The sequence below is a fragment of the Bradyrhizobium sp. Kon10 genome (assembly GCF_055807395.1).
Genome location: NZ_JBVVOZ010000021.1, coordinates 56,637 through 111,208, shown reverse-complemented (window position 1 = coordinate 111,208; position 54,572 = coordinate 56,637). Strand labels below are relative to the sequence as shown.

Below are 54,572 nucleotides of genomic sequence, written 5' to 3'. Positions count from 1 at the left end.
TGCGCCTTGTTCGGATCGTAATAATGCGCGGCGGCGTAGTGCACGTCGGCGGTCAGCCACACCGTGTTGCGGATCGGCGCCATCTTGATGAAGCGCAGGAGGTCGGCGATTTCGAATTCGCGGCCGCGCACCGGACCGTCGCCTTGCGCAAAGGCTTCCGAGCCGCCCTTCGGCGTATCTGGCACGACCAGGCTGAGCGGCATGTCGGAGGCGATCACCTTCCAGGTCGCGCGTGAATTGAGCAGGCCGCGCTTGAGCCATGCGATCTGGTCGGGGCCGAGGAAGTAGCTGGCCGGACCGTATTCGGTCTCGAGGTTGGCGCCGTTCGGGCCGCGATAGCTGCGCTCGTCGAGCACGAACACGTCCAGATGCGGCCCGTAGGAGATCTGGCGATAGACCCGGCCGGGCTCGACGATGCTCTCCCGCATCGGATACATCTCGTGGAAGGCGCGGCCGGCGCGGGCCGCGAGCAGGCTGATGTCGCGCACCTTGTAGCTCGCCGGCAGCTCCTTCGACAGCGACCAGTTGTTGGTCACCTCGTGATCGTCCCACTGCACGAAGATCGGCACTTCGGCGTTGAAGGCGCGAACGTTGTCGTCGGTGAAATTGTACTTGTGCGCGGCGCGATACTCGTCGAGCGTCTCGGCGACCTTGGCTTTCTCGGGGATGGTGATGTTCTTCCAGGTCTTGCCGTCGGCGAGCTTCACCTCGGAGGGGATGACGCCGTCGGCGTAGATGGTGTCGCCGGAATGCAGGAAGAAATCCGGCCGATGCTTGCGCATGGCGGAGAACGACACCATGCCGCCGTCGTCGGGGTTGATGCCCCAGCCCTGGCCGGCGACATCGCCGCCCCAGACGAAGCTGACGTCGCGGCGGTCGGCGGGCGCAGTGCGGAAGCGGCCGGTCACCGGCTCGCCTTCGATTGCGGTGTGGGAGAGATCGCGGAAGCGGACGCGATAGAAGATGTCCTGGCTGCTGGGAAGATTCTCCACCAGCATTTTTGCCGTGAAGTCGCTCTCAGGCAGCGCCGCGATCGGCGGCAGCGCGCGGGCATCCTTGAAGGAGTCCGTCGTCGCCACCTCGACCAGCATCTGCGAGGGGCGGTCCGCACGCGCCCAGATCACGCCGCCGTCGACGGTGACGTCGCCGGACTGCACCCCATGGGTCACGGCCGGCCGGTCGGCCGCGCGCGAAAGATGAGGCATTGCGATCGCGCCGAGCGCACCGGCGCTGGTGGTCAGGAAACGGCGGCGGGAGAATTTGATCTTCATGGATGGCTCTCAATAGCGCGAGGGACGGCTGCCCGGGCGGTCGCCGAGATGACGTCAGACGCTATATTGAGGAAATGTGACGAAGCGATAACGCGTGCCAGCGCTTAAGCGTTGCTGGCCGCCCGGAATTGCGCGCCGGTGCGTTGCAGGTTCTGCGGCAGGCTGAACAGCACGGTCTTGCGATCGGCAACCGCGGCATGGAACTGATCGAGCACGATGTTGAAGGCGGTGAGCGCGCCCTCCTCGATCGCGCCGTGATCGAAGCAGCGCAACGTGTCGCGGAGGATCTCGTCGGCCTCGGCCTGCATCTGGTCGAGCTCCTCGGTCGTCTCGCTCTTGCGTGCGCCGGCGATCATGTCGAGCAGGCGTTCGCGCAGATGGCTGTTGGTGTTGCGTTCGTCCTTTTTCAGATAGCCCGCGAACCATGCGCCGATCGAGCCCATAGCCGAGAGTGCCATCAGGGTCCACCAGATGTAATCGCTGTACTTGTCGAGGAAGGTCTTTTCCTCACCGTCAACGAAGGCGGCCGCACCCGGATGCACGGGGATCACGGCATCCTTGTCGGTGTCGGGCGTTTCGATCTTGGCGGCGAGCGGGAATTCCGTCACCAATTGCTGGCGCACCGCGAACAGCTGGCGCGTGAACGCCGCGATGGTGGTTTCCGACACCCCTTTGCGCGCCACGATGTGATGCGAGAAGCTGATCGTCTTGACCTCGTCGTCCGGACGGTCGGGCGAGCCGCCATAAGTGCCCGCGGGAATCTCGGACGCCTCGTAGACAGGATGGTTCTGCGCGATCGCATCGGCGGAATCGATCGCGAGGAATGTCGGCGTGCCGCCGTCCTTGGCCGAGGCCGCAATCGCGTCCGCCGTGATCTTGCTGTTGACGGGGCCTGCGGCGAGATAGGCGTCGACCTTCTGGGTGCGGATCGCCTCGGCGACCTCGCTCGCCGGGAATTGCACGATCTCGACCTTGGCCGGATCGACGCCATATTGCTGGAGCACCACCTTGAGCAGGCCGACATTGGCCTGCGTGCGGCCGACCACGCCGACGCGATGGCCGGCGAGCTGCGCGATCTTGGTGATCTTGGCGCCCTTCTTCTTGCCCTTGCCGGGCACGGTCCACAGCACCGCGACGTTCTTGCGCAGGGTGGCAACCGCTTGCGCGTTTTTGGGCACGTCGAGATCGCCGCGGACGATGGCGAGATCGACTTTGCTCTCCGCGAGCGCATCGGCGCTGGCGGCGGCACCGTCCGTCTGGACGGGACGCAACCGCACATAGCCTTTGCTCTGCGCGAAAGCCTGCGTCAACGCCTGCACCACCTTGACGTCGTCGCTGTTGGCGGGGCCGACCGCGATCTTCAGCGTCACCGGCCGCATCGCAAAATAGTATCCGCCGACCAGCGCGCCGATGATCGCAAGCACCAGCGCCAGAGACACGAGTGCCGTCCTCCGCGCCGCGGATCGCGGCGAAGGCGGAGGGGGCGCTTCGGCCAGGTCCAATCCCCCGGTCATCGATCTCCCAAACAGGCGCTTCAGACTCAGTTTCATCTTGGCCGGCGATTTACGCCGGGAAGTGTAGCAAATTTCTTGTCCGGCGGGGTTACATCTCCGTCATGGTTAGCGGATCGACCAAATCCGGTATGAACCGGGGCGCCAGCACGGTGTTAGGGTAAAGTTCCCCTGAAGGACGGAGGCGATCATGGCAGAGCGGCTATCGGCAGAGGCACGCAAGCAGGCGCTGGGCGGCATCCCGGGCTGGACCGAGCGTCCGGGACGGGAGGCGATCGGGAAGACCTTCGTCTTCAAGGATTTCAACGAGGCCTTTGGCTTCATGACCCGCGCGGCGCTGGTGGCCGAAAAGATGGATCACCACCCCGAATGGCGCAACGTCTACAAGACGGTGGAGGTGGTTCTCTCGACCCATGATGCGGGCGGGCTCACCTCGCTCGATATCGAGCTCGCCAAGGCGATGAACGCCATGGCCAAGCTGACAGCAGGCTGACGTCTTGCAGGGGCGGACTGCATCCCCATCTTGTGCTCAGCGTGTTGTGCGGCGATCCGCCGCTCCGGCTGAACGGAGTTTTGGAGATGGCCGCCGAGCACAGTGTCGGCTTCGAGCCGGCTGATCGGCTCGCCGAGGATCGTGAGAGCCTGCGCCGCCGCTTCTGGCGCAAGCTGAAGCGTGTCGCCGCGCATCTGCCGTTCGCGGAAGACCTGCTCGCCGCCTATTACTGCGCCTTCGACAGGCAGACGCCGCGCCATGTCCAGGCCTCGCTGCTGGGCGCGATCGCCTATTTCATCCTGCCGTTCGACTTCATCCCGGACATGATGCCGATCCTCGGCTTCACCGATGACGCCGCGGTGCTCGCCACTGCCCTTCGCATGGTCGCCAGCCACATCACGACGGAGCATCGCGACGCCGCGCGTGCAGCGCTGAAGCGCGGGGTGGATGAGGCGGAAGTGGAAGTGCAGTAGCATTCGCTACGCGTTCCGTCGTCATTCCCCGCGAAGGCGGGGAATCCAGTACGCCGCGGCTTCTCGATTCAATCACTGACGTCAGGCGTACTGGATCGCCCGGTCAAGCCGGACGATGACATCGAGCGCGTGACCGGCAGCTATTTCTTCTGCGCCCGAACCTTCTCCGCGTCCCAGGCCTGGAACTGTTTGAACAGCGTTTCCTTGTCCGTGTCGGACACTTTCGCCGCTGCGGGGCTTTGCTTCAGGAACGCCTCGAAGCGCTGCCGCGTCACCGGTTCGACATCGTGCCGCTCGAGCCATTGCTGTGCCACCGGCAATCTGTTCCAACCTGCCAAAGGCGCCGCGAGCGAGACCTCCTTCCACTTGGGATGGAAAGGCGGGTTCTGCAGCGTCGGGAATTTCGTGAAGAACGCGTCCACGAACAATTCAAGCTTGCGGTAGCGCTCGGTTTTAGGCGCCCAGTTGTAGGCAGCGAGCACCGCCGGCACCGCGATAGTGTCCACGCTCTCGCCCTCCTTGATCAGGTTCGGATAATCCTTGGCGGTCAGCGTTGCTGGCAGATAGTCGCTCTGGAGCGGCTTCGCATAATCCACGGTTGCGAGGTGGAAGCGGCCGTCATTGCCGAAGTTCGAAACGGACTTGTACGGTTTGCCGCCGACCACGATGACGGCGTCGATCTCGCCGGCCTTGAGTTTCTCCAGCGCAATGCGTTGCTCGACATAGACGAATTTCGCCTTGATCCCGAGCCGCTCGAACACGGTGAGTGCGGTGACGAAAGTGCCGCCGTTCGGCAGGTCGACGCTTACAGTTTTGCCTTCCAGATCCTTGAGCGTCGCGACCGATTTTGGCGCGATCACCTGCATCTCTTCGTTGTAGAGCTTGGTCACATAGGTGAACTGCTTCTTGATGTCCTTGGCAAAGCCTTTGCGTTCCAGATAGTCGAGCGTATCCGCGCGCACGATTCCGAGATCGACGCCTTGCAGGAACAGGATGTCGGCAACGCTCTGCACCGAGCCTCGACCGACGATTGGCAGCATGCGAAGCCTGTTGCCGTCGTCGAGCACCGAAGCGAGGTCGGCGCCGAATTGCACATAGGTGCCGCCGATCGTGCCGGTGATCAAGGTCACCGTGTTGGCGTTCAGCGACTGCTTGGTCGAGGTCGAGCCGAACTGGAAGATGGCTTTCAGGCTGTCCGAGACCTTGGCCGGATCATATTCGGTCTGCTCGGCGCGTGCCGCGAAGGCACAGATCGTCATGATGGCGGCAAGCGCCATTCTCAAAGCGTTACGCATGATATCCCCTAATGAGTTCTAGTTCTGAATCTGGGCGAGGCGTTGCCGCGCCTCCGCCGATCCGAGACCTGCGGCCTTTTGGTACCAGTCGCGCGCGGCGGTCGCGTCGGCAGCGATGCGCCTGGCGTCGCTGGTGCCCAATACGGCCGGGTCATAGGTCTGCCCCAGCAGAAATGCTGCCGTTGGATCCTGTGCATTGGCGGCGCGTTCGAGCAGCAGGCGGGCGGCGGCAATGTCGCCGACCGCCAACAGACCGTTCGCGCGCGCCATCAGGCCGGCCAGCGTGTCGGCATCGAGCGTCTTGGCAGGCGGAGGCTGTGCAGTGATTGGCGCGGGCGCCCGGGCTTGCAGCGCGGTCTGATAGGCAGACGCAATCGCTTCGCGGCTCGGCGTTGGTGCAGGGAGATCCTGCGCGTCAGCGCTCGCGAGCGTCGTGTTGCTCACGCGCGCCGGGTCCTGGCGCGTCTGCGGCGTGTCCGGCCCGTTGGCGGACGCCATGGCCTGGTCCAGTTCAGTACGCCTCGGACTGGTGGCATCGGCGGCGAACAGGCTCCCGAGACTGGGTTGAAACAGCGCAGCCAGAACTGCGAGCGTGGATGCGACCAGTATGGCCGCGAGAACACGCGGGACAATTCTCGACCCGGGACTCAACGCCCGCGCCGTATATTCGCTTGGGTCCGGCGCACCGAGCGGATCGGACAGGAACAGTGGAATTGGATCGTCCGGTGACAGTTCGACCCGTGCGGCGCGCGCACGGATATAGGACGCGACGGCCGGATGTGATGCAGCTTGATCGGAATCGAACGACCTCGATTCCCTGGACGGGCGGTACGCCGTCTCCATGGTGATGCTCCCCGTTAGTAACGCAACGCTGGGGCATCCCGGCTTCAGTCTTTTTGTTGTTGTCCAGAAATGCCCCGCAAACTGGAACGGGTAAATCGCTGTCTGAATCAGCCCAAAAAGCGTCAGCGGCTTGCGCGAATCGGGAGATATTTGGGTTTGATTGGGGCGACGTGGAGGAATCCACCGCAATCTTGGCGGCAATGGTTGATGGCGATCTACCGGGTGGCAGCGTGGACAATGCTTGTCCCGCGCTTGCTGTCATTCCGCGCGAAAGCGGGGAATCCAGTACGCCGCGGCTTCTCGATTCAATCACTGACGTCACGGAGTACTGGATCGCCCGGTCAAGCCGGGCAATGACAGTTTGAGCTTGTGGCGAGCGGCTGTAGCGACACACGCCACGCCGCGTCAGCTCACGGATGCAGGATCACCTTGCCCATGGCCTGACGTCCTGCGAGCACCTTCAGGGCGTCGGCAGTCTGCGCCAACGGGAAGGTGCGGTCGACATGCGAGGAGATTTTTCCTTCCGCCGTCCACCTCACGAGCTTCTCGAGATTGGCGCGGTTCTTGGCCGGGTTGAGCCTTGTCCAGGCGCCCCAGAACACGCCGCGGATGTCGCAGCCCTTCAGCAAGGCGAGGTTCAGCGGCATCTTCGGAATGTCGCCGGCGGCAAAGCCGATCACGAGGAAGCGGCCTTCCCAGGCGATCGAACGCAACGCCTGCTCGGCATACGTACCACCGACCGGATCGAAGATGATATCGACGCCCTTGCCGCCGGTGAGTTTTCGCAAGCCTTCCTTCAGGTCTTCCTTGGCGTAGTTCAGCGTCAGCTCGGCACCATGCGCTTTGGCGAATTCGAGCTTCTCGTCCGACGAGGCGCAGGCGATCACCTTCAAGCCCATCAGCTTGCCGAGTTCGCAGGCCGCCAGGCCTGTGCCGCCGGCCGCGCCCAGCACCGCGAGCGTCTCGCCCGGCTTCGGGCTCGCGCGGTCTTCCAGCGCATGCAGCGCGGTGCCGTAGATGATGATGATGCCCGCCGCGCGGTCGTAATCGAGATTGTCGGGAATCTTGACGATCGATGCCGTCGGCAAGGCGATCCTTTCGCGCGCGCCGTTATGGCCGCAGGAGGCGACCACGCGATCGCCGACCTTCACATCAGTGACGCCCGCGCCGACGCTCTCGATCACGCCGGCAACTTCGGCCGCCGGCGAGAACGGGAACGGCGGCTTGACCTGGTACTTGCCCTGAATCATCAGGATGTCGAAGAAGTTCAGCGCCGCGGCCTTGATCGCGATCACGGCTTCGCCGGGACCCGCCACCGGATCCGGTACCTCCGTGAGCACGAGATCGTCAGGCTGGCAATATTGCGAGCAGAGGATGGCTTTCATGACGGCACCTGAGCGTTTCGAGGCAGAATTATAGTTTGGCTGTTTCTGCCGGATTTAGGCTCGGGCGACAATCCGGATTCTTTGTCAGAGACCATCCACCGGCCTATCCTCGTCATTGCGAGCGAAGCGAAGCAATCCAGATCCGTGCCGCGGAAATAGTCTGGATTGCTTCGCTGCGCTTGCAGTGACGAAAGAAGAAAAGGGAGGATTCAAACGATGTTTGAAACAGGTCTGCTCAAGAGCAAGCGCATTCTCGTCACCGGCGGCGGCTCCGGTCTCGGCGCCGCGATGGGACGCCGCTTTCTGTCGCTGGGCGCTGAGCTCATCATCTGCGGCCGCAAGCTCGACCGACTGGAGACGACGGCCACGGAGATGCGCGCGCAGACCGGAGGCACGGTCACGACCATCGCCTGCGATGTCCGCGACGGTGCCGCAGTCGACAGCATGATGGATGCGATCTGGCTCGAGGCGCCGCTCGATATCCTCGTCAACAACGCTGCCGCCACCTTCCTCGCGCAGAGCGAGCACCTGTCGTTTCGCGCCGCCGATGCGATCCTGGCGCCGACGCTGCATGGCGCGATGTATTGCACGCTCGCCGCCGGCCGGCGCTGGATCGAAGGCAAGCATGGCGGCCTCGTGCTCTCGATTCTCTCGACCTCGACCATCACCGGGCGCGCCTTCACCGTTCCCTCCGCCATGGCGAAGTCGGCGGTGCTGGCGATGACCAAAAGCCTCGCGGTGGAATGGGGGCCGAAGGGCATCCGCACCGTGGCGATCGCGCCGGGTCCGTTCCCGACCGCCGGCGCATCCGGGCAGTTGCGTCCCGAGGGCCGCGATGAAAGTTGGACCGCGCGCAATCCACTTGGCCGCACCGGCGAGCACGGCGAGCTTGCCGATCTCGCCAGTTTCCTGGTTTCGGACCGCGCCGGCTACATCAATGGCGAGATGGTGGTGATCGACGGCGGCGCGCATTTGCGCAGTTCCGGCGCCGAGGACCTGTTGCACTGGACCGAGGCGCAATGGGCCGAGCAGCGCGCCGCGCGGTCCCGAGGCTAGCCGCTGCGCTCCTGCTAACTGCCTTCCCAAATTGGACTTTCCCGGCTATCCCTGACCCCCCGGACAAAGCGCGGCCGGGCCATCTTCCAGTCACAATATTGAGGGAACCACTCCAGCATGTGGCGGGTGCTATCTTTAACTTTGATGATCGGCATGATGACGTGCGGGATCGCCAATCCCGCGCGGGCGCAGACGCCGCAACCGGCGCCGAAGGCGACACCGAAGCCGGCCGCTCCAGCCGCCAAGACTGCCGCCAAGACCGCCGCCAAGCCTGAGAGCAAACCGGCCGCTGTGCCCGCGACAGTTGCCGGCGGCGCAGAGCCGACGCTGATCGGCCAGTTCGGCACCTGGGGCGCCTATGCGGCGACGCCCAACGGCAAGAAGGTCTGCTTCGCGCTGGCCAAGCCCTCGTCGTCCAAGACCAATCCGCCGAACAGGCCGCGTGACCCGGCCTATGCCTTCGTCTCGACCCGGCCGGCCGAGAAGGTCACCAACGAGGTCTCGGTGATGATCGGCTACGCGCTGAAGCCGGGCTCGGAATCCTCGGTCGAGGTCGGCGGCGCCTCGTTCGCGATGTACACGCAGGGCGACGGTCTCTGGATCAAGAACGCGGCCGAGGAGGAGCGGATGGTCGAAGCCATGCGCAAATCCCCCGATCTCGTGGTCAAAGGGGTCTCGGCCAAGGGAACGGAGACGACCGACACCTTCTCGCTGAAGGGGCTCGCCCAGGCGCTGGACCGGATCGCGCAGGATTGTCGCCGTTAAGACTGCGGTCGATAAGGTCGCAATCGACAGGTCTGGTTGCTATATAGGGCGCGTACTAGACTTTCTCCCGTCATTCCGGGGCGCGCGAAGCGCGAACTATGGTGCGCAATTGCGCACCTGAGAATCTCGAGGTTCCGGGTCTGGTCCTTCGGACCATCCCGGAACGACCACCTAATCAGGTCCTTTCAATGCAACCGACGACCGAGCCGCGCAATGCAATACTGGTGGAGAAGACTCCACTCGAAGTCTATGTGCCGCCGGCAAAGCCGTCGCTCATCGGACTGTCGCGCAACGAGCTCGCCGATCGTCTCGGCGAGATCGGCGTGGCTCCGGCCCAGCGCAAGATGCGCGTGCAGCAGTTGTGGCACTGGATGTATTTCCGGGGGGCCCAGAATTTTGACGAGATGACCTCGGTCTCGAAGGGCATTCGCACCGATCTCGCCTTGCATTTCACCGTCGACCGGCCCGATGTCGTGGCCGAACAGATATCCAATGACGGCACGCGCAAATGGCTGCTGCGGCTGCCGAGCGGCGACAATGTCGAAAAGGCGCACGAAGTCGAGTGCGTCTACATTCCCGAGAACGATCGCGGCACATTGTGTGTTTCCTCTCAGGTCGGCTGCACCTTGAACTGCTCGTTCTGCCACACCGGGACCCAGCGCCTGGTGCGCAATCTCACCGCCGGCGAGATCGTCGGACAGGTGATGGTGGCGCGCGATCGCCTGAACGACTGGGCCGATCGCGAGGACGGCACGCGTCGGGTCACCAATATCGTGATGATGGGCATGGGCGAGCCGCTCTACAATTTCGAGGCGGTGCGCGATGCGCTGCTGATCGTCGGCGACAATGAAGGCATCGGCATTTCCCGCCGCCGCATTACGCTGTCGACCTCCGGCGTCGTGCCGAACATCGGGCGCGCCGGCGACGAGATCGGCGTGATGCTCGCGATCTCGCTGCATGCAGTGCGTGACGAGCTGCGCAACGAGCTGGTGCCGCTCAACCGCAAATATCCGATCGCCGAATTGTTGCAGGCTTGCCGCGACTATCCCGGCGCGTCGAACGCGCGCCGCATCACCTTCGAATATGTGATGCTCAAGGGCGTCAACGATTCGCTCGAGGATGCGAAGCTGCTGGTCAAGCTGCTCAAGGGCATCCACGCCAAGATCAACCTGATCCCGTTCAATCCCTGGCCTGGCACGGCCTATGAATGTTCGGACTGGGACCAGATCGAAAAATTCTCCGAATACATCTTCAACGCCGGCTATTCCTCGCCGGTACGCACCCCGCGCGGCCGCGACATCCTCGCCGCCTGCGGTCAGCTCAAGTCGGAGACCGAGAAGCTCTCCGCAAGAGAACGCCAGGCGCTCCGCGCCATGGCGATGACGGATTAGCGATCATGTCAACGCTCTCGCCTCCCCGTCATTGCGAGCGAAGCGAAGCAATCCAGAGTCTTTCCGCAGAGGCAGACTGGATTGCTTCGCGGAGCCTGTCATCGGGCCGCGCTTCGCGCGGACCCGGTGGTTCGCAATGACGGCGAGGGTGCCGTCATGTCCCTGATCGGCCGCCTCATCGTCATCTTCATCGGCTTTCTCGCCGCCTGTTTCGTCGGCGGCATGATCGTCGTGCTTGCGCTGCTGTTTCCGGAATTCGCCGATCTTGGCGCGGGTCCCGTCGATCAGGGCACGATCGACATCCTGCTCGGGTTCGGCTTCATCTTCGTCTCCGGTTTTGCGCTGGTGCCGGCGGCGGTGATCGTTGCGGTCACCGAGGCGCTCTATATTCGCAGCGCGCTCGCCTACGCCGTCGGCGGTGGCCTGGTCGGGCTTGCCTGTTATCTCGGCCTCGTTCCCTTTCACTCCGAGACACTGCAATTCGAGGGCGTCGTGCGGCGTCACCTGGAGATCATGACCGGCGCGGGCATCGTCGCCGGCGTGGTTTACTGGCTGATCGCCGGCCGCAACGCCGGTGCCTGGCGCCAGCCGTTGCCCCCGCGCCAGCCGCCTCCGCCGCTGCCGTCGCAGTCCCGGCCGGATGTGCGGTAGTCAGCACCGTCATTCCGGGGCGATGCGAAGCATCGAACCCGGAATCTCGAGATTCCGGGTCTGGTCCTTCGGACCATCCCGGAATGACCGCTGCGAGGGTTTTCATCCCCTCGTCACTCCGCTAAACCGCGCGCTATGAACCGGACCGGACTCTTCATTGCCCTGGCGCTGTGGCTCGTGATCGGCATCGTCTTCGGGCTCTATCCCGAGCTCGACCTCAAGCTCGCCGCGCTGTTCTTCGATCCCCAGACCAAGACATTTCCGCTCAAGCTGAGCGATTGGGCCGGGTTCGCGCGAAATGTCGCGATGTGGGTTGCGTGGGTGTTCGTGCTGCCGCCTCTGATCGCGCTCGTGGCCAAGATGGCCCGGCCCGATCGCCCGCTGATGGTGTCGGGGCGCGCGATCATCTTCCTGCTGGTCACCATCATTCTGTCGGCTGGCATCCTCACCAATCTCACGTTCAAGACCTATTGGGGCCGTCCGCGTCCGGTGGTGGTGACGGAGTTCGCCGGCGATCTGCAGTTCGTGCCGTGGTGGGATCCGCGCGGCGGCTGCGCGCGCAACTGCTCGTTCTTCTCGGGCGAGGGCGCGACCGCGTTCTGGACGGTGGCCCCGGCTGCGCTGGCGCCACCTGCATGGCGGCCCTTGGCTTATGCCGGCGCCGTGGTGTTCGGCCTCGTCACCAGCGCCCTGCGAATGGCGTTCGGCGGTCACTTCTTCACCGATGTTTCGATCGCCGGCCTCGTCACCTTTGTCGTGATCTGGTTTGCCTATGCGCTAATCTATCGCTGGCCGCGAACGCGGTTTTCGGACGAGGCGGTCGATGCCGCCCTGACCCGGCTGAACATGCCCGCCTACCGCTTCCGCCAGCGCCTGTTCAGCCGCAAGCCAGGTCCCACAGCGTCGATTTGAGCCATTAAATGCGTGCTCAGCCCCGCGAAATTTGATAATCGCGCGGTCAAACCACACCCGCCATCCGCCCCTTCGAGACCCGATTGGAAGCCTCATGACCACGATCCTGAAAAGCCTGCCCAAGGGCGAGAAAGTCGGCATCGCGTTTTCGGGCGGTCTCGACACCAGCGCCGCACTGCTCTGGATGAAGCAGAAGGGCGCGCGCTGCTACGCCTATACCGCCAATCTCGGCCAGCCCGATGAGGCCGACTACAACGAGATCCCGCGCAAGGCGATGGAGTTCGGTGCGGAGAAAGCCCTGCTGGTCGATTGCCGCACGCAGCTCGTCCATGAAGGCATCGCCGCGATCCAGTCCGGCGCCTTCCACATCTCGACCGGCGGCCTCACCTATTTCAACACCACGCCATTGGGGCGCGCCGTCACCGGCACGATGCTGGTCGCCGCGATGAAGGAAGACGGCGTCAACATCTGGGGCGACGGCTCGACCTTCAAGGGCAACGACATCGAGCGTTTCTATCGCTACGGGCTTTTGACTAATCCGGGCCTGCGCATCTACAAGCCCTGGCTCGACCAGCAGTTCATCGACGAACTCGGCGGCCGCGCCGAGATGTCGGCGTTCATGACCGCGCAGGGTTTCGCCTACAAGATGAGCGCCGAGAAGGCGTATTCGACCGACAGCAATCTGCTCGGCGCCACGCATGAAGCCAAGGACCTCGAAAGCCTCGACAGCGGCATCAAGATCGTCAACCCGATCATGGGCGTGCCGTTCTGGCGCGACGACTGCAGCGTCAAGGCCGAAAAGGTCGTGGTGCGTTTCGAGGAGGGCCAGCCCACGGCGCTGAACGGCCAGACCTTCAGCGATCCCGTCGCGCTGTTGCTCGAAGCCAATGCCATCGGTGGCCGTCACGGCCTCGGCATGAGCGACCAGATCGAGAACCGCATCATCGAGGCCAAGAGCCGCGGCATCTACGAGGCGCCCGGCATGGCGCTGCTGCACATCGCCTATGAGCGCCTCGTCACCGGCATCCACAACGAGGACACCATCGAGCAATACCGCATCAGCGGCATGCGCCTCGGCCGCCTGCTGTACCAGGGCCGCTGGTTCGATCCGCAAGCCTTGATGCTGCGCGAGACCGCGCAGCGCTGGGTCGCACGCGCCGTCACCGGCGAGGTCACGCTCGAACTGCGCCGCGGCAACGACTATTCGCTGCTGAACACGGAAAGCCCCAACCTGACCTACGCCCCGGAGCGGCTCAGCATGGAGAAGGTCGAGGACGCACCGTTCACGCCGGAGCATCGCATCGGCCAGCTCACCATGCGCAATCTCGACATCGCCGACACGCGCACCAAGCTGAAGCTCTACACGGATACGGGTCTGCTCTCGGGCAGCGAAGGCTCGCAGATCTTCAAGCTCGAGAGCGACAAGGATTGATTCCTTCGTAGCCCGGATGGAGCGCAGCGCAATCCGGGGCCTTGCAACGCGGAGAGACCCTCCCGGATTTCGCTGCGCTCCATCCGGGCTACGAAAGCAAGCATGACACGAACAAAAATGGCCGGGATCACTCCCGGCCATTTTGCCTTTGTGGCTGTCGCCTCAGCGCGGCGGCACGGTGCCGGGCGGGGGCGGGGGCAGCGAGGCCTGCCCGCCGTTGAGCAGCGGGGTGATGCGGCGCACGGTGACGCGCCGGTTGATCCGGCTTGGCCCGTCCGTCTGCTCCTTCAGATACTGCCTGCCGTAGCCCTGCGAGGTCAGGTTCTCCGCCGGCACACCGAATTGCTGCGTCAGCAATTCGGCCGCGGCCTGCGCACGGCGATCCGACAATGACAGATTGTCGACGTCGTTGCCGGTCGCATCGGTGTGTCCCTCGATCAGGAACACTTCGCGCGGGTTGCGCTGGATCGCCCGGTTGAGGCCGTCGGCGATCGCTTGCAGCCGCGCCGCCTGGTCCTGCGGGATGGTCCACGATCCCGATTCGAAATTGATCGTGTTGACGTCGATGCTCGGCATCTGCATGCGAACATTGGGACTGTAGCGGATCTCGTCGAGCGAGTAGCGCCGATCGATCCGCTGCACCGGCGGTGCCTCCATGGTCTCGTAGATCACGTCCGGCGACGCCTCCTGCGCGTCGACGATGTAGCGATCGTAGGGAATGCTGACGACCGGCGGCGGCACGTCAACATAGAAGCCGCCGACCGACTGCGGATCGCGGTAGCTGTTGTCGATGATGACGATCTCGCGCCCGCCGCGGTCTCTGCGGATTCGGCGCAGCAGCGAGCCGTCCGCACCGACGACGGTGATCACCTCGCTGCCGTCGGGACGGATCACGACGGTGCGGGTTTCGCCGCCGACAGTCTCGGTGCGGATGTCGCGGGCACCGTAGCGGAAGCGATAGAGATCGTTGCCGCGGACGTATTCCTGCCCGCCCGGGTCGCGGATGATGATGCGGTCCGGCTCGGTGTAGACGGTGCGGCCGCCTTCGACGACCTCGTGCCGCTGGTTGCGATAGTCGGCGATGGTCGCACCGATCACCGCGCCGGCCACTACGCCCGCGCCGAACGCGAGCGGCGTCAGGTCGCGCTGCGGCGGACGCGGCGGCGGCGGCAGGGGCGTGGTGGTCGTGGGCGCGGCGCGGAAAGCGGGCGTGACCGTCGGCGGAGTGTATTGCGCCCTACCGGGCGGTGGCGCTGCGGCCGCCGTGCCAGACACGGCAGATGGCGCTGCGGCGCCGGCGGGGGGAGTCGGCGGCCGCGGCGGCAGGCCCGCCTGCGGCGGCGCAGTCGGAGTTCCGGCAGCCGGCGCGCCGGCAGGAGGCGTTCCGCCCTGACGTCCGGGTAGGCCGCCGGGGGCCGGCGTCGCGCTCGGTGCAGGGGTTGCGCCGGGCGCAGGCGTCGCTGCCGGACCCGGACGTCCCGACGGCGCGGTCGGAGTGCCGGGGGCCGGGGTCGGTGCTGGGGTTGCGCTGGGCGCAGGCGTCGGTGCCGCACCCGGACGCCCTGACGGGGCGGTCGGAGTGCCGGCACCGGGCGTCGGCGTGGTCGCTGGCGCGGGCGTAGCGCCTGGAGCGGGCGATGATCCTGCTGCCGGAGGCTGGCCTGAACGACCGGGCGGGGATGAACCGGGGCGTCCCGCCGGGGGTGCGCCGGGCGTGCTGCCCGGAGCCGGCGTCGCGGTCGGCGCAGGCGTAGGTGCAGGTGTTGCGCTCGGGGCAGGCGTGGGCCGTCCCGCCGTCGGTGCTGCCGAGGGCGTTGCCGTCGGCGCAGGCGTGGGCCGTCCCGTTGGAGCCGGTGCTATCGGCGCGTGCTGCTGCGGAGCCGCTGCGGGAGGGGCCGGCGGCGGGGTCGGAGCCGGACGTGCCGCGGGTGGTGGCGGCGGCGGAGGGGGCGGAGCATGCTGCTGCGGCGCCGGGGCCGGAGGCGGCGACGGCGGCTTCGGAGCGGCAGGGGGTGGTGGTGGCGGAGGAGGAGCTGGACGTGCCGCCGGCGGTGGCGGCGGCGGAGTTGGGCGCGCCGGCGCGGCAGCCGGCGGGGGCGGAGCTGGCGGGTGGGGCGGTGCTGCCGTCGGCGGGGGTGTGGCCGGGCGCGCGGGCGCCGCTGGCGCTCCCTTCGGAGGCTGCTTCGGTTTTCCGTCAGGGCCCGTCTCTGGGCTCTGGGCCTGCGCAACCACGATCGGCGCTGCGCTTTGCGCATGCGATGCGGAGCTGGCGAATTGCATCGCGGTCAGAGCGGTCGTGGCGAGCAGCACGAAACGAAGATTGGTCATGATGGTGAACTTCCCCGGAAGGTTCTTTGACGAAGTGCTGGGATGAACAGCTACGCGTAGGGCCGCATTGTGGCGGGCGAAGAGGTCGCGGCCCGATTTATTTCTGCACGCAAATCACGTCACGCTGGCGACGTTCATTGCGCATTCAGAGGCAGGTTGCAATCGCCGGCCATGTGATCGTTCCCCTCACGCGCGATCCTGCGACGATTTCGCATCGGTCGCGGGATTGGGCATGAGCGGCCCGCTCGGTCCACGCGATGGAATCTCCTCGGGCATGCGGCCCGGCAATTCATCGGGCGAGGGTGATTCGCCGGGCTCGCGCACTGGCGGCGTGATTTCAGGCTGCGGACCGCCGGGTGGGACTCCGGGTGGTGGCTCGGTGGGCGTGCCCGGTGTCGACGGCGGTATCTCAGGCGGTTCGATCGGCATCGGCATCATCGCGACCAGTTGTCCGGAGGACGACAACGACGACGCGGCGCTGATGTTCCGCCTCGAATCGTCGTCTTATTCGGGCGCGTGGCAGACGGCCTCGATGTTGTGGCCGTCGGGATCGAGCACGAACGCGCCATAATAGCTCGGATGATAATGCGCACGGATGCCGGGCGACCCGTTGTCGCGGCCGCCGGCCGCCATCGCTGCCTTGTAAAAGGCATCGACCGTGGCACGGTCTTTCGCGAGAATGGCGACATGCACCGGCTTGTTCAGCCCACCCTCGCCGCCGATCCAGAAATCCGGCTTGCCGTCGGCGCCGAAGCCCGCGGCCGGATCGTGGCCGGTCTGCTCCTGCGTGACCTCCATGATCAGGCTGTAGCCGAGCGGCGCCAGCGCTTTGCTGTAGAACGTTTTGGCGCGCTCATAGTCGGAGACGGAGAAACCCATATGGTCGATCATCGCAACCTCCGTTGGTCGTCATCGTCAACGTGACAGGAATGTATTGCTCCGCGTCTTGCGCGCAATCGCAAAGCCGCGCGCGACCATGTCGGCAATACAATCGTCCCGCCATTCGTTTTGTGACAGATGCTCGATCACCACCGCGCGAGGCCATAGCGATTGTGGCGCATCGCGGAAGAAGCCGATCAGCACGCGGTCCTCAAAACCTTCGACGTCGATTTTCAGCGAATCGACTTTCGTGACGCCGGCCTCGTCGAGAATGCGTGTCAGCCGCAACGACGGGACCCTGATTGCCTTGCCGCTGACCGGGCCAGTGACGACATGCGTAGCACCGAGATTGCCGCCGCCGCTCTCGATCATCAGCTCGCCGTCGCTGTCGCCCGCGGCGGCCTGCACCAGCCGCACCTGGGTCGCTTTCGATGCGGCCTGATTGAAGCAAAGCCGTCCAAACGTCGTCGGATGCGGCTCGATCGCCACCACCTTGCCGTCGGATCCGACCTGCTGCGCCATCACCAGCGCAAAGGTGCCGACATTGGCGCCGACGTCGACGAACACGCCGCCGGCTTGGGTGTGCTGCCGCAGGAAATCGAGCTCATCGAGATTGTAGTCGGGATTGAACAGCGCGCCGCGCTCGGTCGCGCTGCCCTGATGATGGAAACGGAACGAGGCGCCCTGATACCGCATGTCGACCGGACCGCCGCGCAGCAGATTGACCAGCCGCGACAGCCAGGGACGGAATGCGCCGCGCTTCAGCCCCGATTGTTGCGCGAGGCGAATGATCGCAGCCTGCGCCGCGTTCGGGGCAAAGGCGCCGAACGGCGCGGACGACGGGTTGGTCTCGGACGTCAAGCCAAAAGTCCTTGTTGCAAGCGGCGCATGCATAGCGGGTTTTGATAAGGACTCCAATGTGGAGAAAAGAATGTAGCCTGGATGGAGCGCAGCGTAATCCAGGGTTCTCGCGTCTGGCTCGACTGTCCCGGATTGCGCTGCGCTCCATCCGGGCTACGGCTTCACGCGGCCCCGTTCGGCGCTGCCGTGCGCCCGCCGCGTCATTCGGCGGCGCCGTCGCGCACCCGCCTTGGGCGCGCCGCCTGATGCAGCACGCGCGACAGCTCGTCGATCGAATAGGGCTTTTGCACGAGCTCGAAGCCGAGGCTGCCCTGCTGCGACAACGCCTCGCTATATCCCGTGGTCAGCACGACCGGCACGCCGATGCTGCGATCACGGATCGCCTGCGCGAGATCCAGCCCGGTCATTCCAGGCATCACCACGTCCGAGAACACGACGTCGAACCGATCGGCATCGACCACCAGCTCGGCGAGCGCGTCGGTGGCATTGTCGACCAGCGTAATGCTGTAGCCGAGCTCGGTCAGTCCGTCGGCGGCGAAGTTGCCGAGCTCGATATTGTCCTCGACCACCAGCACCGACATGCCGCTGCCGGCGATCGCCGGCGCCGTGGTCGGCGCCTGACTGCGGGGCAAGAGATCCGCCGGGACGCGCGGCAGGTAGAGCGAGAAGGTGCTGCCCTGGCCGAGCTCGCTCGTCACCGTTACCTCGCCGCCGGATTGCCCGGCGAAGCCGAACACCTGCGACAGGCCGAGCCCGGTGCCCTGACCGACCTCTTTGGTGGTGAAGAACGGCTCGAAGATGCGCCCCAGCCGAGTTGCGGGAATGCCGATTCCGGTGTCGCCGACTGCGACGCGGACAAAGCCATGGCGACCCCCGAACCGGCTGCCCGACGATTGCGCCAGCGTGTCCGGAACATTCGTCGCCGCCTGCACCGTGAAGACGATCCGGCCCTTGCCTTGCATGGCATCGCGCGCATTGGTCGCCATGTTGATCAGCGCCGTCTCGAACTGGCCGGCATCGGCATTGACCAGGCAAGGCTCCCCCGGCAGCCGCATGATGATCTCGATCGCCGGTCCGAGCAGCGTGACCAGCATGTCGCGCAGCGATTCCATCCGCGCGCCGACATCGAACACTTCGGGCTTCAGGGTCTGGCGCCGTGCAAAGGCCAGCAGCTGCGAGGTCAGCTTGGCCGCGCGCGAGACCGCCTCCGCGATCGCCGTGATGTAGCGCTGCCGGCGCTCCTCGCTCAGTTGCGGCCGGTTCAACAGATCGACCGACGCGCGGATTACGGTGAGGAGGTTGTTGAAGTCGTGGGCGACGCCGCCGGTGAGCTGGCCCAGCGCTTCCAGCCGCTGGCTGTGCTTGAGCGCGTCCTCGGCCTCGCGCCGCTTTGCGGCCTCGGTCTGCAGATGCTGCGTGCGCCGGAATGCCAAGGCCAGCAGAATGAACAGCAGCGCGGTCGCGGGAACCCCGAATACCAGATGCTGGCTCATGGTGGCGAGCCAGCGCGCGCGGATCGCCGAGGTCTCCAGCCCCGCGCTGACATAGATCGGATATTCGGCGATGCGCCGGTAGCCGATGCGCCGTTCGATCCCGTCCGAGGGCCAAGCGACAGTCATGAGCCCGTGCTCCGGGTGAGCCGCGATCTTCTGGCCGACCGTCCCGCTCGGGTCGAGCCGGAGGTCGCGATCGGGCCGCGGATACTGCGCCAGCAGCACCCCGTCGGTGCGACCCATCGCGAAGAAGCTGCCGGGATCGGAGCCGATCCTGGCGTAAAAGCTCTCGAAATATTCCGGCAGGACGGAAGCCTGGATCACGCCGATGAAGCTGCCATCGTCGGAATCGCGGCGGCGGCTGACGCCGAAGAAGCGCGCACCTTGGTAGGGCTGCCGCGGTGTCAGGGGCATCCCAATGAACGTGCCGATGGTCTGGTCGACATGGGCATAGAAATAGTCGCGGTCGGCAAAACTCTGCTCCGGCGGCGGCGAGGCAAGGCTGTTGACCAGCGACCTTCCATCCGCGTCGAAGATCCAGGCCGATTTGAGCTGCGGCAGCGAATCGGTGAGCTGCTTCAGGCGCCGATGCAGCGCGGGTTCGCGCGCCCGGATGATGTCGTCCGGAACGCCACGCACGACCTCGTTGATCTCGGCGAGGCTGCGGTCGATCGTCTCGAACACCTTGAGCGCGTGCTCATGCGCGACATCGAGGGTGCGCTCGATCTCGCGGTCAGCGATCTCCGCGGTCGAGGTGTAGGAGATCATGGAGGCGATCGCGAACAGCGCAATCGGCAGCGCCAGGGATGCCGCCATCATCCACTGCAAAAGTCTCAGCGAATTGCGTTGCGCGCCCTGCACAGTCGCTCCGGTCCCTGACGGGAGCTTAACTGAAGATGCCGCTGAGAAGGAAGCTGCTTATGCTGTGACCTCTGGTTGCAATTCAGCAGACCCACTCTCGCCACGGAGGTGAGGGGAAAATTCTACTTAAATTGATGGCCGCCGTGGAATGCCCCGGCCGCTCAGGCCGGGGTTGCAGCACAAACGTCGCCTAGATCTGGCGTTCGACCATCTTGAGCTTGAGCTCGGCAATGGCTTCGGCCGGGTTGAGGCCCTTCGGGCACGCCTTCGCGCAGTTCATGATGGTGTGGCAGCGATACAGTCGGAACGGATCCTCGAGATTGTCGAGCCGCTCGCCGGTGGCTTCATCCCGCGAATCGGACACCCAGCGGTTGGCCTGGAGCAGCGCGGCAGGGCCGAGATAACGTTCGCTGTTCCACCAATAGCTCGGGCACGAGGTCGAGCAGCAGGCGCACAGGATGCATTCATACAAGCCGTCGAGCTTCTCGCGGTCCTCGTGGCTCTGGCGCCATTCCTTCTGCGGCGTCGGCGAGGTCGTCTTCAGCCACGGCTCGATCGAGGCGTACTGCGCGTAGAAATTGGTGAGGTCGGGGACGAGATCCTTCACCACCGGCTGGTGCGGCAGCGGATTGATCTTGACCGCGCCGTCCTTCACGTCGTGCATCGAACGGGTGCAGGCCAGCGTGTTCTGCCCGTCGATGTTCATGGCGCAGGAGCCGCAGACGCCTTCGCGGCAGGAGCGGCGGAAGGTCAGCGACGGGTCGATGTGGTTCTTGATCCAGATCAGGCCGTCCAGCACCATCGGACCGCAATCGTGGGTGTCGACGTAATAGGTGTCGACGCTCGGATTTTTGCCGTCGTCCGGATTCCAGCGATAGACGCGGAATTCGCGAACCTCAGTCGCGCCCGCGGGCTTCGGCCAGGTCTTGCCGCCTGATATCTTCGAGTTCTTCGGAAGTGCGAATTCAACCATTGCTCTAACCTTTCGTCATTCCGGGGCGATGCGCAGCATCGAACCCGGAACCTCGAGATTCCGGGTCTGGTCGTTCGGACCATCCCGGAATAACGAGCACTCGTTGCCCCTCAGTACACGCGCGCTTTGGGCGGGATGTACTGCACGTCGTTGGTCATGGTGTAGTTGTGAACCGGGCGGTACTCGATCTTGACCTTGCCGGCATCGTCGAGCCAGGCCAGCGTGTGCTTCATCCAGTCCTTGTCGTCGCGCTCGGAAAAATCCTCGCGCGCATGGGCGCCGCGGCTCTCGGTGCGGTTGGCGGCCGAGTTCATCGTCACCACCGCCTGCGAGATCAGATTGTCGAACTCGAGCGTCTCGACGAGGTCCGAGTTCCACACCAGCGAACGGTCCGACACGGCGATGTCGCTGATGCCGCTATGGACCTTCTCGATCAGGTTCTGGCCTTCGCTCAGGATGTCGCCGGTGCGGAACACCGCGCAATTGTTCTGCATCACATGCTGCATGCCCTCGCGCAGTTTCGCGGTGGGCGTGCCGCCGGAGGCGTAGCGATAATGGTCGAGGCGGCCGAGCGCCAGCTCCGACGAGTTCGCCGGCAGTTCCGGCTGCTTGGCATTGGGCGTGAGCTTCTCGGCGAGGCGCAGCGCCGCGGCGCGGCCGAACACCACGAGATCGATCAGCGAGTTGGAGCCGAGGCGGTTGGCGCCGTGCACGGAGACGCAGGCGGCTTCGCCCAGCGCCATCAGGCCCGGAATGATCGCGTTGTCGTCGCCATCCCTCTTGGTCAGGACTTCGCCGTGATAATTGGTGGGGATGCCACCCATGTTGTAGTGCACGGTCGGCACGATCGGGATTGGCTCGCGCGTCACGTCGACATTGGCGAAGATCTTTGCGGATTCCGAGATGCCCGGCAGCCGCTCGGCCAGCACCGCGGGATCGAGATGGTCGAGATGAAGGAAGATGTGGTCCTTCTTCTTGCCGACGCCGCGGCCTTCGCGGATTTCGATGGTCATCGCGCGCGAGACGACGTCGCGCGAGGCGAGGTCCTTGGCGGAGGGCGCGTAGCGCTCCATGAAGCGCTCGCCCTCGGAGTTGACGAGGTAGCCGCCTTCGCCGCGCGCGCCTTCGGTGACGAGACAGCCCGAGCCGTAAATGCCGGTCGGATGGAACTGCACGAACTCCATGTCCTGCATCGGCAGGCCGGCGCGCAGCACCATGCCGCCGCCGTCGCCGGTGCAGGTATGCGCCGAGGTGCAGGAGGCATAGGCGCGGCCGTAGCCGCCAGTCGCCAGAATCACGGTCTGGGCCCGGAAGCGGTGCAGCGTGCCGTCGTCGAGCTTGAGCGCGATGACGCCGCGGCAGGTGCCCTGGTCGTCCATGATCAGGTCGATCGCGAAGAACTCGATGAAGAACTCGGCCGCGTGGCGCAGCGACTGGCCGTACATCGTGTGCAGCATGGCGTGACCGGTGCGGTCGGCGGCGGCGCAGGTGCGCTGCGCCTGGCCCTTGCCGTAGTCCAGGGTCATGCCGCCGAACGGGCGCTGGTAGATCTTGCCGTCCTCGGTGCGCGAGAACGGCACGCCCCAATGTTCGAGCTCGTAGACCGCCTCGGGCGCGTTGCGCACCATGTATTCGATCGCGTCCTGGTCGCCGAGCCAGTCCGACCCCTTCACGGTGTCGTACATGTGCCAGCGCCAGTCGTCCTTGTGCATGTTGCCGAGCGCGGCGGAGATGCCGCCTTGCGCCGCGACCGTATGCGAGCGGGTCGGAAACACCTTGGTGATGCAGGCCGTGCGCAGGCCGGCCTCGCTGCAGCCGACCACGGCGCGCAGGCCCGCGCCGCCGGCGCCGACCACGACCACGTCATAGGTGTGGTCTTCGATCGGGTAGGCTTTTCCGTTGGTGGCGGGAGCGCCGTCGCCCTTGCCATTGGTTGTGGCGGCCATGGTTACACTCCGGACGAAAGTTTCAGGATCGCGTAGGTGGAGGCTAGCGCCACGGCGACCGAGAAGAAGTTGTTGAGCATGATCGAGACGAGCTTCAGCTTCTCGTTATGGATGTAGTCCTCGATCACGACCTGCATGCCGATCTTCATGTGCCATGCGCTGGCGAGGATGAAGAGCAGCAGGATCACCGCGACGGGAATGGAGCTCAGAGTCTGCGCAGCGTAGACCTGGTTGCGGCCAAACAGCATCATGACGATCACCAGCGCCGGGATCATCAGCAGCGTCATGGCGACGCCGGTAATGCGCTGGCGCCAGAAATCACCGGTGCCGGAATGCGCCGCGCCGAGATTGCGGACGCGGCCGAGAGGGGTGCGCATCGAGGAGCCCTTGGGAGAGCCGTGAGATTCGTCAAAGCTCATCGTCCGCCTCCGATCGCATAGGCGATGATCCAGACCAGCACCGTCAGCACGATGCCGCCGATCAGCGCGCCCCAGGTCAGCGCTTCGCGCTCATTGGCCTTGAAGCCGTAGCCGAGGTCCCAGACGAAGTGCCGGATGCCGCTCAGCATATGGTGCATCAGCGCCCAGGTGTAGCCGAACACGATGAGCCGGCCGATGAGGCTGCCGGTGAAGGCCTGGACGTGGCCATAGGCGGCAGGGCCGGACGCCGCCGCGATCAGCCACCAGACCAGCAGCAGGGTTCCGACATAAAGGGCGATACCGGTGGCGCGATGGACGATGGAGAGCGCCATCGTCAGCGTCCAGCGGTAGACTTGGACGTGTGGGGAAAGCGGTCGTTCGATCCGTGCGGTCATGGGCTTTGATGTTCTAGGGCGGCCCAACCGGGCGCGCGGGGGGATCGCGAGAGGTTGGCTCTATTTACGGAGTCGATTCCGCCTGCGCAATCACCAATTCGCCATAAATCGAACGGGAGTTCAGCGCTAGAGCGTTGATGAAGCTAGACCAATCAGCGGCTTGGTATACCAGAGCCGCCGAGACGGATCATAGAGCGAATATATATTCATTCTTACTAAAGCCCTGTCAGGTGCGTTGAAATCGCTGTTGGAACGCCTCTAAACGGACCATCTCGTCCAAACCGGCCAAAGCGGCCGCGACCGCTCCGGCGCGCCCCGTCACTCCGGCCCGAGCCGGCTCGTGGTCCATCCTTTTGTCGCCGTTCCGGATATGCGCCGCCAGCATTCCACCCCAGCCGGACAGCGCGACACGTCGACTGCACAAATCAGATCGCCTACAGCTTCGAGCGCAGCTTCCCGCCGAGCGGTCGGTAACGGCGAAGTTGCGATCAGTCGCCGGGCAGGTCAGGGGTGATCGCAGGTCTTGATATCAAGGACATCGCAGAGCTCGCGCTGCTGCTGATCGCAACCGGCGCGCTCTCCGGCTTTTTAGCCGGCGTGTTCGGCATCGGCGGCGGCGCAATCCTCGTGCCGGTATTCTACGAATGCTTCCGCATCGCCGGCGTGCCGCTGGAGGTGCGCATGCCGCTGTGTGTCGGCACCTCGCTCGCGGTGATCATCCCGACGTCGATCCGCTCGTTCCAGGCGCACTACAAGCGCGGCGCCGTCGACATGGCGATCCTGCGCGTCTGGTGGCTGCCGATCCTGATCGGCGTGATCGCCGGCAGCGTGGCCGCGCGCTACGCGCCCGAGCGGCTGTTCAAGATCGTCTTCGTCTGCGTCGCCTGGTCCGCCGCGATACGGCTGATTTTCGCACGCGAGAGCTGGAAGCTCGGAGATGACTTGCCGAACGGCGCGTTGATGCACGTCTACGGCTTCTGCGTCGGCATCCTCTCGACCTTGATGGGCATCGGCGGCGGGCTGTTCTCGAACCTGCTGATGACGTTCTACAGCCGCCCGATCCATCAGGCGGTGGCGACCTCATCCGCGCTCGCGGTGCTGATCTCGATCCCCGGCGCGCTCGGCTACGTCTATGCCGGCTGGCCGGCGGCTTCGAGCCATCCGGGCGTTGTCGCCCTCCAGGCGCCGTTTGCGCTCGGCTACGTCTCGCTGATCGGCGCCGTGCTGGTGATGCCGATGAGCCTCGTGACAGCACCGCTCGGCGTCAGCGCCGCGCATGCGATGTCGAAGCGCACCCTGGAGACGGCGTTCGGATGCTATCTGCTTATCGTCGGCAGCCGCTTTGTGCTGAGCCTGTTGGGCGGACAGTAGGCACCACAGACTCCGTCATTGCGAGCGAAGCGACTTGTCCGCCGAAGCCTCTGGCGAAGGCGGAAGCAATCCAGAATCTCTCCGCGGAGGAAGTCTGGATTGCTTCGTCGCAAGGTCTCCTCGCAAGGACGGGGTCGAGAGCGTGCGCTACAGGAAGTGAACGGCGCGCGCCGATCTGTTCTGAGCGGCGGACTAGTCCTTCAATCGTACTTCGCTGTGGCGCCACATTCGGAGATCGCCGATACCTTCGATACGATCGCAGTCGGAAAGCACCTTCAATCGGGCTGCTATCACTTCATCCTCGATCGACAATGCAAGTTCTTTGCAACGATCCATCACAAGCCGAACCATCATGGCGGTCTTCCGCCAGGTCGGTTTCATGACCGAGAAAATGATTTCGTCCAATTGATGCTCGGTGACGGGCGAGGGGAGGCGTACCTCATCCCAGGTGAGTTCGCTTGTAACCGAGGGCGGCTCCCAATCGGCCTCCGGTGGCTCAAGATCCGGGTGCTGTTCGTAAATCGGCGCGAATAGCTTATTTTGCAAAGCGCCGACGATTGCATCAAGCCAATCTCCAAGCTCGATCCGCTCAGCTTTGCCAAGACCTGCGATCGCCATTCGGGCCTGGTCGAGGGCCTCGCAAGCATCAAGAAGATGATCGTTGATCCGAACGGCCTGCTTTCGGTTCATGCGTCCCCACCCCGGCGCGATTGCGCCGCTCACTTCTTCGCGTAAATATCCTTGTAGGTATCGCGCAGCACGTTCTTCTGCACCTTGCCCATGGTGTTGCGCGGCAGTTCGTCGACGACGAAGACGCGCTTGGGCATCTTGAATTTTGCCACGCGGCCGTCGAGCGCCTTCAGCACCGAGGCTTCGCTGATCTCGGCGCCCTTGTTGCAGACCAGGACCGCGGTGACGCCTTCGCCGAAATCGGCATGGGGCACGCCGATCACGGCGGATTCGATCACGCCCGGCATGGCGTCGATCTCGCTCTCGATTTCCTTCGGGTAGACGTTGAAGCCGCCGGAAATCACGAGATCCTTGCCACGTCCCAAAATATGGACGTAGCCCTTGGCGTCGATCTTGCCGAGATCCCCGGTGATGAAGAAGCCGTCGTCACGAAATTCGGCCTTGGTCTTCTCCGGCATGCGCCAATAACCCTTGAACACGTTCGGGCCCTTGACCTCGATCATGCCGATCTCGTTGCGCGGCAATTCCTTGCCCGTCTCGGGATCGGTGACGCGCACGGAGACACCGGGCAGCGGAAACCCGACCGCGCCGGGCACGCGCTCGCCCTCATAGGGATTCGACGTGTTCATGTTGGTCTCGGTCATGCCGTAGCGCTCGAGCACCGCGTGTCCGGTGCGCGCCGCCCATTCGCGGTGGGTCTCGGCCAGCAGCGGCGCCGAGCCCGAGATGAACAGCCGCATGTGCTTCGTGGTCTCGCGCGACAGCGCGGGGTTCTGCAGCAGCCGCGTGTAGAAGGTCGGCACGCCCATCAGCACCGTGGCGCGCGCCATCAGCTTGATGATCAGATCCGGATCGAGCTTCGGCAGGAAGATCATCGATGCCCGCGCAAACAGCGTCACGTTGGTCGCCACGAACAGGCCGTGGGTATGGTAGATCGGCAGCGCGTGGATCAGCACGTCCTTGTCGGTGAAGCGCCAGTAGCCGACCAGGCTCAGCGAGTTCGACGCGAGATTGTCGTGGGTCAGCATCGCGCCTTTGGAACGCCCGGTGGTGCCGGACGTGTAGAGGATCGCGGCGAGATCGTCGCTCGCCCGCGGCACGGTGGTGAATTCGCTGCTCGCCTTGGCGGCGGCGTCGGTCAGCGAGCCCTTGCCGTCGGGCCCGAGCGTCTCGACTTTGGCCTTCACCTTGGCGGCGATCGGGGCGAGCCCTTCGGCCTTGGCGGGATCGCAGACCACCAGCGACGGCTCAGCGTCGCCGATGAAGTAATCGAGCTCGTTGAGCGTGTAGGCGGTGTTGAGTGGCAGGTAGACCGCGCCGGCCCGCACCGTCGCCAGATACAGCACGATGTTGGCAACGGATTTCTCCACCTGCACCGCGACGCGGTCGCCGGGCTTGACGCCGCGCGCGACCAGCACATTCGCCATCTGGCCCGCGCGCGCGATCAGGTCGCCATAGCTGATGCGGGCCCCGTCATGCGTCTCGATCGCGAGGCGCTTTGGATCGTCGAGACCATCGAACAGGCGGGAAAACAAATTGGCGTCGGCAGCTTGGTTCATGCAAGATTTCCTCGACCGCAAGGCTTGACCACAAGGCTTGTTGGCAAGGCCGGTCAAAACCAAGGGCTGGATTAGCAAAAACCGCCCCAATGAAGCAACGGAGACAGTTGGCATGACAAAAAACGGGAAACGCGTGGCCTGGGTGACGGGCGGGGGGAGCGGGATCGGGGAAGCCGGCGCCGAGGCGCTCGCGGCCGACGGCTGGACGGTGGTGGTCTCGGGCCGCCGCAAGGACGCCCTGGATGCTGTCGTTGCGAAGATCGCCAAGGCGGGCGGAGCGGCCGAGGCCATCGCGCTGGACGTGTCTGTCGCCACTGAGGCCCAGAAGGCGGCCGACCAGATTGTCGCCCAGCATGGCCGGATCGACCTGTTGGTGAACAACGCCGGCATCAATGTTCCGAAGCGGAGCTGGAAGGACATGGAACTGGAGGGCTGGGACAGGCTGGTCCAGGTCAATCTCAACGGCGTGCTCTATTGCATGCGCGCGGTGCTGCCGACCATGCGCAAGCAGCAGGACGGCTCGATCATCAACGTCTCGTCGTGGGCTGGCCGCCATGTCTCGAAGATGCCGGGCCCGGCCTACACCACCACCAAGCACGCGGTGCTGGCATTGACCCATTCCTTCAACATGGACGAATGCGTCAACGGCCTGCGCGCCTGCTGCCTGATGCCGGGCGAGGTGGCCACGCCCATCCTGAAGCAGCGCCCGGTGGTGCCGAGCGAGCAGGAGCAGGCGAGAATGCTGCAATCGGAAGATCTCGGCCGCACCATCGCCTTCATCGCAAGCATGCCGCCGCGCGTCTGCATCAACGAGCTCCTGATCAGCCCGACGCATAATCGCGGATTCATCCAGACGCCGCACAACAGGGATTGAGACGCGGTCGAAGCCACGAATTCGTCATAGCGAGCGAAGCGAAGCAATCCAGAAATGTATCCGCGGCGGCAGTCTGGATTGCTTCGTCGCAAGCGCTCCTCGCAATGACGGCGCAGCCACCACACGAACACGCCTCTACTTAGTTTCACGCATCACAAAGAAGTTTTGTTCGAAACCGCTTCGCCGAACCTCCCGTAGTTCGGACCAACGACGCGTGACTGCTTCACGTCAAACTGCCGCAGGCGCCGTTGTTGACCAACGCAAATTCCGGCAATCGCCGGTCACAATCATCGGGAGTTTCTCCATGTCGAAGCGCATTGCCTATCTCACTGCCGCAGCCTTCAGCGCCCTGGCCATCACCGCGACCGTCGTCGCGCCGGTTCGCGCCGAGGAAAAGACCGTCATGGTCGGCGGCGCCGCGATGTTCCCCTCGAAGAACATCGTCCAGAACGCCGTCAATTCGAAAGACCACACCACGCTGGTGGCGGCGGTGAAGGCGGCTGGCCTCGTCCCGACGCTCGAAGGCAAGGGCCCGTTCACCGTGTTCGCGCCGACCAACGCCGCCTTCGGCAAGCTGCCGGCCGGCACCGTCGACACCCTGGTCAAGCCGGAGAACAAGGCGACCCTGACCAAGATCCTCACCTACCATGTCGTGCCCGGCAGGCTCGAAGCCTCCGACCTCACCGACGGCAAGAAGCTGAAGACCGCTGAGGGCGAGGAACTGACGGTCAAGAAGATGGACGGCAAGGTCTGGATCGTCGATGCCAAGGGCGGCACCTCGATGGTGACGATCTCCAACGTCAACCAGTCGAACGGCGTGATCCATGTGGTCGACACCGTGCTGATGCCGGCGACGTAACCCCGCGCGATCCCGTTTCATCCCCGAGACAGGATGCGGCGACACGGCGAGCCGGGGGGTGCCCGGCTCGCTTTTTTGTGACCATGATAGCCTGCCGGCATCGATTCGATCGCGGGTAGGGCGTAACGAAAGCGGATCGAACGGCGTATATTCGGCGACACACGATCCCAGGACGGAACCATCATGTCGAGCCTCACAGTCACCGACGAGCAGGTCAGCGCCAAGCCCACCAAGGTGATCCAGCCGGCCTGGGTCCGCGTGATGCACTGGACCAATGCGGTGGCCATGATCCTGATGATCATGTCGGGCTGGCAAATCTACAACGCCTCACCGTTGTTCGACTTCCGTTTCTCGCATGATATCACGCTGGGCGGCTGGCTCGGTGGCGCCCTGCTCTGGCACTTTGCGGCAATGTGGCTGCTGATGGTCAACGGCCTCGCCTATCTCGTCACCGGTATTGCCACCGGCCGATTCCGGAAAAAACTGCTGCCGATCACGCCGTCCGGCGTGCTCCACGATGTCAGGGCGGCACTGACCTTCAAGCTCGGCCATGACGACCTCAGCGTTTACAATTACGTGCAGCGCACGCTTTATGCCGGCATCATCGTGGTCGGCGTGCTGATCGTGCTGTCGGGGCTGTCGATCTGGAAGCCGGTGCAATTGCATTGGCTGGTGATGCTGTTCGGCGATTACCCGACCGCGCGCTACGTCCATTTCTTCTGCATGGCCGCGATCTGCGCCTTCCTGGTGGTTCACGTCGCGCTCGCGCTCTTGGTGCCGAAGAGCCTGCGCGCAATGATCGTCGGTCGCTAAAGAGGAAGCCGAGAAATGGCCAAACGTTCATTCCTGATCCCCGGCGTCGACAAGCGGCTGCTGATCAAGGATTCCATCAAGACCATGCCGGACCTCACCCGCCGCCGCTTCATCGCGGGCGGCGCCAGCCTCGGCGCGTTGACCTTGCTCACCGGCTGCGATGTGGTCGATTCGTCGTCGGCCGATGCGCTGCTGGCGAAGGTCTCGAAATTCAACGACGCCGTGCAGGATTTCATTTTCAATCCCGACGCGCTGGCGCCGACCTTCGCGGAAAGCGCGATCACAAAGCCGTTCCCGTTCAACGGCTATTACGATCTCGATGACGCGCCGGAGGTCGATGGCGACGCCTGGAAGCTCGAGGTGCGCGGCCTCGTCGACAACAAGAAATCGTGGACGCTTCCGGAGTTGTACAAGCTGCCGCAATTCACGCAGATCACGCGACACATTTGCGTCGAGGGCTGGAGCGCGATCGGCAGCTGGACCGGCACACCCTTGCGCGATTTCCTCAAGCTGATCGGCGCCGACAGCCGCGCCAAATATGTCTGGTTCCAGTGCGCCGACAAGGACGGCTACAACTCGCCGCTCGACATGCGCACCGCGCTGCATCCGCAGACCCAGATGACGTTCAAATACGCCGGCGAGACCCTGCCGCGCGCCTACGGCTTCCCGATGAAGATCCGGGTGCCGACCAAGCTCGGCTTCAAGAACCCGAAATACGTGGTGTCGATGGAAGTCACCAACGACTACAAGGGCGGCTATTGGGAAGATCAGGGCTATAATTCGTTCAGCGGGAGCTGATTGTTGTCGTCCCGGCGAAGGCCGGGACCCATACCGCGAGGTCCATCGATTTCGCGAGATGCCAATCCCGAACGACCAGTCTTCGTCAAATTGCTCCCTGTGGTTATGGGTCCCGGCCTTCGCCGGGACGACAATGCTAGGCGGCCGATCCCACCTTGCGCTGGCACAGCGCCGCCACCGCCCCGAGCGCCAGCAGCGCGGCCGACACATTCAGCGCATAGCTCAAGCTCCCCAGCGCATCCGTGATCGCGCCGACCACGATGGGGCCGAGCGTCTGTCCGACGCCGAACGAGATCGTCATCGCCGCGATCGCGGTCGGCCACACCTCGGGTGGGTAGTTGAAGCGCACGAAGGCGGTGGTCGAACCGACCACGGCGAAGAAGGCGACGCCGAACACAATCGCCGAGACCGCGAGCCATGCCGGCGAATGCCCGAGCATCGGCAGGGCAGCGCCGAGCGCGTTGGTGCCGAGAATGATCGCGGTGGCCAGTCCGCCGCGATCGAGCGCGAGCACGCCGCGCCAGGCCCACGGCGTGACGAACGCGCTCAAGCCAATCAGGCTCCAGAACCCGGCCTGCGCCGCGGCCCCGCCGCCGCCGTCGCGCACATAGGCGATCATGAAGGTCATGTAGGCGATGTAGCCCGCGCCAAAGAGGAAGTAGCCGGCGAGATAGATCAGCACGGGAAGAATCGCGAAGGCGCCGTGGCCGCCTTGCGAGAAACGCACGCCGCTCTCGATGCGGACCAGGAACAGCGGCACGGTCATGACGGCGGACAGCAGGGTCATCGCCCACCACACTATCCACCACGAGCCCGGCCCGAAATATTGCAGCGTGAACGGGGCGATCAGCCCGGAGGCGAGAATGCCGATGCCGGGCCCGGCATAGAACAGGCTGAGCAGGAAATTGGCCCGCTCCGGGCGCGACTGCGCGATGGAAGCGGCCAGCGCGCCGCCGGCGACGAAACCGGCCGCGGCGCCAACGCCCAGCACGAGACGCGCCAGGCTCAGTGCGACAAAATTCCCGGTCAGCGCGCAAGTCGCGAGCGCGGCGACGCAGGCCAGGGTTCCGCCGCGGATCGCGGCCGACCAGCCGACGCGCTGGATCAGGCGGGATGCCACCAGCGCGCCTGCGAGGTAGCCGACGGCGTTGATGGTGTTCATGAAACCGGCCGCCGAATAGGACCAGCCGAGGTCTTCCCGCATGTCCGGCAGCACCAGGGCATAGGCAAAGCGGCCGATGCCGAGCCCGACCGTCGCAGCCAGCGATAGGGTCAGGATCAGCCGCGCGGGGTGTGCGGGCGGGGGGCAGTCAGGTGCGTGCAAAGGGGTACTCCGGCATGCGCAGTGTGGCAGGCCCTGCCCGCCTTGCACAGAACCGAAGCGGCAATGGTGTCTTGCCAAGTACGCAACGCCGCTCTAGCACTCCGGCCGAAATTCAAGAGCGCCGTCATGCCCGGCCGTGTGTCGGGGCATGACGAAACGGAGGAAGAACGTCATGGCGACCCACAAGCTGCTGCTGCTTCCCGGCGACGGTATCGGCCCGGAAGTGATGGGCGAGGTGAAGCGGCTGATCGACTGGCTCAATTCAGCCGGCATCGCCAAATTCGAGACCGATATGGGTCTGGTCGGCGGCTCCGCCTATGACGCCCACAAGGTGTCGATCTCCGAGGGCGATATGGCCAAGGCCAAGGATGCCGATGCCGTGATCTTCGGCGCAGTCGGCGGTCCGAAGTGGGATGCGGTCCCCTACGAGGTGCGGCCTGAAGCGGGCCTGCTCCGGCTGCGCAAGGATCTCGCTTTGTTCGCCAATTTGCGCCCGGCCGTCTGCTACCCGGCGCTGGCGGACGCTTCCAGCCTGAAGCGCGAGGCGGTCGAGGGCCTCGACATCATGATCGTGCGCGAGCTCACCGGCGGCGTCTATTTCGGCGAGCCCAAGACCATCACCGATCTCGGCAATGGCCAGAAGCGCGCCGTCGACACCCAGGTCTACGACACCTATGAGATCGAGCGCATCGCCCGCGTCGCCTTCGAGCTTGCCAAGAAGCGCAAGAACAAGGTGACGTCGATGGAGAAGCGCAACGTCATGAAGTCCGGCGTGCTCTGGAACGAGGTCGTGACCCAGGTCCACAAGCGCGAATATCCTGACGTCACGCTCGAGCACCAGCTCGCCGATTCCGGCGGCATGATGCTGGTGAAATGGCCGAAGCAGTTCGACGTCATCGTCACCGACAATCTGTTCGGCGACATGCTGTCCGACATCGCGGCGATGCTGACCGGCTCGCTCGGCATGCTGCCCTCAGCCTCGCTCGGCGAGGTCGACGTCAAGAGCAAGAAGCGCAAGGCGCTGTACGAGCCCGTGCACGGTTCGGCGCCCGATATCGCAGGCCAAGGTCTCGCCAATCCGATCGCGATGATCTCGTCCTTCGGCATGGCGCTGCGCTATTCCTTCGACATGGGCGCGCTCGCCGACAAGGTCGACGCCGCGATATCAGCGGTGCTCGCCAGCGGCCTGCGCACCGCCGACATCAAGTCGGAAGGCTCCATCGCCGCCTCGACCACGCAGATGGGCGAAGCGATTCTGAGGGAATTGCAGAAGTTGCACGCGTAACGGCAAACACCGCAGCCGTAGGGTGGGCAAAGCGAAAGCGTGCCCACCACGTCTCTCGCGATTGCCGAAGGATGGTGGGCACGGCGCGCGAAGAGCGCGCCTTTGCCCACCCTACAGCACCTTCAAAACAAAATGGCCGGGCGTGAGCCCGGCCATTTCGATTCAGCTCCTGCGTCCGCTTCAGTACAGCGGGAAATTCTGCGGATAGCCGCCGAGATCGGCCGGCGTCGGCAGCGGCTGGCGATCGATCGGGCGGTTGAGGTTTTCGCGGGCGAAGGACGGATAACCCACGGCCGGCGGAAACGCGTAGTCGGAGAACTTGCGGTCGCCCGGATTGACCTCGGTGCCGCCGTCGAGCCAGGAGCGCTTGCTCACATAGATGCGGGTGCGCGGGCCCTGCTGATACACCGCGTTGGGGCCGCTCGGCCCGTAATAGTGTCGGCCGCGATCGTCGTAACGCTTCGTCTTGACGTCGGCCGAAGCCGGCGTCGCGAAACCCATGGCAGAGGACATGGCAATGACGGCGCCTGCCGCAAGCCAGATCGCCAATTTGTTCGCGGCAGAGAATTTCGAGCTCATCACGTCCCCTTCAGGCGGCAAGCCGCCAATCGATTTCGCCCCATACTAGCCCGGCCGAGGCCGTTGCAACTAGGTCTATTGGGTCACACCAGCGCGGAATAATCGCGCGCCCCGGCAAAAGTTGCATGAGAACCAGTCACTTGAGCCATTCACAGGGGGCGTCATTTGGGCCCGATGCCGGTCAGAGCGCCCCGCGCAGTTGCGCGTTCGCGGCGCCCAGCAGCCAGTCCGACGACGCTGCGGGGTCACAAGCCCGGCGCTTGAGCTCGGCATGAGCGAACAATTCCGCCAGCTTCGGCTCGTTGCCCGAGGCGAGCTGCGTCAGCCGGTTGAGCGTGCAGGCGATCGCTGCGCGCTGCGCCGGCAGGGTGTCACCCTGGCAGGAGAATCCGGAGATCTGGAGCGCCGGGTCTTCGTTGCGCTTGAGATAACCCAGGCACGTTTGCGGCCCCTTCGCCGTGGCGCCGGGCCGGAACAGCACAACGGGTCCGAATTTCGTGTCGATCAAGCCGGCCTGCTCGAGCGGGGCAGCCGCGTCCAGGCCCATCTGGATAGCCAAATCGGCGGTCGCGGGGCGGGCCACGTCGAATTCGTCGCCTTCCCTGTAAATCTCGAGCGCAGCCATGGGCTTGTTCGCCTCGCCGATCCAGCGCATCACGTCCTTGCGGCCGCCTTGGGGATGCCGGAGGACGGTGTAAGCGACTGTTTTGTCGGATGAATCGTTTCGGCTGACGGCGAAGGCCGGATGCGAGCGGTCGGCCACGCTCCACCCCGGCTTCTCCGCTGGCTCGTCGTCACGCAGGTCCGGCAATTGACCGAGCGCCGCGAGCCCGAGGATGGCAAACAGCGCCAAGACCCCCACATAGGCAAACAGGCGCGCCAGCGTGCCGACGACCTCGTCGGCGAAGTTGGCGAGCGCAAGATGGATCTGGGTGGGGGTTGCGGCCGTGCTGGCCTCAGGCGACTGCATCCACGGCCTTCAGGCAGGGTCCAACGTTGTCTTGAGGCCGGTTCTCGCATAGAAGCGCTGCTCTTCCTGTTTAAGCGTCAGCTTCAGGGAAGGGCTTTTTCCTCGGAGAGTGAACGATGGGTTACAAAGTCGCAGTCGTCGGCGCGACCGGCAATGTCGGACGGGAAATGCTCAACATTCTCGATGAGCGCAAATTCCCCGCGGACGAGGTGGTGGCCCTGGCGTCACGCCGCAGCGTCGGCGTCGAGGTCTCCTATGGCGACCGTACCCTGAAGGTCAAAGCGCTCGAGCACTATGATTTCTCCGATGTCGACATCTGCCTGATGTCGGCGGGCGGCGAGGCGTCGAAGGAATGGTCGCCCAAGATCGGCGCTGCCGGCACGGTGGTGATCGACAATTCCTCGGCCTGGCGCATGGATCCGGACGTGCCGTTGATCGTGCCGGAAGTGAACGCAGACGCCACGGTCGGCTTCAAGAAGAAGAACATCATCGCCAACCCGAACTGCTCGACCGCGCAGCTCGTGGTCGCACTGAAGCCGCTGCACGACAAGGCCACCATCAAGCGTGTGGTGGTCTCGACCTATCAATCGGTGTCGGGCGCCGGCAAGGATGCGATGGACGAACTGTTCTCGCAGACCAAGGCCGTCTACACCAACCAGGAGCTGGTCAATAAGAAGTTTCCCGCCCGCATCGCCTTCAACGTCATCCCCCATATCGATGTCTTCATGGAGGACGGCTACACCAAGGAAGAGTGGAAGATGATGATGGAGACCAAGAAGATTCTTGATCCCAGGATCAAGCTGTCCGCGACCTGCGTGCGCGTGCCGGTGTTCGTCGGCCACTCCGAGGCGGTCAACATCGAGTTCGAAAATCCGATCACCGCGGACGAAGCGCGCGACATCCTGCGCAAGGCGCCCGGCTGCCTCGTTATCGACAAGCACGAGCCCGGCGGCTACGCCACGCCCTATGAAGCAGCCGGCGAGGACGCAACTTACATCAGCCGCATCCGCGAGGACGCGACCGTGGAGAACGGCCTCGTGCTGTGGTGCGTGTCCGACAATCTGCGCAAGGGCGCCGCGCTGAACGCGATCCAGATCGCGGAAGTCCTGATCAACCGCAAGCTGATCACCGCGAAGAAGAAAGCGGCGTAAAGCAAGGCTGCTGTAGGGTGGGTTAGCGAAGCGTAACCCACCTCTTTTGCTTCCGCGGACACAGAAGCGGTGGGTTACGCCAGCGGACTGCGCTTCGCGCAGCCGCAAGGCTAACCCACCCTACAAGCCATCCCAACACTCTCGTCATCCCGGACAAGCGCGCCAAAAGCGCGCGTACATCCGGGATTCATAACTACAGGACGTGGTTTGGCGAAGATTCGTGGTTGTCAGCTTGCGCGACAACACAAGCCTGGGGTTATGGGTCCCGGATCTGCGCTTGCGCTTGTCCGGGACGACGATCTCGTTTGGCGCGGCCGTTGACGAGATCGCTTACGCCGCGTCGCGCACGCTCCTGAATTCCTTCGCCGCCTTGTCCAGCACGAACAGCGATCCTTCCGCGACGCCGAAATAGGCGCCGTGCGTCTGCATCTGGCCGGCATCGACCGCCTTGCGCACGAACGGGAAGGTCATGAGGTTTTCCAGGCTGCGGAACACCGCGGCCTTTTCGATGCGCTCGACGAACTGCGCCATGGTCTCGCGCTCGCGCTGCTCGACCACCTCGCCGGGCTTGATGAACATCTGCATCCATTTGCCGATGAAGTCGCCGGGCGTGAGCGGCTCGATCTTGTCGACAAAGGCGCGGATGCCGCCGCATTGCGCGTGCCCGAGCACCACGATGTGCTTCACCTTGAGCACCGTCACGGCATATTCCAGCGCCGCCGAGACGCCGTGCGCGTTGGCGTCGGGCTGATACACCGGCACCAGATTGGCGATGTTGCGGACGACGAACAGCTCGCCCGGGCCGACGTCGAAGATCACCTCGGGCGAGACGCGGCTGTCGCAGCAGCCGATCACCATCACTTCGGGGGACTGCCCCTTTACCGACAGCTCGCGATAGCGGCTCTGCTCGGTCGGCAGCCGCTGGGTGGCGAAGGCCTTGTAGCCTTCCAGCAAATGCTCTGGGAATGTGATCATGGCCTATGCCTAATCATATACCGGTAGCGCGAACAAGCCTTTCGAATAGGCAGGCCAGATGCTATCGGCTTCGGTCAGAAGTGCGACGACGAAACCGGAAGGAGTGCTCGCATGACCCGCCCGCGCCGCAGCCATTTGTTCATGCCCGGCTCCAACCCCCGCGCGCTGGAAAAGGCGCGTAATCTGGCCGCCGACGGCCTGATCCTGGACCTCGAGGATTCCGTCGCGCCCGATGCCAAGGCGGTGGCGCGCGACCAGATCGCCGCCGCGATCGCCGCCAAGGGGTTCGGCAGGCGCGAGGTCCTGATCCGGACCAACGGCCTCGACACGCAATGGTGGGGCGATGACGTCGCGATGGCCGCCAAGGCGTCGCCGGACGGCATCCTGGTTCCAAAAGTTTCCAGCGTCGAGGATCTCGACAGCATCGGCCGGCGTCTCGCCGAGCTCGGCGCGGCGCCGACCGTCAAGGTCTGGGCGATGATCGAGACCGCGCGCGCGGTGCTGCACGCCGAGGAGCTGGCCGCCGCCGGCCGCGATCCGGTGCGGCGGCTGTCAGGGTTCGTGTTCGGCCCGAACGACATCTCGCGCGAGACGCGCATCAAGATGCTGCCCGGCCGCTCGGCCATGATCCCGATGATCACCCACTGTATCCTGGCAACGCGCGCCCATGGCCTCGAAATCCTCGACGGGCCCTACAGCGACATCAACAATGCAGATGGTTTCGCCACCGAATGTGCGCAAGCGCGCGACCTCGGCTTCGACGGCAAGACGCTGATCCACCCCTCGCAGATCGAAGCCTGCAACGCGATCTTCACGCCGCCCGAAGAGGACGTCGCCCGCGCCCGAAAGATCATCGCGGCGTTTGAATTGCCGGAGAACGTCTCGCGCGGCGCGATCCGGCTCGATGGCGCGATGGTCGAGCGCCTGCACGCCGAGATGGCGCGCCGCACGATCGAGATCGCGGACGCGATCGCTGCGATGGCGAAGGGCTGAGGCGTACGACGCGACGACTAACTCGAATGGCTATCGATCGAAACGAGCTTTGCCCCTAGCTCTAAAAGCAGGACCATCGTGAGGGAGTGGAGATCGGATCTTGGATTCAAAGTGGCTGTCTTCGATCCATGCGGGGTTTCGAGACTTAGCCGATCGCCATCCTTGATCTGAATTGCGCCGTAATGCGGAGAGTCGCCAAGCTCATATTTGACGACGTACCTGAGTAGAGCTGCTGACTTTTTCTTGGCCATGCGCAGAGTGCCCTGATTGGGGCCATTCATAGCAGGCAAATCCAGCGCTGTCGCCCACTAGGGAATGCGCAGGTCCGGCGAGGTCCACCATGGCGGCACCAGACACGCAAGCCTGAGTTTCGGGAGCCGTACGCCTCAGCGTGATCGAGCGATTCCAGCGTGGCGGCATTGCCGCAATAGCCGCGATAGTTCTCCGCGGCCGTCGGCGAGATCGCGGTCGCATTGTGCCTTGTGATGGCACAGCGAGCAGACCCGCTCCATGTCGCGTGGCAGCAGCGGCTGCGCGCATCCGAGCCGCTCCGCGCCCGCCGCCAGGAACCGATCGCCGCGATCGGCCGTTGAACGACGGCTCTTGTTCGGCTGGGACGATCGCTGCGCGCCTGATTGCGGAGACTTTAACCCATGCGAATCCGGCAAGGAAGCTCTCCGGCCTTTACGTTCGTGCTCACGATGGGCATCGTCAATCTGTTCGGCGATGTCACGTATGAAGGCGGCGGCAGCATCAATGGTCCGTTCATGGCGACACTTGGTGCAAGCGCGGCGGTGGTCAGCATCACCGCCGGCGGCGGCGAGTTTCTCGGCTACGCGCTGCGGCCATTTTCCGGATATCTCGCCGACAAAAGCGGGCGCTTTTGGTTCATCACCTTCATCGGCTATGCGATCAATCTGATCGCGGTGCCCGCAATGGCGCTGGTGGGAAATTGGCAAATGGCAGCTCTGCTGATTCTTGCGGAGCGAGTCGGTCGTGCGATTCGCAAGCCGACGGTCGAGGCGATGATATCGTACACGACGGGCGAACTCGGCCGGGGATGGGTCTACGGTCTCAATACGGCGCTGGACGAGACCGGGGCGACCATCGGGCCGCTCGTGATCGCCGCGGTGCTCGCGGTGCGCGGCAGCTATCAGTTCGGCTATGCGCTGCTCGCAGTCCCGGCGCTGTTGGCGCTCATCTCCCTCGTCGCTGCCCGCATCGAATTTCCCGTGCCATCGAAGCTCGAACAGGGGGAGACGGCGCTCGCCGGTGACTTCTCGCCGGCGTTCTGGGGTTACATGATTGCGGGCGCTTTGTTTGCTGCGGGGCTGATGAGTTTCGAACTGATTTCATATCATTTCGACAAGGCGCGAACCGTGACCGGGCAATGGATTCCGGTGTTCCTGGCGATCTCGACCGGATGTGGTGTCATCGTCAGCCTCGCGATGGGGAAGTTGTTCGACCGGTTCGGTTTGCCGATCCTGCTCGTTGCTGTCCTGCTGTCCGCTGCGTTCTCGCCATTCGTGTTTTTTGGCGGATTCAGCGCTGCGCTGTTCGGCATCGTATTGTGGGGAATCGGCTATGCCACGCAGGATACGCTGCTCAAGGCGCTGGTCGCGACCGTGATGCCGGAAGGCAAACGCAATCTCGCCTTCGGCCTGTTTTATGGGGGCTACGGCGTCGGCTGGCTGGTCGGCAGCGTCGTAACGGGCCTGCTCTATGAGCACTCGGTGCTGGCGCTCGTCATCTTCGCGATGGCGGCGCAGCTCGTATCATTGCCGGCGTTCGTGCTTGCCAGCCGCCTGCAACACTGAGCGCTCCCTGCCTGGGCAGGCTATCGAATTTTGCTGCGCCTTCAGTGCGTCGCGGTCTGATCGAGCGATTCCAGCGTCGCGGCGTTGCCGCAATAGCCGTGGTAGTTCTCCGCGGCGGTGCCGTCGGCGAGGTCGCGGTCGCATTGTGCCTTGTGCTGGCACAGCGCGCAGACCCGCTCCATGTCGCGCAGCAGCAGCGGCTGGACACGACCGAGATGCTCTTCGCCGATGCCGAGCTGCTTCAGCATCTTCGGCAGTTCGTCGGCGGCGTGGTGGCCGTGGCGGACCAGCTCTTCGAGATCGTCAGGTGAGACCCGCAGGTCGTTGGCGATGCGGTCGAATTCGGTGCGGTCGAGCTGCCGCATCTCGTTCAGCTCGCGGCGATGCTTCAGCCAGCCGGCAAAGGACTCGATGAGACCCTGGACGATAGGATAAGGCCTGCTTGCGGTGCTCATGCGAAGCTCCATTCGGATCGCGGTATTGGAGCAAGATTAGGCACAATGATGCAGGAGCGCGTTGCGCTGGATCAAATAGCGATAATGCCGCCGCGGCCTCCGCCGCACCTCTCCCGCTTGCGGGAGAGGTCGCGCCGTCCGGGCGATGCGAAGCATCGTCCCGCGCGCCGGGTGAGGGTTTTCGCCTCTCGGGATTGTCCCGTTGTGGAGACACCCTCTCCCCAACCCTCTCCCGCAAGCGGGCGAGGGGGCGCACCTTGCGCCGGAGCTACCCAAACCGCTCCGTCGCCCACGCATACAAACTCCCCGGGATCGGCTTCTCGGCGCCGCGGCCCTTGGGCGAGATGTGGAGGCCGATGATTTTGGGGTTGGTGACGAGGCCGAGATAGCTCGAGGGATCGAAGAACAGTTTTGGCTCGGCATGCACGGCGTAGAACGAGTCTTTCGGCAGCGCGTTGTGCAACTCGCCGGTGCGGCGCGCGAGCGCGGTCAGCGCCGCGGGCCCGAAGATCGCAACGCGAATGTCGGCAAGACGGTTGGAGCCGCCGCGCAGGCGGCGCATCGCAAACGTGATGCGATGGCGCACCGACAGCCAGTCCGGCGTCAGCTCCTCCTGCTCCATCAGCTCCTCGAATGCGGTGACGATGCCGTGCTGGGCCGGCAGATAGATCACGGAATTGCCGAGCTGGCGCGGGCGCTCCCAGGCGAAATAGGGTTTTGCTGGATCGATCTCGGCGGGCTTGAGCAGCAGCACGTCGGCATCGAGCCAGAGGCCCGCACCCTTGGCCATCAGCTTCATGCGGAAGAAATCGCTGAACTGCAGCGTGGTCCAGTCGCGCCAGCTGCCGTCCGGCTGCGACGGCCGCAATCGTTCCGAGAACGCATGCGGCAGGATCGCCTCGGCCTCTGCGTTCTCGACGCCCGGGGGCAGGCCGGGAATGGTGTCAAAACTGTAGACCGTGACCTTGTGGCCCGCCGCCAATTGCGAGCGCAGACAAGTCTGGCGCAGGGCGTCCATCGGGCCGTGCCAGAAGGTGACGATGTCGGGCAGCATGAATGGAAGCTTAGAACATGATCCGGATAAGTGTGCAGCGGTTTTCCGACGAGATCATGCCCGCGAGAGTGAGGATATCGAGGGCAAAGAAAAAGCCCCGGCGCTCGCGGCACCGGGGCTCCGAATAGAAACCCGCGATCAGGCCCAGGCGCGTTCGCGCTTGAGCTTCTCTTCGTAGGTGTCGATGGACGCCTTCTTTTCCATCGTCAGGCCGATGTCGTCGAGGCCGTTCATCAGGCAGTGCTTGCGGAACGGATCGATCTCGAACTTGACCGTGCCGCCATCGGGACCGCGGATTTCCTGGTTCGGCAGGTCGATCGTCAGCGTCGCGTTGGCGCCGCGTTCGGCGTCGTCGAACAGCTTGTCGAGGTCTTCCTGCGAGACGCGGATCGGCAGAATGCCGTTCTTGAAGCAGTTGTTGTAGAAGATGTCGCCGAACGAGGTCGAGATCACGCAGCGGATGCCGAAATCGAGCAGCGCCCAGGGCGCGTGCTCACGGCTCGAGCCGCAGCCGAAATTGTCGCCGGCGACCAGCACCTTGGAATTGCGATAGGCGGGCTGGTTGAGGACGAAATCTGGGTTCTCGCTGCCGTCGTCCTTGTAGCGCTGCTCGGAGAACAGCCCCTTGCCAAGGCCGGTGCGCTTGATGGTCTTGAGGTACTGCTTCGGAATGATCATGTCGGTGTCGACATTGATGATCTTCAGCGGCGCCGCGACGCCTTCCAGCGTGGTGAACTTGTCCATGGTTGCGCTTTCCCGGGATGGTCTAGGGACCGCGTATTTATCGCGAACGGGGAGCGAATCCTAGGCCGAATTCGGCAGGGCTCATCTGCTTCTCTACACGTCGCGGACGAGGTGCGCCCCCTCTCCCGCTTGCGGGAGAGGGTCGGGGAGAGGGTTGCCTCCACAGAGAGACTCCCCCAGAGGAGAAAGCCCTCACCCGGCGCGCGGGACGATGCTTCGCATCGCCCGGACGCACCGACCTCTCCCGCAAGCGGGAGAGGTGCAGCGAGCCCGCCGCTCGATCGACAATCCCTCTCCTTCGCTCTACTCCGCTTGCGCCTCGATCGCGGCCATATCGTCATCCGAGAGGCCGAAATGGTGGCCGATCTCGTGGATCAGGACGTGGCGGACGATATGGCCGAGGGTCTCGTCGTGCTCGGCCCAGTAGTCCAGAATCGGCCGGCGATAGAGCCAGACCATGTTGGGCAGCCGCGCCACGTCGCCAAGGCTCTGCTGGGGCAGGCCGACGCCCTGGAACAGGCCGAGCAGGTCGAACTCGCTCTCGCATTCCATCTCATCCAGGACCTCCTCGGTCGGGAAGTCGTCGACGCGGATGATCAGGCCGTCGCAGAGGCCGCGAAATTCCGCCGGCAGGCGCTCGAAGATGTCGTGCGCCGTCGCTTCCATCTCGGCCAGCGAGGGCGCTTTCAGGTCTGTCCACATGCGCTCCTCATAGCCCGGGTTCCGCGGCGATGCATCCGCCATTATAAGCGCGTCGAGGTTGACGGGCGCCGCCAAAACGGGGAGCGTGGGGCCTCGGATGGACGTTTCAGGTGGGCGGTAAAATGCGAGCGAAAACAGCGCTGACGCTACTGTGCATGGGGTTGTTTTCGACTTTTTTTGTCGGCGCCCCAAGCAGCGCCGAGGCCCAGGCGGCCGCGCCTGAAATGCGGTTGGCCCAGGCCGGCTCACCGGACACCCCGCGCACGCGGTCCCGGACCCGCCTGCGCGTCACCCCCTATTATAGCCCGGACGGCGTCTATCCCCGCTACAACCCCGGCCCCGATGCGGTCCGCGAGTGCAACGCGACCTATGTGCAGGAATTCAGGCCGAGCGGCACGGTAATCGTGCCGCGTATGAGCTGCTACTGGCGCCGGGGCTGATCCGGAATCAGTGCGCGGGCGGAGGTCGCGATGACGAGATGGATCGCATTGGCCGTCGTTGCCGGGCTCGCGATTGGCCTGCCCCACGCGTCCGCCGCGCAGAGGCTGACGAAGCTGCCGGACGCCTCCGCCGGGCGCGCGGTTTTCGATGCACGACGACATCCGCGATACGACGACATCGCGCGATACACGCGGCGTCCTGATCCGCACTATTACGCGCGGCCCGTGTATTACCGTCCCTATCCTTACGGCGTGCCCGCACCGTTCGTGTTCGGCTACGGCCCGTTTTGGTGACGTGACGCGCGCTGCGCGGGCGTCGTTCATTCATGACGCATTCACGTCGCTGTCCTTAATTTCATTGTGGGAGCGACCGCGCATGAACAGAGATGACGCGAGATAAAACGCGCCTCGCAACTCCGCTGTTCAGATTCAGGGAGAGTTCCATGCTGAGGACTTTGAGTGTCGTGACAAGCCCGATGCGCTTGCTCGGCCTTGCGGCCATCGCCACGTTGATGCTGTCGGCCGGGACTGCGCGTCGCGCTGAAGCGATGACGCCGATCAATCCGTCGGCGCTGCCGGCCGCGAAGGTCGCGCCCGACGACATGATGACGCAAGTTCGTTACGGCGGCGGCGGACATGGTGGTGGAGGCTTCCATGGCGGGGGCGGTTTCCACGGTGGTGGAGGCTTCCACGGTGGTGGTGGCTTCCACGGTGGTGGCGCACATTTCGGCGGCTTCCACGGCGGCAGCTTCCATGCCGGCGGCTTCCGTGCCGCCCCGGCGTTTCACGGCGGTGGTTATCGCTATGGCGGATTCCGCCACTACGGCGGATTCCACCGTTACGGCGGCTATCGCCCTTCCTTCTACGGGCATCGCCACTTCCATCGGCGCTTCTACGGCGGCTACTATCCCTACTATCACTATCCGCGCCGCTGCCGGATCATCTGGACCTATTACGGCCCGCGCCGCATTTGCCACTGGCACCATTGGCACCGCTGGCATCATCCGTACCGCTATTGGTGAGCAGGCATAGCAAGCGAAATGAAAAAGGGCGTCGTTGGGCGCCCTTTGTTCATCGCGCGGCTCAGAGCCAATCCCTCAGCTTCCATGAAGCCGGTTTCCACCGCATCAGGTTGTCGAGCTTCCACTGCTTGAACATCGCCGGCGGCCAGCGGCTCAGTCGCGAGGTCTCTTCGATCTCAGGCTCGGAGACAATGCGCAACGGCGTCGCACGCCGCCGGTGCTGGCGGGTCGCCGCGCTGATCAGATCGACATATTCAGGCTTGTTGGCCATGGCGCATCCTCGCGAACCGTCGCGAGGATGCAATGTGGGCGACGCCCCTTAACGGCGGTTTGCCGCTTTCGTTCAAATTGCAGGCGAGTGGCTCAGCGCCACTCCCTGACGTCGACGAAGTGGCCCGCGATCGCAGCCGCTGCCGCCATCGCCGGCGAGACCAGATGGGTGCGGCCCTTGAAGCCTTGGCGTCCCTCGAAATTGCGGTTCGAGGTCGAGGCGCAGCGCTCTTCCGGCTTCAGCTTGTCCGGGTTCATGGCGAGGCACATCGAGCAGCCCGGCTCGCGCCATTCGAAGCCGGCCTTGATGAAGATCTTGTCCAGACCTTCCGCCTCGGCCTGCTCCTTTACTATGCCGGAGCCCGGCACGACCATGGCGTTGACATGGCCAGAGACCTGCTTGCCCTCCGCGATCTTGGCGGCGGCGCGCAGATCTTCGATGCGGCCGTTGGTGCAGGAGCCGATGAAGATACGGTCGAGCTTGATGTCGGTGATCTTGGTGCCCGCGGCCAGGCCCATGTACTTCAAGGCGCGATGCTTGGAGAGACGTTTGGCTTCGTCCGCGATCTTGTCGGGATCGGGCACGAAGCCCGTCACCGAGATCACGTCCTCGGGGCTGGTGCCCCAGGTCACGATCGGCGGCAGCTTGGCTGCGTCGAGCCGCAGCTCGTGGTCGAAATGCGCGCCCTCGTCCGAGCTCAGCTTTTCCCAGTAGCGCATCGCCGCGTCCCAGTCCGCACCCTTCGGTGCCTTGGGACGATCGCGCAGGAAGTCGTACGCCTTCTGGTCGGGTGCGACGAGGCCGGCGCGCGCGCCGCCTTCGATCGACATGTTGCAGACGGTCATGCGGCCTTCCATCGACAGCGCACGGATCGCGTCACCGGCGTATTCCAGCACGTAGCCGGTGCCGCCCGCGGTGCCGATCTCGCCGATGATGGCGAGGATGATATCCTTGCCCGTCACGCCGTCCGGCAATTTGCCGTCGACGGTGACCCGCATGTTCTTGGCCTTTTTCTGGATCAGCGTCTGCGTCGCCAGCACGTGCTCGACCTCGGAGGTGCCGATGCCGTGCGCGAGCGCGCCGAACGCGCCATGCGTCGAGGTGTGGCTGTCACCGCAGACGATGGTGGTGCCGGGCAGCGTGAAGCCCTGCTCGGGGCCGATGACGTGGACGATGCCCTGGCGCTTGTCGAACTCGTTGTAATATTCGATGCCGAACTCCTTGGCATTGTCGGCCAGCGCCTTGATCTGCTCGATGCTTTCAGGGTCGGGGTTCGGCTTGCTGCGGTCGGTGGTCGGCACGTTGTGATCGACCACGGCCAGCGTCTTCTCCGGCGCGTGGACCTTGCGCCCGGTGGCGCGCAGGCCTTCGAAGGCCTGCGGCGAGGTCACCTCGTGGACCAAGTGGCGGTCGATGTAGAGCAGGCAGGTGCCGTCCTCGGCTTCGTGGACCAAATGGTCGTTCCAGATCTTGTCATACAGTGTGGTGGGCTTGGACATGAGCGTCAGCTCCGGGAATGTGTGTCAGCGATGAGCGCGGGTGGCGCGGGGCAACATGGTCGTCTTCAGCGCAGCCTTCAGGCTGCGGGACTAAGCTCTGACGTTGCCGAAGTCGCGAAGCGTCCGAAGAACCGGCCGGGCAAGCGCGAGCGATCGTCGATGACGATGCGCGTGGCGGATGACAGGCTGGTCAGATATGGAAACATTCTAGAGATTATATAGCACGGAGCGGTGAAAGCGCGAGAGGCTTCCATGATCGTCATTGCGAGGAGCTCTTGCGAGGAAGCAATCCAGAATCCCTCCGCCGAACGATTCTGGATTGCTTCGCTGCGCCACTGCGCTCGCAATGACAGCGGAGCCCAAACAAAAAAGCGCGGGCTTTGGCCCCGCGCTTTTCGAAACTCGTCTGTAAGCGGAGCTTACTCGTTGACGGCGGTGGGGCGGTCCTGCTTCTTCTCGACGATGCGGGCCGACTTGCCGCGGAGATTGCGCAGATAATAGAGCTTGGCGCGACGCACCTTGCCGCGGCGCACCACCTTGATCGAATCGATCATCGGCGACATCACCGGGAACACGCGCTCGACGCCCTCGCCATACGAAATCTTGCGCACGGTGAAGCTCTCGTTGAGGCCACCGCCGGAACGGCCGATGCAAACGCCTTCATAGGCCTGCACGCGGGTGCGGTCGCCTTCGACCACCTTCACGTTGACGATCACGGTATCACCGGGACCGAACTCCGGGATATCCTTGCCGGCGGAGAGCTTGTCGAATTGCTCTTTTTCAAGCTGTTGGATCAGGTTCATGGGTAAATCTCCATCGGCGCGCCCAGCCTTAGGAAACGGGGGCTGCGCGAAATTCGTTTATCCAGCTCTTGCGGATTTGGCGCTGCTATAAGGCAAGCCGGACCGTTTGTCACCCGTCTGTCTTGTTTTTTGGCGTTTTTTGGCGTCCGGGCCGATTCGGGGCTTTCGCCCACAAATCCGGCCGCCGGGCCGCCGTCAGCGCCTCGGATTCCGCCCGCCGCCAGGCTGCCACCTTGGCATGGTCGCCGGAGGTCAGGATCTCTGGGATCGGAACCCCCTCGAACAGCTGCGGACGGGTATATTGGGGGTATTCGAGCAGACCGTCGGAAAAGCTCTCTTCGGTTCCCGAGGCTTCCTTGCCCATCACCCCCGGCAGCAGCCGGACGCAGGCGTCGATCAGCGCCAGCGCCGCGATTTCGCCGCCGGACAGCACGTAATCGCCGATCGAGACCTCCTCGAGGCCGCGCGCATCGATCACCCGCTGGTCGATCCCCTCGAACCGTCCGCAGACGATCAGGGGGCCGGGGCCCTGGGCCAGCTCCGTGACGCGGGCCTGGGTCAATGGCCGACCGCGCGGGCTCATCAGCAGGCGGGGTCGGTCGGACCCGGTCTCAGCTGCGTCAATCGCCGCCGCCAGAACGTCGGCCCGCAGCACCATGCCCGGGCCGCCGCCGGCCGGAGTGTCGTCGACGCTGCGGTGGCGATCGGTGGCGGAGGCCCGGATGTCCCGCGCATCGATCTCCCAGAGGCCGGAGGCCAGCGCCCGTCCGGCCAGGCTGACGCCAAGCGGCCCCGGAAACATCTCCGGAAACAGCGTCAGCACCGTCGCGCGCCAAGGTGAGGGGTTGGTCATAGCATCCTAGTCTCGTCGTCCCGGACAAGCGCAGCGAAGCGGAGCGCACATCCGGGACCCATAAACACCGCACTTCGTGTTGCGATGATCGGAGCGACCAGTTTAGCCAAAAACCACGGGCTGTGGTTATGGGTCCCGGCCTTCGCCGGGACGACCCGGGGAGGGATTGTCGTTCCGCTCGTCACCCTCGATCTCCTGCGGCAGCGCGATGACGACGCGGCCGCCGGCGAGATCAACCTCCGGCACCACAGCATTGGTGAACGGCAGCAGCATCGTCGTGCCTTTGGGGGGCGCGATCTCGATGATGTCGCCGGCGCCGAAATTGTGGATCGCGAGCACGCGGCCGAGCGCATCGCCCGCCGTGGTGACGGCGGTGAGCCCGATCAGATCGGTGTGATAATATTCACCCTCGTCGGTCGCGGGCAGTTTTTCGCGCGCGATGTAGAGCTCGATGCCGTTGAGGCGCTCGGCCTCATCGCGGCTCGTGACGCCCTTGAAGGTCGCGACCAGATGATCCTTGGCTTCGCGGGCCTGCGCCAGCTCGAACTGGCGCTTGCCGTCCTTGGTCGAAAGCGGACCGTAGTGCCTGATGGCAAAGGGATCTTCGGTGAAGGTCCACAATTTGACCGCGCCGCGCACGCCATGCGCGGCGCCGATCCGCGCGACGCAGATCAGCGCCGGCATCGATTAGCCTCAGGCCTTCGCAGCGGCTTCGGCCTGCGCCTTGCGCTCCTTGCGCGGCACGGCCTTTTCCGGGTTGTTGCGCGCTTCGCGCTTCTTGACACCGGCGGCATCGAGGAAGCGCGACACGCGGTCCGAGGGCTGCGCGCCCTTGGCGAGCCAGGCTTTCACCTTGTCCATGTCGAGCTTCAGCCGGGTCTCGTTGTCCTTCGGCAGGAGCGGATTGAAATAGCCGAGACGCTCGATGAAGCGGCCATCGCGCGGAAAGCGCGAATCGGCGACGACGACGTGATAGACGGGGCGCTTCTTGGTGCCTGCACGGGCGAGGCGGATAACGACGGACATCTGGTTCTCCTGAGTAGCTGTTAATTCAAAGGTTGGTTCGTCATTCCGGGGCGCGCGAAGCGCGAGCCCGGAATCCATCGCGCCGCATACGCGCGAAGGAATGGATTCCGGGCTCGCGCCTGACGGCGCGCCCCGGAATGACGAGGCGAGAATGCCCTCACTTCTTCTTCCCCAGTCCGGGAAAGCCGCCGAGCCCGGGCAGGGTCGGCTTGTTGCTGAGGCCCGTGAGCCCCGGCACATTCGGGAGGCCCTGGCGCAGGCCAGGCGGCAGATCCTTCGGCAGGCTGGGCAGGCCCTGGCCGCCACCACCCTGCATCTTGTCCTGCAAGACCTTCATCTCTTCCGGCGAGGGCGGCTTCATGCCGCCGCCAAAGCCCATGGCTTGCGCGATGCCGGCGAGCGGACCGCGCTTGCCAGAGCCCATGGCCTTCATCATATCGGCCATGTTCCGGTGCATCTTGAGCAGCTTGTTGACCTGCTCGACGCTCTGGCCGCTTCCCGCCGCGATGCGCTTCTTGCGGCTGGCCTTGAGCAGATCGGGATGACGGCGCTCGTCGCGCGTCATGGAATCGATCACCGCGACCTGGCGCTTCAGAATCTTGTCGTCGATGCCGGCGGCCGCGATCTGGTTCTTCATCTTGGCGATGCCGGGCATCATGCCCATCAGACCGCTGATGCCGCCCATGCTCGCCATCTGCAACAGCTGCTCGCGCATGTCGTTGAGGTCGAACTGGCCCTTGCGCATGCGCTCGGCCGTGCGCGCGGCCTTCTCGGCGTCGATATTGGCGGCGGCGCGCTCGACCAGCGACACGACGTCGCCCATGCCGAGGATGCGCCCCGCGATACGGTCGGGATGGAAATCCTCCAGCGCGTCGGTCTTTTCACCGGTGCCGATCAGCTTGATCGGCTTGCCGGTGACGGCGCGCATCGACAGCGCGGCGCCGCCGCGGCCGTCGCCGTCCACACGCGTCAGCACGATGCCGGTGAGGCCGACGCGCTCGTCGAAGGCGCGGGCGAGATTGACGGCATCCTGGCCGGTGAGGCTGTCGGCGACCAGCAGCACTTCATGCGGATTCGCGGCAGCCTTGATGGCTGCTGCTTCCGCCATCATCTCTTCGTCGAGCGTGGTGCGGCCGGCGGTGTCGAGCAGCACGACGTCGTAGCCGCCGAGCTTGCCGGCTTCCAGCGCACGCTTCGCGATCTGCGCCGGCTGCTGTCCGGCCACGATCGGCAGCGTCGGAATGTCGAGATCGCGCCCGAGCACGGCCAGCTGCTCCATCGCCGCCGGGCGATAGACGTCGAGCGAGGCCATCAGCACCTTGCGCTTGTCGCGCTGGACCAGGCGGCGGGCGAGCTTCGCGGTGGTGGTGGTCTTGCCGGAGCCTTGCAGGCCGACCATCATGATCGGCACCGGCGGCACGGAATTGACGTCGATGGTCTGGCTTTCGGCGCCGAGCGTGTTGATCAGCTCGTCATGGACGATCTTGACCACCATCTGGCCGGGCGTGACCGACTTGACGACGGTGGCGCCAATCGCCTGCTCGCGGACGCGTTCGGTGAAGCTGCGCACCACCTCCAGCGCGACGTCGGCCTCCAGCAGCGCGCGGCGGACCTCGCGCATCGCGGCGTCGACGTCCTTTTCGGTCAGCGCACCGCGCCCCGTCAGACGATCGAGAATGCCGCCAAGCCGTTCCGACAGACTGTCGAACAATGCCGTTGTCCCTTGTCCTGCTCGCGCAGGGTTGCCGTATTCACCACTGTCATGCCCCGGCTTGACCGGGGCATCCAGTACGCCGCGGCGCCTCGGTTTAAGCCGAGCCGTCTCTGGAATACTGGATCCCCCGCCTTCGGATGACCACTTCCCTGGGAAGCGATCTTCCAAACACCTTTACGCCCGAGGGCGCACAGCGCTGTCGGGCGTTGGCCTCTGGTCTCCAGGACCAGTGGGCGGGTCGAAAAGAAAGCCTTTCCGAGGAAGTGGCGGGGTTAAACGCCGCTCACGCCCGAAAGTCAAGGAAAGTTAGGGTGCCGAGACGCCTTCGGAAGGGCAAGGCCTTGAAAAGGTGCAGCTTCCGGCGATGGTTCCTTTTCCGGCGAACCCGCCCATATAGGGCAGTGATGTCTTACCACTGCGACCACCCCTGAAGCCCGCCCGTGCCGATCACCCGCCGCCGTATGCTTGGACTGCTTGCCGGCGGTGCCGCGCTGGTCGGTATCCCGTCCCTTTGGATCTTCCGCATGAAAACCTACGACGGACCCGTCTCCGACCATTTCGACGGCCTGCACTTCTTCGATCCTGACGGCGCGCCACCGAGATCGCTCGGCGAAGTCTTTCGCTGGCAATTCGGCGGCGGCCGCAAGCGCGCGGTCTGGCCGGACTGGGCGCCGAGCCCTTACGCCGATACCCCGCCGGCCCGGGTCGATGGCGACAAGGTGCGGCTTTCCTTCGTCGGTCACGCAAGCTGGTTGATCCAGACCAGCGGACTCAACGTCCTGATCGATCCCGTCTGGTCGATGCGGGTCTCGCCGGTGGGATGGGCCGGACCAAAGCGCCACAACGATCCCGGCATTGCCTTCGAGAAGTTGCCAAAGATCGACGTCGTGCTGGTCTCGCATGGCCATTACGATCATCTCGACGTCGCGACGCTGTCGCGGCTCGCCAAGAATTTTGCGCCGCGCGTGGTCACGCCGCTCGGCAACGATTTGACGATGCGGAGCGCCGATTCCGCGATCAAGGTCGAGGCGTTCGACTGGCATGATCGCGTCGAGCTTGGCGGCGGCATCGCCGTGACGCTGGTGCCGACCCGGCACTGGTCGGCACGCGGCATGTTCGACCGCAACAAGGCGCTGTGGGCGAGCTTCGTGCTCGAGACGCCGGCGGGAAAAATCTACGTCGTCTGCGATTCCGGCTATGGCGACGGCGGGCATTTCCGCCGCGTCGCCGAGAAGCACGGGCCGTTGCGTCTGGCAATCCTCCCGATCGGCGCCTACGCGCCGCGCTGGTTCATGCAGGACCAGCACATGAATCCGGAAGATGCGGTGAAGGCGCTGTTGGACTGCGGTGCGCAGCAAGCGCTCGGGCATCATCACGGCACGTTTCAGCTAACCGATGAAGCGATCGACGCGCCCGCCAAGGCGCTGCTTGAGGCGCTCGATGCAGCGAAGATTCCGCAGCAGCGGTTCGTGGCGATGAAGCCGGGGCAAGTGGTGGAGATTTAGTCCTGGTGTTCCCACGCATACAACTCGTCGTCCCGGCGAAGGCCGGGACCCATACCGCGTGATGTATCGGCGATGACTCGGCGACAGTACCGCGCTGTGTTCGATAACTGCCAGTCTTCGCCAAACTTCTCCCTGAGGCTATGGGTCCCGGCCTTCGCCGGGACGACAGTTTTGGTGTTGCTACAGCGTGCCTCTTACGGCGCTTGCCTACGGCCCCTGCTTGATCGCCCAGCTCACATTCACCGTCACGGACAGCGTTTCCTCGCCTGGCGCGACGGCAGCGGTGGCTGCCATTGGCGCCGTCGCCATGCGCGACTTGAACAGCGGCATCGGTCCGCCGCCTTCGGAGATGCTGAGCGGCGCCCCTAACGTGACGCCGGTGGCCTTGGCGTAGATCTCGGCCTTGCGGCGGGCATCGGCCACGGCCTGTTCGCGGGCGTCGTCGAGCAGTTTCGAGGCTTGTGTCACCTCGAAGGAGATGTTGCCGATGTCGTTGGCGCCGGCGCCGACCAGCGTGTCGATGATGCCGGCGACCTTGGTCACGTCGCGGATCTTCACGGTGACCCGGTTAGAGGCGCGGAAGCCGACCACCGGCGAGGCTCCAGTTGATTTGTTCTGGCCGTATTGCGGCTGCAGCGACAGCCGCGAGGTCTGATAGTCCTTCTCGGAAATATCGGCGCCCTTCAGCGCCAGCAGCACCTTGCCCATCGCGGCGTTGTTGACGTCGGAGGCCTCCTTCGCAGTTTTGGCGTCATTGGCGACGCCCGCATCGATCCGCGCGAGATCGGGTGCGGCGGAAACGGTCGCCTCGCCGCTCACCGAAATGGCGGATGGAAAATCGTCGGCGAGTGCCGGCGCTGCGAGCAATGTGGTGGCCAGGACGGCGGCAAGGGCAATGGACTTTTTCATCGGTTTCACTTCAGCGGTACGAACACGTTGATCACGAGCTTGTCCTCGGCCGTCTTGAGGGGATCGGTGAGGTACTCCTCGATGAAAGTGTCCTTGGCTTCCAGCTTCTTGTCGTCGAGGTGATTGGTGATCGCCTCATAAGTGTTGTCCATGTTGTCGTAGGAGCCGCGATGGACGAATTTCAGCGCCTTGCCTTCCGGCGATTTGCCGATGCTCATGTCCTTGGGCAGGTTCTTCGGATCCTGGTCGACCGGGATCTCGGCGAAGAAGGTGAAGCCGGTGTCGTCGGTCGAGGTGTAGACGATCATCGAATTGCCCGCGTGCTTGATGCCCTGCTTGTCCAGAACCGCGTTCAGCGCCTTGAAGGCGTCGACCAGCGTGTCGAACGCAGAATCCCAGTTGGCGGTGCCCTTGACCATCACGACTTTCCTGGCCTCGAGCGTGGTTTCCTGGCCGAAGGGATCGGCGGTCTGCACCGGGGCAGGGGTGGCGGCTGCGGCGGGCGGCGGGGCCGGGCTGGGCGAGGGTGAAGCGCTGGCCGCCGGCGTGGGCGTTGCCGCAGGAGCGGGCGAGGCGCTCGCGGCCGGGGACGGCGAAGCCGACGGCGCCGGAGAGGGGCTGGCCGAGGCGGCCGGCGCCGGGCTCGGGGTTTGCGCCCAACCGCCGGAAAGGCTCACCGACAGGGTTGCCGCCGGGATCAGCGCGGCCAGAGCGAGACGACAAAACAGATTCATTCTAATTCTCCCCAAAACCTTACGTACCAAGGCCTTAACCCACCAAGGCCTCAACCCGCACGCGCGTCCCGGTTCTCGCGCGAGCTGCGCCGTTCTAACACGCGACCGCCGAATTCGTCCCATGACAGATGCGTCATGGCAGGCTGCATGGCAGACGGTCTTCTGCCGGCGCCAAATCACTGGCCAACCTGCCGAGGATCGCCATATAAGGCAGGCGAAATTCAGGATTTTTCATGAGCGCGCTGGACAACCACGCATTTGTCAAGATGAACGGCATCGGCAACGAGATCGTCGTTGTCGACATGCGCGATTCCACCTCAAAGGTGACGCCGGATGACGCTCGCGCGGTAGCGTCCGCGCAAGGCGGCGTGCCCTACGACCAGCTTATGGTGCTTCAGAAGCCGCGGCTCGCCGGCACTGAAGCCTTCATCAGCATCTACAACAATGACGGCTCGGAGGCCGGCGCCTGCGGCAACGGCATGCGCTGCGTGGTGCGGCGTGTGTTCGAGAAGACCGGCCAGGCTGCGGTGACGTTCGAGACTTGCGCCGGATTGCTCAATTGCTGGCAAGGGCCGTCGCCCGACCTCTACACGGTCGACATGGGCGCGCCAAAGTTTGGCTGGCAGGACATTCCGCTGGCGGAGGAGTTTCGCGACACCCGCTACATCGAATTGCAGATCGGCCCGATCGACAATCCGATCCTGCATTCGCCGTCGGTGGTGAGCATGGGCAATCCGCATGCGATCTTCTGGGTCGATGACGTCGACGCCTATGATCTCGAACGCTTCGGGCCGCTACTGGAGAACCATCCGATCTTCCCGGACCGCGCCAACATCACGCTCGCCCATATCGTCGATCGCGAACACATCACCATCCGCACCTGGGAGCGCGGCGCGGGCCTGACCAGGGCTTGCGGTTCGGCCGCCTGCGCGACGGCGGTTGCCGCGGCGCGGCTGAAGCGCACAAGCCGCAACGTCGAGATCACGCTGCCCGGCGGCCAACTCGGCATCGAATGGCGCGAGCGCGACGACCACGTGCTGATGACGGGCACCGCGACCTTCGAATATGAGGGCAGCTTCGATCCGGCGCTGTTCGCGCCGGTCGGGTAATGGCGGTCGAGGTCGTCACCTTCGGCTGCCGCCTCAATGCC

At 64.5% G+C, this 54,572-nt stretch carries 56 protein-coding genes and 1 pseudogene (2 of these 57 cut by a window edge); 23 read left to right on the top strand and 34 right to left on the bottom strand.

The annotated features are described in order from the left end of the window. Both AC0L2O_RS25690 and AC0L2O_RS25685 read right to left on the bottom strand, forming a co-directional pair. A protein-coding gene (locus AC0L2O_RS25690; RefSeq protein WP_473371668.1) for an alkaline phosphatase D family protein crosses the window boundary here: on the bottom strand, window positions 1-1,271 show its 5' portion. It extends 271 nt beyond the left edge of the window; 1,271 of the gene's 1,542 nt are visible here — the first part of the coding sequence; the start codon lies at window positions 1,269-1,271; its stop codon lies beyond the left edge, outside the window. A gap of 104 nt (window positions 1,272-1,375) precedes the next feature. Beyond that, window positions 1,376-2,821 carry a TAXI family TRAP transporter solute-binding subunit gene (locus AC0L2O_RS25685; protein WP_369720026.1) on the bottom strand — a complete coding sequence of 482 codons (1,446 nt, stop codon included), beginning with the start codon at window positions 2,819-2,821 and terminating at the stop codon, window positions 1,376-1,378. Window positions 2,822-2,972: 151 nt separating this feature from the next. On the opposite strand from AC0L2O_RS25685, the gene AC0L2O_RS25680 reads away from it, so the two are divergent. Both AC0L2O_RS25680 and AC0L2O_RS25675 read left to right on the top strand, forming a co-directional pair. Continuing rightward, window positions 2,973-3,275, top strand: a complete 303-nt coding sequence (locus AC0L2O_RS25680; protein ID WP_473371667.1) for a 4a-hydroxytetrahydrobiopterin dehydratase — start codon at window positions 2,973-2,975, stop codon at window positions 3,273-3,275. Between the two features lie 86 nt (window positions 3,276-3,361). Next, window positions 3,362-3,748 carry a YkvA family protein gene (locus tag AC0L2O_RS25675; RefSeq protein ID WP_473371666.1) on the top strand — a complete coding sequence of 129 codons (387 nt, stop codon included), beginning with the start codon at window positions 3,362-3,364 and terminating at the stop codon, window positions 3,746-3,748. 140 nt (window positions 3,749-3,888) lie between these two features. Here AC0L2O_RS25675 and AC0L2O_RS25670 read toward each other — a convergent pair whose 3' ends face one another. The 3 genes from AC0L2O_RS25670 to AC0L2O_RS25660 form a co-directional block, all read right to left on the bottom strand. Then, entirely contained in the window at window positions 3,889-5,043 is a 1,155-nt protein-coding gene (locus AC0L2O_RS25670; RefSeq protein ID WP_473371665.1) for a TAXI family TRAP transporter solute-binding subunit, read from the bottom strand. A gap of 18 nt (window positions 5,044-5,061) precedes the next feature. Beyond that, window positions 5,062-5,886: an SEL1-like repeat protein gene (locus tag AC0L2O_RS25665; RefSeq protein WP_473371674.1), complete on the bottom strand. Its 825-nt coding sequence runs from the start codon at window positions 5,884-5,886 to the stop codon at window positions 5,062-5,064. A 410-nt stretch (window positions 5,887-6,296) separates the two neighbouring features. Next, window positions 6,297-7,271, bottom strand: coding sequence for an NADPH:quinone oxidoreductase family protein (locus AC0L2O_RS25660; protein ID WP_473371664.1), 975 nt, complete (start codon window positions 7,269-7,271; stop codon window positions 6,297-6,299). A 216-nt stretch (window positions 7,272-7,487) separates the two neighbouring features. On the opposite strand from AC0L2O_RS25660, the gene AC0L2O_RS25655 reads away from it, so the two are divergent. The 6 genes from AC0L2O_RS25655 (at window position 7,488) to argG (ending at window position 13,478) form a co-directional block, all read left to right on the top strand. Next, the gene (locus AC0L2O_RS25655; protein ID WP_473371663.1) at window positions 7,488-8,327 is read left to right on the top strand and encodes an SDR family oxidoreductase; all 840 of its coding nucleotides are present in this window, start codon (window positions 7,488-7,490) and stop codon (window positions 8,325-8,327) included. A gap of 117 nt (window positions 8,328-8,444) precedes the next feature. Continuing rightward, entirely contained in the window at window positions 8,445-9,092 is a 648-nt protein-coding gene (locus AC0L2O_RS25650; RefSeq protein ID WP_473371662.1) for an invasion associated locus B family protein, read from the top strand. Between the two features lie 188 nt (window positions 9,093-9,280). Next, complete coding sequence (rlmN, locus tag AC0L2O_RS25645; RefSeq protein WP_473371661.1) at window positions 9,281-10,483, top strand: dual-specificity RNA methyltransferase RlmN; 1,203 nt, start codon at window positions 9,281-9,283, stop codon at window positions 10,481-10,483. A 156-nt stretch (window positions 10,484-10,639) separates the two neighbouring features. Next, complete coding sequence (locus AC0L2O_RS25640; protein WP_473371660.1) at window positions 10,640-11,134, top strand: hypothetical protein; 495 nt, start codon at window positions 10,640-10,642, stop codon at window positions 11,132-11,134. Between the two features lie 135 nt (window positions 11,135-11,269). Beyond that, window positions 11,270-12,046 carry a phosphatase PAP2 family protein gene (locus tag AC0L2O_RS25635; RefSeq protein WP_473371659.1) on the top strand — a complete coding sequence of 259 codons (777 nt, stop codon included), beginning with the start codon at window positions 11,270-11,272 and terminating at the stop codon, window positions 12,044-12,046. A 94-nt stretch (window positions 12,047-12,140) separates the two neighbouring features. Then, window positions 12,141-13,478, top strand: a complete 1,338-nt coding sequence (argG, locus tag AC0L2O_RS25630; RefSeq protein ID WP_409191210.1) for an argininosuccinate synthase — start codon at window positions 12,141-12,143, stop codon at window positions 13,476-13,478. Window positions 13,479-13,640: 162 nt separating this feature from the next. Here argG and AC0L2O_RS25625 read toward each other — a convergent pair whose 3' ends face one another. The 9 genes from AC0L2O_RS25625 to sdhC all read right to left on the bottom strand — a co-directional run bounded on the left by AC0L2O_RS25625 (window position 13,641) and on the right by sdhC (window position 23,633). Next, complete coding sequence (locus AC0L2O_RS25625; protein ID WP_473371658.1) at window positions 13,641-15,806, bottom strand: OmpA family protein; 2,166 nt, start codon at window positions 15,804-15,806, stop codon at window positions 13,641-13,643. A gap of 186 nt (window positions 15,807-15,992) precedes the next feature. Next, window positions 15,993-16,235, bottom strand: coding sequence for a hypothetical protein (locus AC0L2O_RS25620; RefSeq protein WP_473371657.1), 243 nt, complete (start codon window positions 16,233-16,235; stop codon window positions 15,993-15,995). Window positions 16,236-16,310: 75 nt separating this feature from the next. Further along, window positions 16,311-16,697 (bottom strand): VOC family protein, encoded by a 387-nt coding sequence (locus AC0L2O_RS25615; RefSeq protein ID WP_473371656.1) that lies wholly within the window; start codon window positions 16,695-16,697, stop codon window positions 16,311-16,313. Window positions 16,698-16,721: 24 nt separating this feature from the next. Then, window positions 16,722-17,579: an FkbM family methyltransferase gene (locus AC0L2O_RS25610; RefSeq protein WP_409191207.1), complete on the bottom strand. Its 858-nt coding sequence runs from the start codon at window positions 17,577-17,579 to the stop codon at window positions 16,722-16,724. Window positions 17,580-17,746: 167 nt separating this feature from the next. Beyond that, window positions 17,747-19,900, bottom strand: coding sequence for a hybrid sensor histidine kinase/response regulator (locus AC0L2O_RS25605; RefSeq protein ID WP_473371655.1), 2,154 nt, complete (start codon window positions 19,898-19,900; stop codon window positions 17,747-17,749). Between the two features lie 190 nt (window positions 19,901-20,090). After that, a complete protein-coding gene (locus AC0L2O_RS25600; RefSeq protein ID WP_369720012.1) occupies window positions 20,091-20,873 on the bottom strand; it encodes a succinate dehydrogenase iron-sulfur subunit in 783 nt (260 codons plus the stop codon). A gap of 110 nt (window positions 20,874-20,983) precedes the next feature. After that, window positions 20,984-22,819 (bottom strand): succinate dehydrogenase flavoprotein subunit, encoded by a 1,836-nt coding sequence (gene sdhA / locus AC0L2O_RS25595; RefSeq protein WP_473371654.1) that lies wholly within the window; start codon window positions 22,817-22,819, stop codon window positions 20,984-20,986. A gap of 2 nt (window positions 22,820-22,821) precedes the next feature. Further along, window positions 22,822-23,238, bottom strand: coding sequence for a succinate dehydrogenase, hydrophobic membrane anchor protein (sdhD, locus tag AC0L2O_RS25590; RefSeq protein ID WP_473371653.1), 417 nt, complete (start codon window positions 23,236-23,238; stop codon window positions 22,822-22,824). Beyond that, window positions 23,235-23,633, bottom strand: coding sequence for a succinate dehydrogenase, cytochrome b556 subunit (gene sdhC / locus AC0L2O_RS25585; RefSeq protein WP_369720009.1), 399 nt, complete (start codon window positions 23,631-23,633; stop codon window positions 23,235-23,237). Before sdhC ends, sdhD begins: the two co-directional genes overlap by 4 nt. A gap of 510 nt (window positions 23,634-24,143) precedes the next feature. Between sdhC and AC0L2O_RS25580 the strand changes: the two genes are divergently transcribed. Next, window positions 24,144-25,004 (top strand): sulfite exporter TauE/SafE family protein, encoded by an 861-nt coding sequence (locus AC0L2O_RS25580; protein WP_473371652.1) that lies wholly within the window; start codon window positions 24,144-24,146, stop codon window positions 25,002-25,004. A gap of 192 nt (window positions 25,005-25,196) precedes the next feature. On the opposite strand, the gene AC0L2O_RS25575 is transcribed toward AC0L2O_RS25580, so the two are convergent. Then, window positions 25,197-25,694: a DUF3658 domain-containing protein gene (locus tag AC0L2O_RS25575; RefSeq protein ID WP_473371651.1), complete on the bottom strand. Its 498-nt coding sequence runs from the start codon at window positions 25,692-25,694 to the stop codon at window positions 25,197-25,199. A 29-nt stretch (window positions 25,695-25,723) separates the two neighbouring features. Further along, a complete protein-coding gene (locus AC0L2O_RS25570; protein ID WP_473371650.1) occupies window positions 25,724-27,253 on the bottom strand; it encodes a malonate--CoA ligase in 1,530 nt (509 codons plus the stop codon). Between the two features lie 112 nt (window positions 27,254-27,365). Here AC0L2O_RS25570 and AC0L2O_RS25565 point away from each other — a divergent pair, with 112 nt between their 5' ends. From AC0L2O_RS25565 to AC0L2O_RS25550, 4 genes are all read left to right on the top strand, one after another. Further along, window positions 27,366-28,127 carry an SDR family oxidoreductase gene (locus AC0L2O_RS25565; protein WP_409191205.1) on the top strand — a complete coding sequence of 254 codons (762 nt, stop codon included), beginning with the start codon at window positions 27,366-27,368 and terminating at the stop codon, window positions 28,125-28,127. 304 nt (window positions 28,128-28,431) lie between these two features. Next, window positions 28,432-28,986: a fasciclin domain-containing protein gene (locus tag AC0L2O_RS25560; RefSeq protein WP_473371649.1), complete on the top strand. Its 555-nt coding sequence runs from the start codon at window positions 28,432-28,434 to the stop codon at window positions 28,984-28,986. Between the two features lie 183 nt (window positions 28,987-29,169). Continuing rightward, entirely contained in the window at window positions 29,170-29,799 is a 630-nt protein-coding gene (locus AC0L2O_RS25555; protein WP_473371648.1) for a cytochrome b/b6 domain-containing protein, read from the top strand. A 15-nt stretch (window positions 29,800-29,814) separates the two neighbouring features. Beyond that, window positions 29,815-30,597: a molybdopterin-binding protein gene (locus AC0L2O_RS25550; RefSeq protein ID WP_473371647.1), complete on the top strand. Its 783-nt coding sequence runs from the start codon at window positions 29,815-29,817 to the stop codon at window positions 30,595-30,597. 136 nt (window positions 30,598-30,733) lie between these two features. Here AC0L2O_RS25550 and AC0L2O_RS25545 read toward each other — a convergent pair whose 3' ends face one another. Continuing rightward, window positions 30,734-31,921: a YbfB/YjiJ family MFS transporter gene (locus tag AC0L2O_RS25545; protein WP_473371646.1), complete on the bottom strand. Its 1,188-nt coding sequence runs from the start codon at window positions 31,919-31,921 to the stop codon at window positions 30,734-30,736. A 172-nt stretch (window positions 31,922-32,093) separates the two neighbouring features. On the opposite strand from AC0L2O_RS25545, the gene leuB reads away from it, so the two are divergent. Further along, window positions 32,094-33,206, top strand: a complete 1,113-nt coding sequence (gene leuB / locus AC0L2O_RS25540; RefSeq protein WP_473371645.1) for a 3-isopropylmalate dehydrogenase — start codon at window positions 32,094-32,096, stop codon at window positions 33,204-33,206. Between the two features lie 180 nt (window positions 33,207-33,386). On the opposite strand, the gene AC0L2O_RS25535 is transcribed toward leuB, so the two are convergent. Beyond that, complete coding sequence (locus AC0L2O_RS25535; protein WP_369720001.1) at window positions 33,387-33,785, bottom strand: hypothetical protein; 399 nt, start codon at window positions 33,783-33,785, stop codon at window positions 33,387-33,389. Between the two features lie 181 nt (window positions 33,786-33,966). Then, on the bottom strand, window positions 33,967-34,755 hold the full coding sequence (locus tag AC0L2O_RS25530) for a hypothetical protein (protein ID WP_409191200.1): 789 nt from the start codon (window positions 34,753-34,755) through the stop codon (window positions 33,967-33,969). A 116-nt stretch (window positions 34,756-34,871) separates the two neighbouring features. Between AC0L2O_RS25530 and AC0L2O_RS25525 the strand changes: the two genes are divergently transcribed. Further along, entirely contained in the window at window positions 34,872-35,906 is a 1,035-nt protein-coding gene (locus tag AC0L2O_RS25525) for an aspartate-semialdehyde dehydrogenase (protein ID WP_473371644.1), read from the top strand. A 330-nt stretch (window positions 35,907-36,236) separates the two neighbouring features. Here AC0L2O_RS25525 and AC0L2O_RS25520 read toward each other — a convergent pair whose 3' ends face one another. Next, window positions 36,237-36,881, bottom strand: coding sequence for a carbonic anhydrase (locus AC0L2O_RS25520; protein ID WP_473371643.1), 645 nt, complete (start codon window positions 36,879-36,881; stop codon window positions 36,237-36,239). 111 nt (window positions 36,882-36,992) lie between these two features. Here AC0L2O_RS25520 and AC0L2O_RS25515 point away from each other — a divergent pair, with 111 nt between their 5' ends. Beyond that, entirely contained in the window at window positions 36,993-37,874 is an 882-nt protein-coding gene (locus AC0L2O_RS25515; RefSeq protein WP_473371642.1) for an HpcH/HpaI aldolase/citrate lyase family protein, read from the top strand. Between the two features lie 385 nt (window positions 37,875-38,259). Here the strand turns inward: AC0L2O_RS25515 and AC0L2O_RS25510 are convergent. Continuing rightward, a pseudogene (locus AC0L2O_RS25510) lies at window positions 38,260-38,440 on the bottom strand (hypothetical protein); the annotation flags it as partial. 87 nt (window positions 38,441-38,527) lie between these two features. Here AC0L2O_RS25510 and AC0L2O_RS25505 point away from each other — a divergent pair. Continuing rightward, window positions 38,528-39,691 carry an MFS transporter gene (locus AC0L2O_RS25505; RefSeq protein WP_473371641.1) on the top strand — a complete coding sequence of 388 codons (1,164 nt, stop codon included), beginning with the start codon at window positions 38,528-38,530 and terminating at the stop codon, window positions 39,689-39,691. Between the two features lie 41 nt (window positions 39,692-39,732). Here AC0L2O_RS25505 and AC0L2O_RS25500 read toward each other — a convergent pair whose 3' ends face one another. The 4 genes from AC0L2O_RS25500 to AC0L2O_RS25485 form a co-directional block, all read right to left on the bottom strand. Continuing rightward, window positions 39,733-40,146, bottom strand: a complete 414-nt coding sequence (locus tag AC0L2O_RS25500) for a hypothetical protein (RefSeq protein ID WP_369719996.1) — start codon at window positions 40,144-40,146, stop codon at window positions 39,733-39,735. Between the two features lie 268 nt (window positions 40,147-40,414). Further along, window positions 40,415-41,200, bottom strand: coding sequence for a glycosyltransferase family 32 protein (locus AC0L2O_RS25495; protein ID WP_473371640.1), 786 nt, complete (start codon window positions 41,198-41,200; stop codon window positions 40,415-40,417). 138 nt (window positions 41,201-41,338) lie between these two features. Further along, window positions 41,339-41,944 carry a 3-isopropylmalate dehydratase small subunit gene (gene leuD / locus AC0L2O_RS25490; RefSeq protein WP_369719994.1) on the bottom strand — a complete coding sequence of 202 codons (606 nt, stop codon included), beginning with the start codon at window positions 41,942-41,944 and terminating at the stop codon, window positions 41,339-41,341. A gap of 303 nt (window positions 41,945-42,247) precedes the next feature. Next, window positions 42,248-42,646, bottom strand: a complete 399-nt coding sequence (locus tag AC0L2O_RS25485; protein ID WP_473371639.1) for a metallopeptidase family protein — start codon at window positions 42,644-42,646, stop codon at window positions 42,248-42,250. Window positions 42,647-42,801: 155 nt separating this feature from the next. Here AC0L2O_RS25485 and AC0L2O_RS25480 point away from each other — a divergent pair, with 155 nt between their 5' ends. The 3 genes from AC0L2O_RS25480 to AC0L2O_RS25470 all read left to right on the top strand — a co-directional run bounded on the left by AC0L2O_RS25480 (window position 42,802) and on the right by AC0L2O_RS25470 (window position 44,108). Then, a complete protein-coding gene (locus AC0L2O_RS25480; RefSeq protein WP_473371673.1) occupies window positions 42,802-43,086 on the top strand; it encodes a hypothetical protein in 285 nt (94 codons plus the stop codon). Between the two features lie 30 nt (window positions 43,087-43,116). Next, window positions 43,117-43,380 (top strand): hypothetical protein, encoded by a 264-nt coding sequence (locus AC0L2O_RS25475; RefSeq protein ID WP_473371638.1) that lies wholly within the window; start codon window positions 43,117-43,119, stop codon window positions 43,378-43,380. A gap of 149 nt (window positions 43,381-43,529) precedes the next feature. Beyond that, window positions 43,530-44,108, top strand: coding sequence for a hypothetical protein (locus AC0L2O_RS25470; RefSeq protein WP_473371637.1), 579 nt, complete (start codon window positions 43,530-43,532; stop codon window positions 44,106-44,108). Between the two features lie 61 nt (window positions 44,109-44,169). Here the strand turns inward: AC0L2O_RS25470 and AC0L2O_RS25465 are convergent, their stop codons facing one another. From AC0L2O_RS25465 to ffh, 7 genes are all read right to left on the bottom strand, one after another. Beyond that, entirely contained in the window at window positions 44,170-44,379 is a 210-nt protein-coding gene (locus AC0L2O_RS25465) for a hypothetical protein (protein WP_409191191.1), read from the bottom strand. 92 nt (window positions 44,380-44,471) lie between these two features. Then, the gene (gene leuC, locus AC0L2O_RS25460) at window positions 44,472-45,878 is read right to left on the bottom strand and encodes a 3-isopropylmalate dehydratase large subunit (RefSeq protein ID WP_473371636.1); all 1,407 of its coding nucleotides are present in this window, start codon (window positions 45,876-45,878) and stop codon (window positions 44,472-44,474) included. Between the two features lie 419 nt (window positions 45,879-46,297). Then, a complete protein-coding gene (gene rplS / locus AC0L2O_RS25455) occupies window positions 46,298-46,681 on the bottom strand; it encodes a 50S ribosomal protein L19 (protein WP_473371635.1) in 384 nt (127 codons plus the stop codon). Between the two features lie 109 nt (window positions 46,682-46,790). Further along, window positions 46,791-47,534: a tRNA (guanosine(37)-N1)-methyltransferase TrmD gene (gene trmD / locus AC0L2O_RS25450; protein WP_473371634.1), complete on the bottom strand. Its 744-nt coding sequence runs from the start codon at window positions 47,532-47,534 to the stop codon at window positions 46,791-46,793. A 126-nt stretch (window positions 47,535-47,660) separates the two neighbouring features. Next, window positions 47,661-48,218 carry a ribosome maturation factor RimM gene (rimM, locus tag AC0L2O_RS25445; protein ID WP_473371633.1) on the bottom strand — a complete coding sequence of 186 codons (558 nt, stop codon included), beginning with the start codon at window positions 48,216-48,218 and terminating at the stop codon, window positions 47,661-47,663. Window positions 48,219-48,227: 9 nt separating this feature from the next. Continuing rightward, window positions 48,228-48,560 carry a 30S ribosomal protein S16 gene (rpsP, locus tag AC0L2O_RS25440; RefSeq protein WP_057740692.1) on the bottom strand — a complete coding sequence of 111 codons (333 nt, stop codon included), beginning with the start codon at window positions 48,558-48,560 and terminating at the stop codon, window positions 48,228-48,230. A gap of 157 nt (window positions 48,561-48,717) precedes the next feature. Continuing rightward, window positions 48,718-50,271: a signal recognition particle protein gene (ffh, locus tag AC0L2O_RS25435; RefSeq protein WP_473371632.1), complete on the bottom strand. Its 1,554-nt coding sequence runs from the start codon at window positions 50,269-50,271 to the stop codon at window positions 48,718-48,720. A 443-nt stretch (window positions 50,272-50,714) separates the two neighbouring features. Between ffh and AC0L2O_RS25430 the strand changes: the two genes are divergently transcribed. Then, window positions 50,715-51,779, top strand: a complete 1,065-nt coding sequence (locus AC0L2O_RS25430) for an MBL fold metallo-hydrolase (RefSeq protein ID WP_473371631.1) — start codon at window positions 50,715-50,717, stop codon at window positions 51,777-51,779. A 207-nt stretch (window positions 51,780-51,986) separates the two neighbouring features. Here the strand turns inward: AC0L2O_RS25430 and AC0L2O_RS25425 are convergent, their stop codons facing one another. Beyond that, window positions 51,987-52,688 carry an SIMPL domain-containing protein gene (locus AC0L2O_RS25425; protein WP_473371630.1) on the bottom strand — a complete coding sequence of 234 codons (702 nt, stop codon included), beginning with the start codon at window positions 52,686-52,688 and terminating at the stop codon, window positions 51,987-51,989. Window positions 52,689-52,693: 5 nt separating this feature from the next. After that, on the bottom strand, window positions 52,694-53,422 hold the full coding sequence (locus AC0L2O_RS25420; RefSeq protein WP_473371629.1) for a GyrI-like domain-containing protein: 729 nt from the start codon (window positions 53,420-53,422) through the stop codon (window positions 52,694-52,696). 233 nt (window positions 53,423-53,655) lie between these two features. On the opposite strand from AC0L2O_RS25420, the gene dapF reads away from it, so the two are divergent. Together dapF and mtaB are read left to right on the top strand one after the other, a co-directional pair. Beyond that, on the top strand, window positions 53,656-54,531 hold the full coding sequence (dapF, locus tag AC0L2O_RS25415) for a diaminopimelate epimerase (protein WP_369719980.1): 876 nt from the start codon (window positions 53,656-53,658) through the stop codon (window positions 54,529-54,531). Continuing rightward, window positions 54,531-54,572 carry the 5' portion of a tRNA (N(6)-L-threonylcarbamoyladenosine(37)-C(2))-methylthiotransferase MtaB gene (gene mtaB, locus AC0L2O_RS25410; protein WP_473371628.1) on the top strand. The gene runs 1,212 nt beyond the window's last position, so 42 of the gene's 1,254 nt are visible here — the first part of the coding sequence; it begins with the start codon at window positions 54,531-54,533; its stop codon lies off the right edge, out of view. The genes dapF and mtaB overlap by 1 nt, the downstream gene beginning before the upstream one ends.

Excerpts from the sequence above, each read along its gene's own strand:
- AC0L2O_RS25505 (WP_473371641.1), top strand. The coding sequence starts at position 38,528 with ATGCGAATCCGGCAAGGAAGCTCTCCGGCCTTTACGTTCGTGCTCACG.
- trmD (WP_473371634.1), bottom strand. The coding sequence starts at position 47,534 with ATGACCAACCCCTCACCTTGGCGCGCGACGGTGCTGACGCTGTTTCCG.
- AC0L2O_RS25610 (WP_409191207.1), bottom strand. The coding sequence starts at position 17,579 with ATGCATGCGCCGCTTGCAACAAGGACTTTTGGCTTGACGTCCGAGACC.
- dapF (WP_369719980.1), top strand. The coding sequence starts at position 53,656 with ATGAGCGCGCTGGACAACCACGCATTTGTCAAGATGAACGGCATCGGC.
- sdhC (WP_369720009.1), bottom strand. The coding sequence starts at position 23,633 with ATGACCGCACGGATCGAACGACCGCTTTCCCCACACGTCCAAGTCTAC.
- AC0L2O_RS25480 (WP_473371673.1), top strand. The coding sequence starts at position 42,802 with ATGGGGTTGTTTTCGACTTTTTTTGTCGGCGCCCCAAGCAGCGCCGAG.
- AC0L2O_RS25555 (WP_473371648.1), top strand. The coding sequence starts at position 29,170 with ATGTCGAGCCTCACAGTCACCGACGAGCAGGTCAGCGCCAAGCCCACC.
- leuD (WP_369719994.1), bottom strand. The coding sequence starts at position 41,944 with ATGGACAAGTTCACCACGCTGGAAGGCGTCGCGGCGCCGCTGAAGATC.
- AC0L2O_RS25570 (WP_473371650.1), bottom strand. The coding sequence starts at position 27,253 with ATGAACCAAGCTGCCGACGCCAATTTGTTTTCCCGCCTGTTCGATGGT.
- AC0L2O_RS25685 (WP_369720026.1), bottom strand. The coding sequence starts at position 2,821 with ATGAAACTGAGTCTGAAGCGCCTGTTTGGGAGATCGATGACCGGGGGA.
- AC0L2O_RS25675 (WP_473371666.1), top strand. The coding sequence starts at position 3,362 with ATGGCCGCCGAGCACAGTGTCGGCTTCGAGCCGGCTGATCGGCTCGCC.
- argG (WP_409191210.1), top strand. The coding sequence starts at position 12,141 with ATGACCACGATCCTGAAAAGCCTGCCCAAGGGCGAGAAAGTCGGCATC.
- AC0L2O_RS25425 (WP_473371630.1), bottom strand. The coding sequence starts at position 52,688 with ATGAAAAAGTCCATTGCCCTTGCCGCCGTCCTGGCCACCACATTGCTC.
- rimM (WP_473371633.1), bottom strand. The coding sequence starts at position 48,218 with ATGCCGGCGCTGATCTGCGTCGCGCGGATCGGCGCCGCGCATGGCGTG.
- AC0L2O_RS25670 (WP_473371665.1), bottom strand. The coding sequence starts at position 5,043 with ATGCGTAACGCTTTGAGAATGGCGCTTGCCGCCATCATGACGATCTGT.
- AC0L2O_RS25465 (WP_409191191.1), bottom strand. The coding sequence starts at position 44,379 with ATGGCCAACAAGCCTGAATATGTCGATCTGATCAGCGCGGCGACCCGC.
- AC0L2O_RS25650 (WP_473371662.1), top strand. The coding sequence starts at position 8,445 with ATGTGGCGGGTGCTATCTTTAACTTTGATGATCGGCATGATGACGTGC.
- AC0L2O_RS25500 (WP_369719996.1), bottom strand. The coding sequence starts at position 40,146 with ATGAGCACCGCAAGCAGGCCTTATCCTATCGTCCAGGGTCTCATCGAG.
- sdhA (WP_473371654.1), bottom strand. The coding sequence starts at position 22,819 with ATGGCCGCCACAACCAATGGCAAGGGCGACGGCGCTCCCGCCACCAAC.
- AC0L2O_RS25665 (WP_473371674.1), bottom strand. The coding sequence starts at position 5,886 with ATGGAGACGGCGTACCGCCCGTCCAGGGAATCGAGGTCGTTCGATTCC.
- AC0L2O_RS25520 (WP_473371643.1), bottom strand. The coding sequence starts at position 36,881 with ATGATCACATTCCCAGAGCATTTGCTGGAAGGCTACAAGGCCTTCGCC.
- AC0L2O_RS25600 (WP_369720012.1), bottom strand. The coding sequence starts at position 20,873 with ATGGTTGAATTCGCACTTCCGAAGAACTCGAAGATATCAGGCGGCAAG.
- AC0L2O_RS25525 (WP_473371644.1), top strand. The coding sequence starts at position 34,872 with ATGGGTTACAAAGTCGCAGTCGTCGGCGCGACCGGCAATGTCGGACGG.
- AC0L2O_RS25640 (WP_473371660.1), top strand. The coding sequence starts at position 10,640 with ATGTCCCTGATCGGCCGCCTCATCGTCATCTTCATCGGCTTTCTCGCC.
- AC0L2O_RS25495 (WP_473371640.1), bottom strand. The coding sequence starts at position 41,200 with ATGCTGCCCGACATCGTCACCTTCTGGCACGGCCCGATGGACGCCCTG.
- AC0L2O_RS25470 (WP_473371637.1), top strand. The coding sequence starts at position 43,530 with ATGCTGAGGACTTTGAGTGTCGTGACAAGCCCGATGCGCTTGCTCGGC.
- AC0L2O_RS25575 (WP_473371651.1), bottom strand. The coding sequence starts at position 25,694 with ATGAACCGAAAGCAGGCCGTTCGGATCAACGATCATCTTCTTGATGCT.
- AC0L2O_RS25655 (WP_473371663.1), top strand. The coding sequence starts at position 7,488 with ATGTTTGAAACAGGTCTGCTCAAGAGCAAGCGCATTCTCGTCACCGGC.
- AC0L2O_RS25530 (WP_409191200.1), bottom strand. The coding sequence starts at position 34,755 with ATGCAGTCGCCTGAGGCCAGCACGGCCGCAACCCCCACCCAGATCCAT.
- AC0L2O_RS25635 (WP_473371659.1), top strand. The coding sequence starts at position 11,270 with ATGAACCGGACCGGACTCTTCATTGCCCTGGCGCTGTGGCTCGTGATC.
- AC0L2O_RS25565 (WP_409191205.1), top strand. The coding sequence starts at position 27,366 with ATGACAAAAAACGGGAAACGCGTGGCCTGGGTGACGGGCGGGGGGAGC.
- AC0L2O_RS25680 (WP_473371667.1), top strand. The coding sequence starts at position 2,973 with ATGGCAGAGCGGCTATCGGCAGAGGCACGCAAGCAGGCGCTGGGCGGC.
- AC0L2O_RS25560 (WP_473371649.1), top strand. The coding sequence starts at position 28,432 with ATGTCGAAGCGCATTGCCTATCTCACTGCCGCAGCCTTCAGCGCCCTG.
- leuC (WP_473371636.1), bottom strand. The coding sequence starts at position 45,878 with ATGTCCAAGCCCACCACACTGTATGACAAGATCTGGAACGACCATTTG.
- AC0L2O_RS25620 (WP_473371657.1), bottom strand. The coding sequence starts at position 16,235 with ATGCCGATCGAACCGCCTGAGATACCGCCGTCGACACCGGGCACGCCC.
- AC0L2O_RS25535 (WP_369720001.1), bottom strand. The coding sequence starts at position 33,785 with ATGAGCTCGAAATTCTCTGCCGCGAACAAATTGGCGATCTGGCTTGCG.
- AC0L2O_RS25485 (WP_473371639.1), bottom strand. The coding sequence starts at position 42,646 with ATGTGGACAGACCTGAAAGCGCCCTCGCTGGCCGAGATGGAAGCGACG.
- leuB (WP_473371645.1), top strand. The coding sequence starts at position 32,094 with ATGGCGACCCACAAGCTGCTGCTGCTTCCCGGCGACGGTATCGGCCCG.
- rlmN (WP_473371661.1), top strand. The coding sequence starts at position 9,281 with ATGCAACCGACGACCGAGCCGCGCAATGCAATACTGGTGGAGAAGACT.
- AC0L2O_RS25550 (WP_473371647.1), top strand. The coding sequence starts at position 29,815 with ATGGCCAAACGTTCATTCCTGATCCCCGGCGTCGACAAGCGGCTGCTG.
- AC0L2O_RS25625 (WP_473371658.1), bottom strand. The coding sequence starts at position 15,806 with ATGACCAATCTTCGTTTCGTGCTGCTCGCCACGACCGCTCTGACCGCG.
- sdhD (WP_473371653.1), bottom strand. The coding sequence starts at position 23,238 with ATGAGCTTTGACGAATCTCACGGCTCTCCCAAGGGCTCCTCGATGCGC.
- AC0L2O_RS25515 (WP_473371642.1), top strand. The coding sequence starts at position 36,993 with ATGACCCGCCCGCGCCGCAGCCATTTGTTCATGCCCGGCTCCAACCCC.
- rpsP (WP_057740692.1), bottom strand. The coding sequence starts at position 48,560 with ATGTCCGTCGTTATCCGCCTCGCCCGTGCAGGCACCAAGAAGCGCCCC.
- AC0L2O_RS25420 (WP_473371629.1), bottom strand. The coding sequence starts at position 53,422 with ATGAATCTGTTTTGTCGTCTCGCTCTGGCCGCGCTGATCCCGGCGGCA.
- AC0L2O_RS25475 (WP_473371638.1), top strand. The coding sequence starts at position 43,117 with ATGACGAGATGGATCGCATTGGCCGTCGTTGCCGGGCTCGCGATTGGC.
- AC0L2O_RS25660 (WP_473371664.1), bottom strand. The coding sequence starts at position 7,271 with ATGAAAGCCATCCTCTGCTCGCAATATTGCCAGCCTGACGATCTCGTG.
- rplS (WP_473371635.1), bottom strand. The coding sequence starts at position 46,681 with ATGAACCTGATCCAACAGCTTGAAAAAGAGCAATTCGACAAGCTCTCC.
- AC0L2O_RS25615 (WP_473371656.1), bottom strand. The coding sequence starts at position 16,697 with ATGATCGACCATATGGGTTTCTCCGTCTCCGACTATGAGCGCGCCAAA.